Origin of the sequence: Streptomyces sp. NPDC086989, assembly GCF_044745505.1 — a bacterium.
GTDB lineage: Bacteria > Actinomycetota > Actinomycetes > Streptomycetales > Streptomycetaceae > Streptomyces.
On record NZ_JBIVAL010000025.1, the window covers coordinates 1 to 56,161 of the forward strand.

Genomic DNA, 56,161 nt, shown 5'->3' on the forward strand with positions numbered 1-56,161 from the left:
GCTACGAGCGCAAGGCTGAACACTTCCTCGCCTTCGTCGGCATAGCCGCAGCCCTCATCTGCCACCGCCGCCTCACCAAATGAAACGACGTCTTACTCCGCCGCGGGAACGGGTTTTACTGCGTGTTGGGTGTGTCGAGCAGGAGATGAGTGGCGGCGAGTAGGTCGCGGGCGCGGGTGGTGTGAGGGTGATCATCTCCGAGGAGGCGGATGCGTGCCTCAAGAACTTGCTCCGCCAGGCGGAGGGCGTCCTGGTGTCGGCCGAGTTCGTTGTAAGTGACCGCGAGGTTGGCTCGGGCCCGGTGTGTCTCGGGGTGGTCACTACCCAGTAGGCGGACACGCCCTGTCAGGACCTGTTCTTCCAGCAGGGCGGCGGCATGGTGGTGGCCGAGGTGGTGGTGGGCGCCGGCGAGATTGGCGCGTGCCAGGTAGGTGTCGGGATGGTCATCGCCGTGGATGCGGATGTAAGCGGCAAGCACTTGCTTGCACAGGGAGAGGGCGTCGTTGTGGCGGCCGAGTCCTCTGTAGGTGGCAGCAAGGTTGCTGCGAGCAAGATGTGTATCGGGGTCTTCCTCGTGGAGGTCGCTCCGCAGGCGTGCGGCAAGCACTTGTTCGCAAAGCGGAAGGGCGTCGTGGTACCGGCCGAGTTGGTTGTAGGTGACCGCGAGGTTGGCGCGGGCCCAGTGGGTCTCCGGATGCGTGTCGCCGCAGCTGCTGACGCGAGCCGCCAAGACCCGTTCCTCTAGGCGGAGGGCTGTTTGGTAGTCGCCCAGGTGGCAGTAAGTGGCTGCGAGATGGGCGCGAGCGGTATGGGTATCTGCGTGATCGTCACCGTTCAAGCGAATGCTGTCAGCGAGGACCTGTTCCTGCAGCAGCTGCGCCTTGTCGTAGTGGCCGAGCAGGTTGTGCGTCGAGGCGAGGGTGCCGCGTGCGCTGAGCGAATCGGGATGTTCCGACCCTCGCTTGTCCTCAGTGACGGTGAGGAGGAACTGCCAGTAGGCGAGGGCGGACTGGAACTGACCGCTGGTGATCATGATTCTGCCAGCATGGAAGAGCACCGCGTGGGTCTGGTCATCCCACAGGTAATGCCCAGGATGGCGGGTGAGTGTGACGGTGTTGGCGAGCAGGACTGCAGAGATTTCGCGATCAGGGCTTGGGCCGCTGGGCCAGATTTCGAATAGAGCGTCAGCGGCGATCCACGCGAGGCGGGACTGCAGTGCGGGGGGCGTCACCTCTTGGACGGCGCGGGCAGTCAGTGCGTGGATTCGTACTTCCTGACCGGTGCTCCGTGCGTCGTGGGTTATAAGCGCGTACCGGTGCAGAGCGAGGAGGCTCTCCCGGACCTGAGAGTCGGACACTGGAACAGGTTGTCCATCCTCGTCGGTATTGAGTTCGTTGAGATAGCTCCGAACTGCACGGCTCCCCCACAGTCTGGCCGGATGCCCGGCGGGGTCCAAGAGCGCGGTGAGCTGCAGTACGGGAAGGGCGAGTCCTCGCGGGGATGCGGCTTCGGCCGCGGCACGGGAGAGCAATAGTGCAGCGGTGACCCGGCGGCCGTAGTTCTCAGCATCTGCCCATTCCGGCAGGACGTCCTCCAGCCGTAGCGCCTGATCACCGAGGCGCTCCAGGTACTGAGCGCAGGTGAGTTCCTCGGCGAGGAGGTAGGCGGCTGCGTGGCCCAGGGCGAGCGGCAGGTAGCTGAGCACGCGGGCCACGTCTTCCTCCCGCCCATCCAGCAGATGTCCGGCGCCATCGGCGGTGACCCGCTCCTGCAGGTAGTGGACGGCTTCTGCTGGGGCGTAGACGTCGATGTCGATCCGGGTGCGCCCGCCCCCGGTCAGCCGGGGGTCATGTAGGCGGGTCGTGGCCAGGGTCCATCCGGTGCCGGGCCGGGCCGGCGGCCACCACGGACCGACGGCGCCCGGGTCACGGACGTCGTCCAGCACCACGAGCCAGGACCGGTCGGTGGTGCCCAGCCACTCCAGGAACGCCCGCGCGTCCTGTCCGGGATCTTCCCCGGCTGCGCCCACCGCCCCCACCCGCAAGGCCGCCTGCGCGTAGACGGTGATGAGCTGCCCGCTCTCGCCGGCCGGGACCCACACCACCAGATGCGTCCCCGCAGCCACGGCCTGGTGGGCGTACTGGGTGGCGAGCTGGGACTTGCCGACCCCGCCCATCCCCGACAGCACCCCGGCCGAAGCCCGCCGCGTTTGGGTCAGAACCACGGCGCCGCCTCCCCGGGCGGCGTCGATGCGTTTCCGAAGCCCTTCACGGGGCTGGAACGCCGATGCCGCCAGCGGCGGAACCCCCACGAGCACACCCGGCTGCCCGCCCCCCTCACCCGCTGACGGCTGGACCGCAGCGATCGGCTCCGGACGGCCGACCTCGCCGCCCGCCTGGGCTTGCTCCGCCTGCAAGCGCAGGTCCAGCAGCGCATCCACATCGAGGTTCAGTGCCTTCGCCATACCTGCGACGGTCCGCGCGCTCGGAACGGACGGCTGGTGCAGAGCGTTGCTCACGCTCGTACGCCCCACCCTGGCCCTACCCGCCAGCCAGGTCACCGTCTGCCCTGTCGCGGCCAACGCGTTCGCCAGCTGCGCCTGCAGACGGGGCAGCGGCTCGGACGGCTCCCCGACGGGCTCGGGCCCGTCCTGCGCCGTGTCCATCGTTTCCCCCAGCGGTGTGTGCGCCGTTGTACAGAAGTGTTCATCTTCGCTTGCCTGAACCCTGTCGCACACCCGATCCGAGACGCTCGATCCCTCAACCGACCCGTCCCTTCGAGGAGTTCGACATGCCCGCACTGACCCTGGCCCTCTTCACCGTCTGCCTGGTGCTGATCATCGCTCTGGCCGTCGCGGCGGTGGCCGGTAAGCTCGCCCGTCTCGACGGCGCCAGCTACCCGGCCGCCTGCCTGCGCGCGGCCACCGCCTTCGGCGCGGTGGTGACCCTGGCCGCCGCCGTGACCGGCGCGCTGGCCGCGGTCCTGCCCTGACCCCGCCGGATAACCCACGTCGGCGTGCGCAGAGGAGGAGAATGTGGCGTACTATTGATCTTGAGCCTGCCGCCCAGAATAGGGCAGCACGGCCGTGCGTTGGTGGTCCAAGGAAAGACACCCCACTTCCCGTGGGGGGATGCAGGTGCAAGGCCTGCCCAGCGCTCCAGCGAGTCCCGTCGCCTTCCCCCAAGAATGCGGCGGGACTCTTTTGTGCGTCTGCTGGAGACGCCCTCCCCAGAGGCTCCGACACTGACCGGCTATCGCAGGTCCGTGGCCGAGCTGTCCGACGCCTCCGGTGCCGGGTAACCCCCTCCACCCGCTCGCTGGCTCACGTCCGCGTACACCAGCACGATGACCTCGTCCACGCCCGGGATGCGCCGCGGCCGGCACGGCCCGCGCGAGAAGAACAGGTCCGAGACCCGGGCAGCGGCTTCGACCGCAGCCGGTTCGAGGCCCCGGATCTCAACCGTGATGATGCTCCCGTCGCTCATAGGCTGGGGAAACCCGGCAGCCGCACCGCCGGTTCCGACGGCACGCCAAGTGCACTCCTTCGAGTCTTCCAGCGCGGGCGACGGCGGGCGGTGCAGCGTTTTGGTGACCTGTCAGGTCGCCTACGGTCGGCACACCGGATACCGCCGCCACCGCCCTTCCCTGACACCGCTCACCGGGTCCTGGCGAGCAGCCGTCCGTAAAGTCCCGGGAGTCACAAGGGGCGGGAAGCAGCCACGTACGGGTCCTTTCGTGTCCGGCATACGCTCTGCCGCGCCGGACCCCGGCGTTATACCGTTGGGGGCTTGTCGACTGTGGGAGGTCTGCTGTGTCAGGGATCGTGGAGGGCAAGCACCGATCACCGATTGGTGACGACGGGCATCAGCCCAACCGGCCCGTCCCGCCCCCGCCGCCACCCCCACCCCCGCCGCCCAGCAACCCCAGCCCCAAGAAGTAGCCGTGCCCGCCGCCCCGGACACCGCCGCTACCGGCGCGCTCGTCGACGGGCTGCTCGCGCAAGTCGCCGAGCAGCTCGGCCGGCCCCTGCCCGCCCGCCTGCGGGAAGCCTTCCAGCACATGCCGCGCCACCGGTTTCTGCCCGACCGGATATGGCTGCGCGACGGATCGGGCGGCTACCGGGCTGTGGACCGTACAGCAGACCCCGAAGGCTGGCTGGCTGCTGCCTACGCCGATCAACCGCTGGTCACCCATTTCATCAGGGGGCTGCCGGCCTCGTCGGCGTCCATGCCGTCGATGGTCGCCCGCATGCTCCTCCTGGCCGGCCTCACCGAACCCAACGGCCACAACCAAGACTCACTCCGAGTGCTGGAGCTGGGTGCAGGGACCGGCTTCAACGCGGGGCTGCTGTGCATCCTGGCGGGGGATGAGCAGGTGACCACCGTCGACCTCGACCCCGCCCTCGCCGCCACCGCGCAGGAGAACCTGAAGAGGGTCGGCCGGACGCCGACGGTCGTGGCCGCGGACGGCGCCGGCGGATGGCCGCCGGGCGCCCCCTACGACCTCGTTCTGGCCACGTTCTCCGTCGACCACATCCCCCCTGAATGGCTGGCCGGACTCCGGCCAGCCAGGGGCCGCATCGTGACCCCCTGGACTTCCGCCTGGTGCAGTTACGGCACCCTCGAACTCACAGCCAGCGAAGACGGTCCTGCACACGGACGCTTTCACTCCTTCGCCTCTTTCATGCCGATGGCACGCCCCCACGCCGAGTCCCGCCCGCCGATGACCGCTCCCGCAGGCGACAACAGCGCAGCCGCGTTCTCCTCGACTGGGCTCTCCCCGTGGGCGGTTGCCGGAGGTGACCTCGACGCCGAGTTCCACATCGGCCTCACCGTCCCCGGCGCCTCGTTCGCCTGGGACACCAGCGGCGACCACGCCCACACCCGCCTTCAGATCCAAGACCCCGTCACCGGCTCGTGGGCGACGGTCGACTACGACGGCCGCACCGCGGCCGACTTCACCGTCGCTCAGGCCGGGCCCCGACGGCTGTGGGATGAAGTCACCGCCGCCTACCGGCGGTGGGAGGAGCTCGGCCGGCCGAGCGTCGACAAGTACGGCCTGACCGTGGCAATGGGCGCGACCGTCGTGTGGGCGGGCTCTCCCGCCAGCCCGGTCGCCGAACGCTGATCCTCGAACCTGACGTCGACGCCCCGCAAGAGCCGCGCGGCACCAACTATCCAGATGATCGACTGGGCGTGGGCCATGCGGGGCCCCGCATGGATCGACGCCGCGCAGTGGGGGTTCCGCCTGGTGCTGGACGGCAAGCAGAGCGTCGAGGACGCTGCGCGCTGGGCGAGGACCATCCCCGCGTTCGCCAAGGCTCCCCGTGAGGGGGTGCGGGTCCTTGCGGAAGCGGAGGCGCGTTCCTGGCAGGCTTGGCGCGAGCACGGGATGACAGAGCTGGACGAGACGATCACGGCCGCCCGCAAGGGTCCGCCGGACTACACCACGCTCCTATGCGTATGTCCCGATGGACTCGGGGGTAGGCCGAGCATCCTCTCGGATGCGGATGCGGCCGTGGCCCGGCTGCGGGAGGATCACCGCGCCCTGCTGGCCGAGTCTGTCTACCACTACGGGAGCTTCTTCGACTCGCGTGCGCCGATTGCTCTGCACGCCGCAGTCAGCCGCTTTGCGAGCTCATGGAAGGCCTGCCGCCCGCCGTGGATGCGCTGCGTACCACCCTGGCGGATGCCGGGGCGCACGCGATGCTGCGCCAGCTCGACGCGGGCGAGCGGCAGGCAGGGACCGCAGGCGACCCCGGGGCGATCCTGGCCGACCGGGTCGCGCTGCTGGACGGGCGTGTATTCGCCGAGTTCTTCGACACCGCCGGGGAAGGCCGGCCCTTCTGGCTGCGCGCCCTGGCACATCCGCTGCGCGTGCGGATCGACTTGCCTAAGCACGCTCAACCGGACGCCGGTGTGGTGCAGTGCCGTCTGCGAGATCAGCCAGGGACCCGTGACGGGGTATTACCGGCCGTTTCCTGTGTGGCACGGGTGGGTGGCAGGCACCGCGCAGCGATGAGGGGCGCCGCAGCGGTGGCGGAGAACTGACGGTCCGTCGGGGGTATCGGTCGCTCCGGCCGGCGTCCCGGGGCCCCGTGGGCCGGAGCTTGGGCGGCCGTATCGCGTCCACTGAGCTGCATCCTTACCCGTCAGTGACCGCTCAGTTACTGCGCTGTCCGGCATTCGGGGCGTCAATCCCGGCCGTGCGGCAGGTCCTCGTACGGAGGGGGAACGCCGAGGCGCCCTGCCCGCGCACCTCTCCGGCAGGCTCGGGTACCTGTCCGGATAGCGGTCATCCGGCGGCGTGGCCGATTCTGCAGCCGGGCGTCGGCGGGGAGTTGGCAGGGGGCGGAGCGGAGGACATCATCCTTCCTCGTACGAACCGACTATCTGTGCGGGAGTAAGAAATTTGTTCGGCAATAGCCGCGGCATAGGGCTCCCAGGCGCCTTGAGGCGCCGCTAGATGCCACGAAGTGCCTTCCCGGTGGGCGTGAGTTCCGCGCGCGCTCCCGCCCGGCACGCCGTTCCTGCGCAGCTGCCCTCTCGCACACTCACGCCTCCGTTCATTCGATTTCACCGTAGTGGAGTTCTTGACTCTCATGTACCGACGCTCGAAGTCCCTCACCTTCACCGCTGTGGCCGTAGTGATGTGCACCGCCGGTCTCGTCCCGTCGGTCGGCCACGCCGCCGAAGTTCCCACCGGTGTTCCTGCCGGGGAGACGGTGCGCTCCTACGCCGAAAACCACGGACTCACCGCGGCCGATGTCATGCGCATCAACACCCTGAACGAGAAGGCGCTGAGCCTCGGGCAGCCCGGAAAACCCACGGGCTCCGTGCCGCCGAACGCTTCCGCTTCCTCCAGGGCCGCGGCGGACGGCGAGATGGAGACCCCGCCGGCGGAGCCGCTGGACCGGATGCCCGACCCGTACCGGGTTTACGGAGGCAGGGCTTCGACCTCGGTCGGCAACTACATACGCAAGTGGCAGCAGGTGTACAGCCAGCGCGACGGTCAGCGGCAGCAGATGACCGAAGCGCAGCGACAGGCACTCGCCTACGGCTGCGTCGGCGTCACGTGGGTGAATTCCGGAAACTACCCGACGAACAAGCTGGGTTTTGCCTTCTTCGACGAGAATAAGTACAAGGACGCTGTCAAGAACACCAGCCCCCGCCCCGGTGAAACCCATGCCGAATTCGAGGGGCGCATAGCCAAGCAGAGCTTCGACGAGGAGAAGGGCTTCAAGCGGGCTCGCGATGTTGCGTCCGTCATGAACAAGGCCCTCGAAGGCTCCGGCGACGAGAATGCCTACCTCACCAAGCTCAAGGCGGAGCTCGGCAAGACGAACGACGCCCTGGCCAACGAGGACGGCCGCTCGAACTTCTACGCGGCTCTGCGCAACACGCCGTCGTTCAGGGACAAGAACGGAGGAAACTCCGATCCCTCCAAGATGAAGGCTGTCATCTACTCGAAGCACTTCTGGAGTGCCCAGGACCCGCGCAGTTCCGCCGACAAGAGGAAGTTCGGCGACCCCGAGGGCTTCCGCCCCAGCCAGGCCACCGGCCTCGTCGACATGTCGAAGGACAGGAACACCTCGCGCAGCGCCACCAAGCCCGGCGAGAGCTTCGTCAACTTCGACTACGGCTGGTTCGGCGACCAGAAGGAGCCCGCTGCCGACAAAACGATCTGGACCCACGCCAACCACTTCCACAACCCCAACGGCGACATGGGTCCCATGAACGTGTACGAGAGCAGGTTCCAGAACTGGTCTTCCGGCTACGCCGACTTCGACCGCGGCGCCTACATGGTCACCTTCATCCCGAAGAGCTGGAACACCGCGCCCGACAAGGTGACGCAGGGCTGGCGGTAACCGTCCGCCGCTCGCTCCCGGACACTCTTGGCGCCCGAGAGTGTCTTCTGCCGGCGTGCTGAGGGCAGGCGACCGCTCTCCTGACCGGAAGGCATGGGGGCGAGGTGGGCCGCACAGGGTGACGCGAGCAGGCCGCGGGGGATGAGTGCGGTTGCGTACCGGCCCAGCTGCGCAGCAGGTGGCCCGCAAGCGAGGGGGCGTCAAAGCGATCGAGGGTGAGCCGCCAGATGCGGGCGATGGTGAGCGCGGAGTCGCCGCCTTCATGGGTGGCGGCGAACATAGGTGGTCAGCGAACGGGCGCCCGGCACGGAGGCCGGGGTGTCGCCGTCGGGGACGGCGTGGAAATGGGCGGCTACGCCCATGACGTCATGTTCCCGCCGGTGGCCGGGCTGGGGCCGAAGGCGCGCGATGAGCCGGTGGGGATTCAGGCCAGCAAACTCACATGCTCAGCCGTGCAGTCATGCCGCTGCTTCGGCGCGATCGGCGGTGACACCAACTGGCACCCATGTTCCTGTGTCTCCATGCCGTTCGAGGAGGAGGCGGGGGGACTCGGGGTGGACGTGGGCAGCGCCACGGACAGGCCGGGGACAGCCCGCAGTTCATCCCCGGCGGGGGCTGGTCCGTTCCCGAGCGGGCGGCGCATGGTGCTCATCGCCGAAGTTTCGCAGCAGGTCTGACAACCCGTCCGAGAAGGGCCACATCGGGCGCGGGTCAGGGGCCGCGTAGGTGATTCCGCCGTCCCCGGCGGTGGTCGCGGCGAGCGCCACGACCTTCCAGATCGCGGCGGGAACGCCAGCCCTAGGACCGTCGTATGTGTCGTTGAGTAGATCCACGGTCAACCTCGCGGACTTGCCGTCCGGCCCCTTGGCCGTAACCCTGGCCTGCGGTGGGGCATTTTGCCGAGCCTTCTCGAGGCATCGCGGCACCGCGAACATTGATGGCCGTGAACATTCTTCGTAGGTGGATCGCCGATCCGGGATTCTTTGAGGTGGGGGCGATGCGCTGCGTCAAGGCGCGAGCTCCTGCTTGATCTGTGCGACCTGCGGGCCCGCGTCGGTCTTCGGCATCGCCCAGCGGTACGCCTGCCCAGCGCCGTCGGTGTAGAGGAGCATGCCGCCCGCCTGCGTCACCTTGACATCGAAGACGACGCCGGCCCAATCGAATGTCCCGGGCGAAATGAAGCTCGCATTGAAGCTCTCTGCGACCACGTTGAAGGCCGAACCGTTGCCCTGCTTGATGGCCTCCCCATCCGGGGCGACCCAACTCCACCCGCCATTACTGATCGGCGAAGTCTGGGCGGTGCCCACCGGAGCCGTCGCTACCACCTTGACCGTGACGAACACGAAGCCTTCGGCCTGAGGCTTCTCGGAGGTCGACCCGGCCTGCAGGTAGGCGATCGAAGTGGGGGTGAGCTCGAGATGCCCGAGGCCGCCGGCTCCGACGGTCTCAACCCTCGTCCCGAGCGCCAGCGCACCGGCGGACCCAGTCGCCGAGGGCCGTGCGGTCGGATTGGCGTCCGGCTTGGGTGGAGCCTCACCGCTGCAGCCGGCGAGGGCTAGCGAGGCGAGGAGGATGGCGGCGATTCGTCTGCGCATGTGCGTCCCCTGGGATCGAGTGGAGCGACCGTAGCGCCGGCGCGCGGACGCGGGGTGCGTTGTTCCCGAACTGGTACCCCGCACCTCGCCCTCACCGCTCTCGCGGTGGGGGTTTCTTGCTGTTCGGGCTGTTCATCAATCGATCCGATTCCGCACACCCCCGCAACACGCCCGGGGCGTACCAGCGGGATCATTTCGGTTGTCCGGAAGGGGCGTTCAGGAAGTCTACGCGTGCGGGGCAGCTACCGCCCCGTGCGGTATCAGCCTGGTTCAGGTTCCGGGTGCACCGGTCGCAGTCCGGGCTGGGGCCATCGGTAAGAGCGGATGAAGGTGAACGTCGTTTCACCGGGGTCGTAGGCCACTGATGGATGACCTGGCCATCCGGCCAGTCGTGCGGGGCAAGCACGGTCGCCAACCTCCAGTCGCCCTTCAACCACACCTTCATGGCTGGCCGCTCGCCCGGCCGCCAGGCGCGCACCCATGGCCGCGGACCGTCCTTGGGCGTCCACGGGCGTGACTCCACCGGCTGGGTCGGCGGCCTGGTCATCTACTGCCGCGTTGATCTCCGCGGCCGTCGTCCTGGCCGTGGGCGAGGACCGGCAGCAGCGACTCGGCGGCGTCGCATACGGTGCACGCCGTCGTGCCGGGCCGCGTGAGCGCGTCGAGCGCCCTGCATCGTGCCCAGCGGATGCGCGCGGCCGGGCGTGACACCGTCGACGATCTACCGCCGCTGGGGGACCTGCAGGAGCTGCTGTCGGACGTAGCGGTCGAGCGTCTGCGGCCCGACACCGCACCCCACGACTACGGTGCCCTGTCGTCGGACCTGACGGCCTGGGCCGAGCAGTTTCTCGACGAGATGGCCTCCCCCACGGGCCCCGCCTGCATCCGTGACGCCCTGCTCGGCGACCCGGACCGGCAGCAACGCCGGCCAGTGCTCGGCCTACGCCGCCGAGCAAATCGACCTCGTCCTCACCCGCGCCACCGAACGCGGGGAGAAGACGCCCGAGGTCGAACGGTCATCGACCGCGTCGTCGCGCCCATGATGTACCGCATCCTCTGCCGCCCGGACGGACTCGACGCCGCGTACGCGCGCAGACTCGTCGCAGAGGTCCTCGGCCAGACCGGCCCGACCAGGTGATCGCACCCGCGTGCCCCCTCTGGCAGCTGACCGCCATGCTCCGGCGGGCTGGCCGCCGCCCGAGGCATCGAAACGGACGCCGAACGAATCCAGCAGCTCTTCGACGAGGAAGCCCCTCGGTGCGATGCGCCGGTTTGGGGTCAGTGGGTGTTGGCAGTGACGGGTTGTCAGCTGCGGGTGTGTGCGACCCGGTTGAGTCTCCCGTAGGGGGAGACGTCAGGCTAGGGGCATGGACAGCGACACGCACTATTCCATCGGGGAGTTGTCCCGCCAAACCGGAGTGCCGGTCAAGACGATCCGGTTCTACTCCGACGGCGGCATCGTCCCGCCGGCCGACCGGAGTCCGGCGGGCTACCGTCTCTACAATCCCGACGCGCTTGCCCGCCTCGAGCTGGTCCGCACACTGCGCGAACTGGGACTCGACCTGGCGACAGTACGCAGGGTACTGGATCGGGAAGCCTCCCTTTCGGAGGTCATGCAGGCGCACGCCGACGCCTTGGACGTGCAGATCAACACCCTGCGCCTGCGCCGCGCCCTTCTTCGAGCGGTCGCCGGACGCGACCGCCCTACACCTCGAGAGATGGACCTCGTGCACCGACTTGCCACACTTTCGCGGACCGAACGCCACCGACTCGTGGCCGACTTCATCGAGGAAGTCTTCACGGGCTCTCACACCAACGCCGAGTTCGTGAGCCTGATGCAGTCCGTTCTGCCCGAACTGCCCGACGACCCCACGTCTGAACAGGTGGACGCCTGGGTGGAACTTGTCGGACTCTGCCAGAGCGCGGACTTCCGTGGTGCGCTCCGGCGGACGGCCCAAGACCAGGCGGAAGAGCTCTCCCGGAGGGACGGTATTGCGCTGCAAGAGTCCCTCGACCTGGCTATGCGCGAACGGATCGACGAGGCAGTTTCCGCCGACCTGCTCCAGGCCACGGACGCCTCATCGGCCGACCTGCTGGCCGATCTCTACGCCCGAGCGTTCGAGCGTGCCGCGGCGGGCGATCTACGCCGCTGGCTCCTCGCCCGCCTGCGGACGAGCGCCGATCCGCTCGTGGAGCGCTATTGGAAACTCCTGGCGACCGTCAACGGGTGGCCGCCGTCATTCGCGCTCGCACCGGTTCACTCCTGGTTCACAGGGGCGGCGCTGTGAGGACGCGTGACCTCACGTTCGGCCTGTACGCCGACGCGGAAGGGCTGGCCTGGGTCAAAACACTCGTCGAAAACGCCGTGGCCCTCCGCACTGAGCGGATCGATGCCATGAGTGAGACGCCGCTGGCCGGCGCGTACGACTTCCTTGCGCAACAGTGGGCCGCGGAACATCCCGCCCGGAGCAGTGGCGCTCGGCAGCCGACCGAGTTGCGTGTGCGCTTGGTCTGTTCGCTGCGGAGGCGTAGAGCCCTCCGGAAAGTGCTGATTGCAGCCCTGTGCCCAGGAGGGACAGCCCCCCACCGCTGCCGCGTCCCGTGGATAGCCCTCTGACACGGGAGCGCAGGCACGGTGCCATACATCCCTGGCCTGCGGGATTGGGAACGGGTGGCATGGATCAACGGCTCCCGAAGCGGAGTCGCTGGTGCCGGTTACTGACCTTGTAGTCGTGGTGTCGTCAGTGTGAGTCCGGTTCCGGTGAGGCATCCGTCGATATGTCGCTGCGGTATTGGATCTGGCGGAGGCCTTGTCTGAGCCGGTGCATGAGGTGGCCGGGGTCGGTGAAGACGGTGTTCGCCTGGCTGGTCCGGCGGAGGATGGAACAGATGCCTTCCACCGGGTTGAGGTCGGGTGCGTAGGGCGGCAGAGGGTAGGCGGTGATCCAGCGGTGTGCGTCGACGAAGGCCCGCATACGGCGGTCCTTGTGGACGTTGAGGTTGTCCCATATGAGGACTATCGGTCCGCCGAGCTGCTGGTGGGCGGCTATGAGGAGGTCGCGGTACTCGGTCCACGCGAAGCTCTTGCGGCGGCCACTCTTGTGGTCGGTATGCCGTTTGGGCCGGTAGACGAGGCGGGAGCGTTCGCCGGGCTTGTAGCAGCACATTGCCGCGATGGAGAAACGGCGCTGGGAGCGTCCGCGGACCCGGATGACCGGTGTGCTGCCGCGTCTGGCCCAGGTGCGAGAGGTCGGCGGCGTCATCGAGCATCCGGCTTCGTCCGCGAAGACGATCCAGGCCCCGAGCGCCGCCGCGGTGGTTCCACGTGCGACCACACGATGATCGCCCAGCGTCCGTCCGGATCCGTGCGGGCCCTGCAGGCATCCGCGGAGGCGATCCCTCTCGCCGATGACTCCGCCGACGCGGTGAAGGCCCTCCTGGCCGTGCACCACTGGACCGACCTGGAAGCGGGTATCGGGGAGCTGCTTCGGATCGCCCGGCGGCGCGTCGTCATCTTCACCTGGGACCAGACCATCCTCCGCAGGTTCTGGCTGGTGGACGAGTACCTGCCGGAGGCAGCCGCGCTCGACGACACGCGGGCAGTCGCGATCGACCGGCTGATCGCACTGCTGGGAGGCGCCCGCATCGAGACGGTCCCGATCCCGCATGACTGCACCGATGGATTCAGCGCCGCCTTCTGGCGCCGACCGGAGGCCTACCTCGATCCGGAAGTGCGTGCCGGCATATCCATGCTCGCCCGGACCGGCGAGGAAGTACTCCGTCCGGGCTTGGCCAGGCTGTCCGACGACCTGTCTTCCGGCCTGAGGCACGCACGTCCCGCCGACCTGCTCGACCGCGAAACACTCGACATCGGCTACCGGCTTGTCATCGCCGACCTGTAGGAACAGGTGAGCGACGCGACTCCACGCTCAGGCATGCGCGGACCTTCACGTAGGTAACAGTCCAGCAGTTCGTCGACGTCGTCGGTGATCTTCTTGACGGCCTTGGGCCACTTCGCGCCGTACGTCTTGCCGAACACGGCGACGGCCCTGACCGCGTGATCGCGGTCCTCGGCGTTGTAAATGTCCTGCAGGGCCTTCCTCGCGCCGGGCTGGGCCGACTTCGGGAGCGCGTTGAGCACATTGGCACTTTTGTGCACCCAGCACCGCTGATGGCGGATCTCGGGAAACACCTCCGCAAGGGCCTTCCAGAAGCCGAGCGCGCCGTCGCCGACCGCGAGGACGGGGGCGTGCATCCCGCGCCGTGCGCAGTCGCGCAACAGGTCGGCCCAGGACTCCGCCGACTCGCGGTAGCCGTTGGCCATCGCGATCAGCTCCTTGGCGCCGTCCGCGCGCACGCCCATGACAACCAGGACGCAGGACTTGGACTCGGCGAGGCGGATCCGCAGGTGGATGCCGTCGACCCGGAGCGGTGACGCCCGAGTCGTTGGGAGGACTCGATGCCCCTGCGGGCGATGCGGTGGCGGTGGCCGTAGGTGCGGTTGCGGGAGAGCGGGGAGGACCGCGCCGTCCAGCGGGGTGGCCGCATCGCTGGCGAGTGGGGAGTCGGAGGTGGCGGGGCTCGGTCGGAGGGGGAGCGCGTTGCTCTGAAGCAGCTCAAGTGCGGTTTGACGCAGCCCCTTTAAATGCACAACAGGACTATGACGGGAATGGATTGGGGCACGGTCCCCGCGTGGTTCGGCGCCATTGGGACGACCGGTTCGCTGTCGCTTGCCCTGGCGATTCTGTTGCGGGACAAGCGCAGGGATGACTTGGCTGAGGCTCGAAAGCTGGTCGTCAGCTGGTTGACACCCTGCGGTGGCGACGGGCACAAGGTCCGGATCACCAATGCATCGGATCGTCCGTTTATCTCGGTCGGGATGTTCAACCTTGATCAGTGGCAAAGCGACGCCGAGATGCCGGACGGGCCGATGCTGCCGGGAGAGTGCAGGGTCTATACACACGACGGTGTGGGGTCCAGCGCCCTTGCGATGCGATTCACGGACGGGGACGGGGAGAACTGGGTTCGCTCGCTGCACAGCTACCGGCTGTATCGCTGTCCGCGTGATCCGGTTCGTGCGCGGCACTTCCAGCGGCGCTGGGCGAGCGAGGTGCTGCGCACGGATCAAGTTCTGGCTGCCCCCCTCCCTACGCCTTTGCAGGATGTGGGATACCGGCTTTGGCGGCCTGTCCGCCGGTATTTGGTGGTGCCGGTGTGGTACTTGATGACGTGGCCTGTGCGGCCTCGAAAGCCTCGGACAGAGGTACCGGTTCCGTCGCCCAGGTACCGCTTGTGATCTGATGGGTGTGCCAATAGTCGGCCCCCTTGGGGGGCTGGCTCTGTCGGCATTATCACGCGCCATACGTGATCATGCGGGGTCCGCTTGCAACTGGTTGGAGCCAGGGTGTTCGTGGGATTTCGCCGAGGAACTCGACGGGGCTCAAACTCGACACTCTGATGCTGCTGAACGAGCTCGGTGCACTCCTGGGGCTCGACCGTATCCTCCAGCCGCGAGCGGCTCCCAAGCATCGAAGGGATGATGCCTCTGCCTGCGGCGGATGGCCTTGGGCAGCTCCTAATTCGGCCTGGAGGGTTGGGTTCGGGTTTGATGGGGTGGTTGTAGAGGTTGGCGAGTGGGCGGGGCATATGGTTTGGGAGGGGTGGTGTGCTGGGGTGGAGAGGACAGGAGGACAGGGGGTGGGAGGACCCTGACCGTCAACAATGGCATGGGCGAGGGCATCGACGTGGCCCCTGACCAGCACGTCCTCGGGGAGGACGGCGCCGCCGTCCACCTGCGGTGAGCGTGGGCGGCGACCGCTTGGGCGTCCGCTTCGCGGCGGGCGCGTACGCCCACGTCTTCCTCCAGGCCAGACGGGCCAAACGCCTCACCCTGGCCGCCGAGATGCAGTTGCCAGCTGCTGCCCGGACGCGCATCGGGGCAGGTGCGAACGGAGACGCACGTCTTCGACGCACCCCGAACCGATGCTCGGCCGCCGCTTCCCGCCACGGCGGGACCCGGCACACCACCTGCCGGGAAACCGGGAATGAAACCCGAGAAGAACCCGGAACAAAAACCTCCCACCCCCACATGCGCCGGCACCCAGCCTGAGAGCGCCGACAGCACCCCCACGCCGACTGCGAACGCCAAGGCCACGGCGTTACTCCGCACCCTGAGCCAGGCCGAGGCCCGGCTTGCCCTTTCACCGGCCGACATCGCGAGCCTCACACCGCTGGCCGAACCGTGGCTGGCCACCGGCCTGACCCTGGCCACCATCCGCGCAACGCTCACGGCAGGCCTGCCGACAGCCATTCACTCACCCAAGGCCCTCATCGCCGACCGCCTGCAACGCAAACTCCCCGACCGCACGCCCGACCCCACACCCAACCACCACCAACGGCTGACGGAATGCGCGCGCTGCCGAGACCCACTGCCCCGAACCAGCACGTCCCCCAACTGCGCCGCGTGCACCCCACCGCCCAGCGACCCACCCGATCACCAGTCCCAACGCCCTGACTTCGGACCTCTGCACGACCGTGTAAATGCCCTGCGCACTTTGCTGAGCGCGGGTGTACCGCCAGTCGGCCTGCCCCTGTGACTGCCTTGTCGGCTGCTCGTCGACACCCATTCCTGGGGCCGGCGCCCCCACTGACCGGTTGACGGCGTCGGCAGCCGCCTGGACATCGGGCGGCCACCGGACACCGTCTGGCTGCCTGGACGGCGGATGACGCCGGCGCCCCCTGTTCGTAGCGGCGGTGGAGTCGGCGGCAGCCGGCGAGCCGGGCCATGGTCCGTTCTATGGTCCATCGGTGGCGTCCGAGTCGCTGCGAGGACTCGATGCCCTTGCGGGCGATGCGGTGCTCGATGCCGCGCTGACGTAACCATTTCCGCAGGTGGGTGTAGTCGTAGCCCTTGTCTGCGTGGAGCTTGGCGGGCTTGCGCCGGCGGGGTCCGCGGCGAGAGCGGATGGGCGGGATGCCACGCACGGGGGGTTCGAGTGCCTGGCTGTCGTGCAGGTTCGCTCCTGAGATGCCGACGGACGGGGGCAGACCCGTTCGCTCGGTGAGCAAGTGGATCTTCGATCCGAACTTGCCCCGATCGACAGGATGCGGACCTGTCAGGTCCCCCTTTTCAGAGCCCGCATGTTGACGGAGTCGATCGCACAGCGGGACCAGTCCAGCTCGCCGCGAGCGCCGAGCTCGTCGAGGACCAGGCGGTGGAGCTTGGCCCACACCCTGGCCTTCGTCCACTCGGAGAACCGCCGGTGGGCTGTCACCCCCGACGGCCCGAACGATGACGCGGGCAGCTGCTGCCACGTGCAGCCCGAGGTGGCGATGAAGACGATCGCGGCCAGTACTTCGCAGTCACCATGCCGTCGCGGCCACCGCCTTGAGGCCGCGACGGCGCCTCCGGCACCACCCGCTGGAACAGCTCCCCCAACTCATCCGGCACCAGCCGCTCAACAATTCCCGGCACAACCGCCAGCCTCCCCAGGCATCCAAATGAGATGACTTCTTATCCTGCTTTCCCCGCGCCCGCGAACTCGTCCTGGGTCCGATCGCACCCCGGAGGCGGCCCTGCAACGTCGTACGTTCACCGCTCGGACCGAAGCGGGGTGGTGGCGGGTGGCGCCAGGTAGTCCTCGAGGGACATGGAGTCGTGCAGGCGTGCGGTTCTGGTGGTTAGCCGCAGCAGTGTGCGGCCGGGCCCTGCGGGCAAGGCGGAGATCAGTCGGGCGCCGTGCGCCAGTGCGCGCACGCCCAGGCGGGAGGTGGGGATGAGGGTCTTCGCCGCGCTGAGCGCGGCGGCCCGGCTGCCCCTCACGTGCTGTGCCATTACCCGCTCGTAGGCGGGGAAGGCCCGCTCGTGGTCACCGCCCGCGCGTGCCAGTTCCCCGGCGAGGACGTAGGCCCCGACAACGGCGAGGCTCGTGCTGCCGCCCACGGCCGGGCCAGGGGAGTAGCCGGCATCGCCCACGAGCGTCACGCACCCCCTGGACCAGGTGTCCATGCGGAGTTGGGTTATCGAGTTGAAGTAGAAGCCTGGGGTCCGGTTGAGGCCGTCCAGCCAGGAGTCGACGTCGGGGTGCATGCCGGTGAATGCGGCGTGCAGGAGCTGCTTTTGCCGGGCCAGGTCGTGGTGGTGGTAGTCGAGCTGGTGCTCGCTTCGGAAGAGGAACAGCGCTCGTGCGTCGCCCAGGTGGCGGGCGCCGTACATGCCGGCCGTGCGGCCCACGCCGGTGTGCATGACGAGCTCGCGGTCGAGACCGGCGAGGTTCGGCAGGACCAATACCCCGAGGTAGGCCCCGAGGAAGGCTGTGTAGCGGGACTCGTCGCCGAAGACGAGGCGGCGCACGGTGGAGTGGAGTCCGTCCGCGCCGACGACGAGGTCGAAGCGCCGCGGCGGGGCGTTCTCGAACTGAACCCGGCCGTCGGGGGAGATGCTGGTGACCGAGTCGCCGAAGACGTACTCGACATGCTCCGCTGTCAGGTCGTAGTAGATCTCGCTCAGGTGGTCGCGCATGATCTCGACGTGCCGCTCGGAGGCGGCGCTGAAGATCTTTGTGAGGTCCGCCCGTACAGGACGCCGCGCCCCTTCCTGGTAGACGGCCATTCGGCTCGTGCCGGTGGCCCGCTCCTCGATCCGGGGCAGAGCGCCCATTCTCTGCGAGACGTCTATGGCGGGCCGGAACAGGTCGACCGCGTGCCCGCCGGTTCTGCGCGGGGTCGGCGCGCGCTCTACGACGGTGACACGGAAGCCGTGTCGGGTGAGCCAGTGGGCCAGGACCGGACCGGCGATGCCGGCGCCGGAGACCAGGATCCGCATGACGCTTCCTCCTTTTCCTTCAGTCCACCCGCGCCGGGCGCGGCGCGGTGAATGCCAGCAGCGATCCGGCCGTCCGCTGCGGATCCTCCAGCAGCGGCGAGTGCCCGAGACCGGGCAGCAACTCGACCTGGGCGCCCGGGACCTTGAGGTAGTCGGCCGCGGAGGAGGACCGCCATCGGCGGTCGGCCTCGCCGAAGAGGACCAGGAGGGGCTTGCCCAGGACCGTCAGCCGGTTGGGCAGCGGCTGCTCCTGGAGGTAGGAGCGGATGGCATGCGTCGTCGTGGCGAGCGTGTGGAGGGTCATGCCGCGCACGTCGTCGAGGAGGACCTCCGGAATCTGGTATCCCGGGCGGCTGACGGCGGTGGAGGCGAACGCACGGAGTTGCTCGTCGGTCGGCGGCCATTGTGCGAGGTCCACAGCCGCGGTCTCCGGTGCGCGCAGGGCGTCCAGGGCGGGGCCGGTGTTGATGAGCGCGAGCGCGCTGACCAGAGCGGGGCGTTGTTCGGCGAGGGCGGTGGCGACGACGCCACCGCTGGAGTGGCCGACGGCCACGGCGTGTTCGACGCCGAGCCGGTCCAGCACCATGCCGGCGCGGCGTGCCTGGTCCGGGACCCCGTAGCCGCTCCTGGCCGGCCGGGCCGATCGGCCGTGCCCCAGCAGGTCGATCCGGATGACGCGGTGGGCCCCGGTCAGTAGCGGTGCCATCGCGTCCCACGAGCGCGTCGAGGACGCGGACCCGTGGACGAGTAGGAGCGCAGGCGCACCGCGCGGACCGTCCTGACGTACGTGGATGTCGCCGTCGTCCAGCGACACGATCGAACCCCCGTCGGCCGCGCCGCGCCCGCGCACGGACGGGTCTTGCTCAGAAACAGTCATGCCCCCACTGTCGCCATCGCGCGCGCCGGTGGATTGGACGAATGTTCCCGCCGAACCCGTCCTAGCATGGATCGATGCAGACGTTCGCGCACGGTGCGGCTCAGTGGCATGTCGCGTGCCCGAGGAAACCCAGCCGGGTGCCGGGTGTGTCCATGGCCGGGTTCGACGTGCGCGACCTGACGGCGCTTCGGATCGTCCCGCACCCCGCCGTGACCCTGCTCGTCGAGTTCGGCGAGGGCACGTCCGTCATCGACTGCGCTGCAGGGCGGCAGCAGCGGGGAAGCGTTGTCGCAGGAATGGGCCTCGGGTCCGGCGGAGCGGTCCGGGCGCGGGGTAGGGACGTCGTGTGCGTGCAGGTCCGCCTGTCCCCGGTGCTCGCCCACGCGGTCCTGGGCGCCTCTCCCGCCGAACTCAAGGACGCCGTCGTACCACTGGAGGACCTCTGGGGCCGTGAGGTGACTCGGATCCGCGAGCAACTCGCCGACGCCCCGTCATGGCAGGACCGCTTCGCGCTGACGGACATGCTGCTGGCCCGCCGGTTCGAGACGGGGCCGACGCCGGACCCTGAAGTGGCATGGGCCTGGCACCGCATCGTCGCTAGCCGCGGCGTGGCCCGGGTCGACGCGCTGGCGGACGAGGTCGGCTGGAGCCGAAAGCAGCTGTGGTCCCGCTTCCGCGCACAGCTCGGCCTGCCTCCCAAGCGCGCCGCGAAGCTGGTCCGCTTCGACCACGCCGCCCATCGCCTGGTCGCGGGCGAAGGAGCGGCATGCGTGGCGGCCGACACCGGGTACGCCGACCAGTCCCACCTGCACCGGGACGTCATGACCTTCACCGGCGCGACACCCACGACCGTCGCCGGTGAGCCCTTCCTCGCCGTCGACGGCCTGGCCTGGCCCCCGGACCCGGCGGCCGCCCCCCGCCCGGCGCGGGGCCCGCGGCACGGTCGGCGGATGCGGGACTGACCATAGGGTCGGACCGCAGACGTGTTGCCAAAGTCCACCGTCGCATCGGATGTTGATCCTGCCGATCTTGCATCGGGCAGATCACGGCGGCCGGCGACCAGGGCGCGGGCCGGGAGAAGGGGCACCAGGATGGGTGAGCGGTGGCTGGAACGGATCGACCTGGGCGGGTCCCGTACACTGACGCGGTCGCGCAGATGCAGCAGTGGGTCCGCCAGAGGCAGGAGGGCACGATCCGAGATCGGCTCGTGCTCCTGACGCACCCCGCCGTGATCACCTACGGTGCCCGGACACCCCACCAGGAGCTTCCCCAGGACACAGCGATCCCCCTGGTCGAAGTGGACCGCGGCGGCCAGGCCACCTACCACGGCCCCGGACAGCTGATCGGCTACCTCGTGGCGAACCTCCGCGAGCGCGGTCCCGCCGACATCGTCCGCTGGATGGAGAACGGCCTGATCAGCGCCCTGCACTCGCTCGGATTCCCCGCGGTGCGCCGCGAGACCCCGCCGCGCCAGCAGAGCCTGGTGGGCGTATGGACACCCGGGCACGAGAAGCTCGCCTCCATCGGCATGCGGATCCGCGGGGGAGTGACCAGCCACGGCTTCGCCCTGAACATCACCCCTGACCTGGACGCCTTCACCGCGTTCACCGCGTGCGGCCTGCCCGGGGTGCGAATGACCTCCCTGGAACGCATGGCAGCTTCCCTAGGCCGCCCCGTCCCCTCGCAGGAGCAGGCACGGGACGCCGTGGCCGAAGCCCTGGGCGCGCCCCCGCCTGACGTCGTCGGAGCCGTGGACCGCGACACCACCGTTCGTGCGTCGTTGACCACTGATTCCATTGAAGTGGGTTCATTCTGGGTGTCCGCGGCGATGAACGAGACGGCGTGATCGCGACGGTGGCCGTGTAGGAACCCATGCCGACCGACGACCGGGACTGGGTGCTGGATGCCGCCGCGAGCGTGCCCGGCGTGCACGGTGCCCACCACCTTGTCGATCCCGCTACGGGTAACGGACTGTCCATTTCGTTCTTCGAGGACGAAGCTGCGGCCCACGCTGCACGAGAGGCGGTCGAGAGGCGTGCCGAGGAGATCGCCTGGAACAACGCCCCCCATCCGGCTCCCGCCTCGCACGCGATCTATGAAGTGGTTCGGCACGTGTAGTCCGGAGCCCGAGAGGGCTGCCGAACGGGAGGCCAGGACTGCCGCAACAGGCCGCGACAGCCACGTGACGTGCGCGGCGAGCAGGCAGCCGGAGCGGAACGGTCAGCGACGGCGGCAGCGCCCACTTAGCGGGGGTGGTTCAGGACCAGTCGCAGGCCTTGCCGTCGCCGTCGCGGTCGAGACCCGAGCGGTATCCGGGCTGGCCGCGATAGATCGGTGCCCTGCCCGCAGCGCGGACCGCGTGGCAGTTCTTGTAGTACGCCGATCCGCCCGAGCCGCCACCCGATGGGCAGCCGTCCGACGGGACCTCCAGGACGGCCCTGTGGTCCCTCACCTCCACCGGCACTGACTTCGCAGGTCCGGTCATGAGCTGGGACAGCGCGGGCTGCCTCAGCTGGAACTGGATCTCCAGCGACCTCGCCTGAGCACCTTCTCGCCCGCCCACGGGCCCACGAACGACCCGGCCAGGACGGCGACCGCCGTCCTGGCCGTCGGTGCACCACTGCGTCCTGACCACGGCTGGCCCTGGGAACCAACGGGGTGGGCCCGACCTGGAAGATGCGGCGCGGCCGAGGGCCGAGGACGAAGACGTCAGTCGGCGTGGGTGAGTGAACGAAGGTCGGCATCCAGCACGCGGATCAGCTCACCGACCCGTCCGCCGCCACTCGGCGCCGTCGGGAAGCGTTTGAGGACGTCCACGACGGTGGGTGTCGCTCGACGAACCATCCGCTCGAGATGGTCGATACCAACGCTCCGATCGTCGTCGGCGACGAGTTCGGCCGCTCTGGCCGCGTGGGCTCCAGCTCCGAGAATGTGCTTGACCTGCGTGGCTTTGGCCAGTGGATGCAGGTAGGCGGCGCCTGCCGCGGACATCGCTGCCCGGGCCGCCTCCTGCGCGGCCGTGGTGTCTGCGCTCTTGGCCGCCTTGAGCGCCGCCCACGCAGTGTCGCGCAGAGCCTTCCCCCGCTCACCACCTCGAGCGAACTCCCAAGCGGCCCCGATGGCGTCCCGAGGCCGCGCGTCATCCGGCTGATCGCCCTCGAACACCTCGAGCACCGTTTCCGCGCACGCCGCAGCGAACGCGGTCACTTCACGAAGGTCCTGCCTACTCAGAGCGATCTCGACCTCTTCCCCTGCCATGACCCCATCCTCACCCATTGCCCAGCACAAGCACCCGGTCCCCCGAAAGCCGTAGCGCCCCCTGCGACCTGCCGATTCAAGGTGACGGCGACTGTGCCGGCACCACACCCGCGTCCCCCTTCGCGAGGAGGCACCCGTTGCTAGTGTCGGATCATGGAACCCGAAGCCACGATGCCGCTCGTCGAGTGGACCGCCCGCAACGCAGCGCCACTTGCCGCCTCCGGCGCCGATGCCCCCGTTGACGACCTGTCGGCTTTGAGCCGTCTAATCGGCAGTGCACGCGTGGTAGCCCTGGGGGAGAGCTCCCACCAGATACGAGAGTACGGACTCTTACGCGACCGCATGCTGCGCTTCCTCATCCAGGAGCACGGATTCACCGTCTACGCGGCGGAACTCGCAACCGTCTCCGGTCGGGCCCTCGACGCATGGACGCGAGGTGCCGACACAGACCTCGATGTCTTGCTCACCCCCAACGCTGGAGGCTATCCGGCCCAGTCGGCGGAAGGCCGCGACACCCTGCGTTGGCTGCGTGCCCACAATGCCGCGGCGACGTGCCCCGTTCAGGTCGTCGGACTCGACATCCCTGCCGCAGGCGGTTCACTGGCTCCGGTCCTCGAACTGGTGGCCACTCGTCTCGCCGCCATCGACCCCCGCGCAGCTCGCTACGCCCGAGCTGCCCTCGAACTTTCAGAGCCACTCGCAGGAGGCTCGGGCTTCACTGCGGCCCAGGCGCGTCTCGGACTGGACGCCACGCTCCAGGACCGCCTTTCGACGGTGCTGGGCCAACTGCTCAACCGCGTTACGGTGATGCGCGAGGTGTACATCGACTCGGCGGGCCCTGCACTGTACGAGGACGTGGTCGACGACGTCTGGGCAGCGTGGCGCACGGACCAGATGCAGCGCGCGATGGCCGCGCTGTTCGAGGGGAACCCCGATGCCGCTGACCTCTCCGCCCGCGACCGCCACCTCGCCGACAGCCTGCTCAACCTCCTCGACCGATCCGCTCCCGACACCCGCGTCGTGCTGGTCGCGCACAACGCCCACATCCAACGCACGGTCAATCCCGAGGGCACGCCCCTGCCCCGTGTCCCCATGGGACACGTCCTCGCCCGGCGGCTCGGCCAGGACTACGTCTCGATGGCGATGACCAGCGGCGGCGGCACAACCGTGCAGAACGTGGTTGATCCGGCACACCCGGCAGGCATGCGCCAGGGCGCCACGGACGCCCCCGCACCGGTACCCGCCAGCGTGGAGGCGCTCTTCGCGGACACGCCAGCGGCCCCCAGCCTGGTCGACACCCGAGCCATGCGCGCGCACGCACGCCGGCACCACCTGCCGGAGCCGACCCGGATCCGCATGGACGACGGCTTTCTGCCCGTACCGGTCCTGGACGCCTACGACGCAATCGTCCACGTTCCCCGTACCACGCTCAGCGCAGACCTCGCGGGGTGAGCGACTTGCTCCGTTCACACTGGAGCCGGACCTGGTCGCAGCCGCCGAGCAGCAATTGCCCGGTGGCCCGGTCCTCGACGGCGAGCTCCTCGTCTGGGACGTCGCTGCGCACCGGCTGTCGTTCGAGGGGATGCAGCACCGGGCCGCCCCCCGCCCGCGGCGCCGCCGCGTGGCCGGCGTAGTTCGTTGCGTTCGACGTCCTCCAGGAAGACGGCATGGAGCTACTCACCCTGCCCCACTCCGACCGCCGCGCCCTCTTCTCCAACCACGCCCTGACCACCCCATGGACCCTGTGCCCGATGACCACCGACCTGGCCCAGGCCCGGGAACTGGCTCGAGTCCGGGACCGCCATCTCCGTCGTCGCGGGCATGAACACCCGCTACCTGCCCGGCTACCGCGGCCGGACCAAGATAGGAAGACGGGACTCGGCAGAGGCGATCATCGGCGCCGTCACCGGCACCCTGACACGCCCCCAGTTCCTCGTCCTCGGCCGCCACGACCCAAACGGCCGGCTGCGCGCGGTCGGCCGGACCGTACCGCTGCGCCCGGACGTCTCCCGCCAGGTCGGCGAGCACCTCGCCGCGGCCGGTCCCGGTCACCCTTTCGAGGGGGTGCGGTTCACCTCGACGTGGGGGAGCCGCGACGTCCTGGACGTGGTGCTCGTCCACCCGGACCTGGTAGCGGAGGTCAGCGCGTACAGGGCGGTTGACCTGGGCGTTTTCCGGCGCCCGCTGACGTTCCAGCGGATCCGCCTGGACGTGACCGCGGAGGACGTCCCGGCCTTCGGCGAGGGCCCGGCCGTGACCGGCTGACCGCCCGTCCCGTGCTGACGAACGGGTCCTTCGGGGCCGGCACCGAAGGGTGCCGGCCCCCGTTTCGTGTCCCCCGCAGGGGTGAATCCTGCCCTCGCGTACGCGTAGGCGGCTTGTGCGGTGCGCTTCCAACTCGCCCCAGAATCAGGGCTATTAGTGATAAGCGGGAACTTTCGGCATGTTTCCGGCGCTGCCCGATGGTCGGGCCGGTCGATGTGCGATCGGAGTGCGATTCATGGCGCGTTCGGTACGTGAGAGCTACGACGAGGGACAGGCCGCGGGCCGGCTGCGGGTGCCGTTGGCGGGCTGGCGGTGGGCGACCGGTACGGGCCTGGTCCCGCCGGCCGAGGCTGGCCCTGGCCTGTGGTCGCGGGCGGTGGTGGAGGCCGTCGACCCGGAGCAGGTGCGCGCGGCCCTGCGGGGTCCGATCGGTGCCGGGATGGCGGCGGACCGGCTGACGCAGGCCCTGGGGGAGTCGTTGCGGTGCCGGCCGGGTGACTGCGGCGGCGGTCGGCCACCTCGCCGGGGCCGGCTTGCTAGTCCGCCTCGGCGGGACGCCGAGTTCCCCGACGTCCACCCGGACCAGGTGGCCGCCCTCGGCCGCCGCCGGGACCTGCCGGTTCTACTCGACCTGCACGTCCCCCTCGGCCCGGACCGGGCCGCGCGGCGCCTCGGCGTCCGGCGCGTCGACTTCGATCAGGTGGTCAGGCTCGGTTGGGCGCCGCCATAGCAGCGGGTAATCCTTCGGGGGCTTCCCAGGACACCCTCTTCTGACCCCACCTCCGGTAACAGTTGGTACCCGGGTTCGAGTAGTTGCGGTACAGAGAGTGCCGCTGAGATTGATCGTGTAAGACCGCAAGATCGCCCCATGGCCCCTTTTGGGCTTACCTCGGCGATACCCCATACGGGGCGGGCGCTCAGGCGCAGTCGAGGAGGTGGTTGCAGGTGTTGGTGCCGCTGGGGAGGTCGCTCTCACTGTTCAGGATGTAGAAGCCGTACTTTGCCGGAAGCACGATCATCGTCTGATACTGCATCCTGCTGTCGTCCCCGACCACGTGATGCCTGAGGGAGTAGAAGAGGTTACCGCTGAGATTCGGGGACTTCATCACCCGGTAGTTTCGGGTCTCCGATGCGAAGCCCGTCACCGGAAGCACCGCATTCTTCCACTTCGTCACGTCCGCAGTGATTTTCTGCTGCTTCTCATATCCTTCGAGGTCGCGCAACGCCTGGGCGGCGCAATGGGACATGTGGATGTGCAACTGCTCTTGCCTGCGGGCCTGTTTGGAGTTGATGCCCAGTCCGGCCGCGCCCGGTTGACTGAAGTAGTGGGGGATCCTGCCTTGCGCGGCAGACCAGTAGTCGGTAGCGCCGCTGGCCCAGATCTTGGGGCACTCGATCCCTTTGAGACGCTCCGTCGGAACCAGTTGAAAGTCCGTCGTGCTTCCCTTACGGCCCGCCATCACGCCCCAACGGCTTTCCACTTCCAGGCAGGGTCCGGGCTGTTTCAGGACACACGCCTGGATTTCCTCCCAGAGGTGTCCGCCGTCCGTTTGGCTGCCGCAGTCGTCGCCGAGAGGATCGGCGCTGGGAGCGTTCTCCTGATTGTTCGTGGACATGGCATACCTCCGCCCCTGTGGAGTCGTCCGAGAGCCTGCTGTGTGCGGGATCGGCTGAGTTCAGGATCCCTCCGATATTGAAAAGATAACCAGTCAGGTGAGCCAATCACCCGCAGGGTGCAGCTGTGACGCCCTCGGGCAGCGTGCCGTTCGAGAGGAGAGTTCCCGTCTCGTGCGCTCCTTCCCCCGCCCTCGCTGGCCGGGAGGTGTCAGACGCGGGGCCGCGGTGGACGCCGAGGAACATCCCAGCCGCCTGGTCTCCTGGCCCGCGGACGCCGACGCCATCCCCTGCCCCCGCCGAGTCCGCATCCAGCGGCCGGACGACCCGGTCACCCCAACGCCAACCGGACCGTGATCAATCTCAGCGGCACTTTCTGTACTGCAACGACTCACACCCGGTGAGCCCCGCCGTTCAGGGAAACTGAAGCTCGTTCAGTGGGAACTCCGGGGTCGGTCCGTGTGCCGCGCACCTCGACTTCTCCCGCGAGCACGTCCGCAAGCAGCTCATCAGCCGTCGACCAGTAGGCCGGACAGACCAGCAGCACAACAAGGCCCCCGTTCCACCGGATGACTCCGGTGGAACGGGGCCTTTTGCGTTTCCGGCACTCGGCCGATCAGCTCCTCGGGGGTACGGCGAAGGCGGCGCCCCAGGCGGTCATCGCCCGGTCGAACATGTCCACCGCGCCGGGCTGGCCGGCGATCAGCATGATGACGCCGACGATGAAGAAGGAGACGCCCAGCATGATCAAGGCGGGCCGGCGGTACACGGCGCTGCGGTCCAGGGCGCGGCGACGGGCCTGGCGCCGAGAGGGTGGACACAGGTTTCGCCGTGCTAATCCAGTAGTCGCCGATGGCGCTTCCGGCGCGGGTCAGCCCGAGCAGGGCGGCGAAGACGGCGGGACGGTGCATGCTGGGGTTCTCCTGATGGTGTCGCGCTCCCGGTAGGAAGGTGAGGCCAAACCCAAATTGCACCCGCGAGTCGGATGTCTCGGTCGACTGGTGTGACTGAGACAGTCCCAGGATCGTCCTGGTGGGTGAAGGCATGAACTGCATTAGAGCTTTCGCGGCCCCCGTTGAGCAGCTTGAATCTCCTCGAGCCTCATCCACCGGACCTGCCACTGACGCACGTCGCCGTTCAAGGCTCTGACGATGGCATAGAGAGAATCCCACCTCGGTAGGCGCTTGCCGTTGAACACCTCGGAGAGCGCCGACATGCTGACGGTGGCGGGGAGTGTGTCGTCGTCCTGGATCTGGGTCGAGAGCTGACGGAGGCTCGGTGCTCCAGCCCGCACTCGAAGATCGCGCAGCAGCGCCGTGCTGTCCTCCACCGCGGCTACAACGCACGTCAGGCCGGCTATGATGCGTGCCGCCCCGCGTTCCACCGTCGCGACCGGCAAGGGCAACCCGTTCAAGATCGGCGGCCTCAAGGACCTCGCCGACAGCAAGATCAAGGTCGTGCTGGCCGCGCCCGAGGTCCCAGTGCGCCGCTACAGCAAGCAGATCCTCGACGCGCAGAAGATCGAGGTCAAGCCGGTCTCCCAGGAGCCCAACGTGCGCGCCGTGCTGAGCAAGGTGGAGCTGGGCGAGGCGGACGCCGGTCTGGTCTACAGGACCGACACCCTCAAGTCCGGTGACAAGGTCGCCGTCGTGGACATCCCGGACGAGCAGAACGCGGTGGCTTCCTACCCGGCCGCCTCGCTCAAGGGTTCCAAGAACGCCGAGGCGGCGGCTGCGTTCATCGCCTGGCTGGGCACGCCGGACGCGCAGAAGATCCTTCAGGATGCCGGCTTCCAGAAGCCGTAACCTCATGCCTCTCCGACAGGGCCGCCCCCATGGGGCGGCCCTGTCGGCGTGTTCGCCCGTCCGGCTGCTTCCTCCGCCGGGCGGCCTTCGCCCGTCCCGGCTCGAGGCCCCGCACGTTCGTGTCCGCGGGAGGACCCTCTGCCTTCGGGGCGACCCTATCCCGGTGGGTGAGGCGCGGGTGGAACCGACTACTCCGACATGGTGGCATCTGCAAGGAAGTTAACGAGAAGTAGCAGTAGATGCGGCCTGTCTCGCTGGCTATAGTCCGCATGTGCGATGAGCCGTGGTCAGGCTTCGACGTCCCGGAGCACCCGTAAATCCCCTGCCGTCCCCATCCCGCGACCCGGGCTGGGGCGGTGGCGATGTCCGTCTGTCGGCGAGACCCCCGTGGACGTCACCTCTGCGCTCCGCTCAGATCCCCCCGCGCCCCCGACTCGCGGCTGCTGACATGCGGTCCGCCTGCAACGGGACAGTGCCAGCCGCAGGCGAGCACAGGCTCCTCGCATCACGATCCGTTCTGCGCGTTCGTCCGCGAAGGACGAACCCAGCCCGAAAGAGGGAGACTTCCCATGAGGTTGACAGGTCTGCGGCGCGTCGGCGCGAAGAAGGCCCTGGTTGTAAGTGCCCTCCTGATCCTCGTGGCACCCGGGACCGCGTACGCCAACACCGCGGCGGTGACCGTGGAGACGCCCGGCGCCACCTCGGGCCCGGCCGCCGCGTTCTCCGAGATCTCCACTTCCGCCCACTGCGAAAGCGGGCTGATCTCCGGTGGCGGCATCGACCAGGCCATCGGTACGGGAACCTCCTCCAACGGCAACAAGGTCAACGGCACTGCGCCCAGCCCCAACGGCAGCACCGAGTACACCGGCTCGACCGGCGTGGTGGGCACCGACGTGACCTACTGGCTCGGCATCGGCGGCAGCGGCGGCGCGGTCAACGCCTCGTTCTCCAGCACCCCGTACGCCATGTGTTTCACCAGCGACCTGATCGACCACACCCAGGTGGTCATGAACAAGACTGCCGGCCCCACCACCAGCGGGACCGTGGCCCTCGTCACCGCGACCTGCCCGGCGGGCACGCGCCTGATCGGCGGCGGCGCACGCATCACGCCCGCGAGCGTCGGCAGCCTCAAGCCCATCGCCAGCTTCCCCACGTTCAACGACTCGGCGCACAGCTACGGCCAGAAGGCCGCGGCCAACAGTGAGACGAACCCGGACTCCTGGTCGTCGGTCGGCTGGAACGGAGGCGGCGGCAACAGCAACAACACCACCTACGCGTACGCCATCTGCAGCGGCAACAACATCGACGTCAGCGGCGCGACCGTGACGGTCCGCCACAGCGAGGTGAGCGGCCCGACCGCGGCCACCGCGGGCCAGAAGGTCACCGTCGGCTGCAGCGAGAGCGACGGGAAGCTGGTGAGCGGAGGCGCCGCGATCAGCGGGGGCAACGTGACGACCACCAACTTCTCCGGCCCGGGCTCGGTCGGCGACCACCTCAACGGCAGCTACCCCAGCGACTCGGGCGGCAACGCCGTGAGCGACGGAACCACCACCGCCGCCTACTGGACGGCGTACACCCACACCGGCGCGGGCAGCTCCCCGAACACCTACTCCGACGCCTGGGCGCTCTGCGCCGACGACGGCGTCTGAGCGACGCCCCACCCCAGTCCTCCCTCGTACCGACGGGACACTCATTGAGCACCTTCACGTCCAGGATGCTGAGGGCGGCAGGTCTGACCGGCCTCGTGGCCGCCCTGCTGACTCCGCTGTCCGCCAACGCCGAGCAAAGCGAGGCCGACACCCCCTGCGGGACCGGCGGCCTCTTCACCGCGTCACCGCCCAGCTGCACCTACGCCACGCCCGGCACCGACACCTTCACCGTCCCCGCCGGGGTGTCGGCCGTCAGCGTCGACCTCAACGGCGCCGAGGGCGGCAGCGCGGCCGGCTTCGTCACCCCCAACCCGCCCAACACAGGAGCATCCGGCGGCCTCGGCGGACGCACCCGCGCAACGCTGCCGGTGACCGTCGGCCACGACCTCCAGATCACCGTCGGGGCGGCCGGCATCCCCGGCTCCTCGCTCCGCGGCGAATACGCCCGTCCTGGCGGCCTCGGCCACGGGGCCGGTGGTGGTGGCGCCCACGGCGGCGGAGGCTCGGGCGGCGGCGCCTCGGACCTCCGTACCGGCGCCTTCGGGAAGGACGACCGGCTGCTGGTGGCCGGTGGAGGAGGCGGGGCCGGCAACGGCGGCTCCCTGCTCCGCGGCGGCAACGGCGGCGGACTCGTCGCCGAAGCCGGAGGCCAGGGCGGCGGGCCGGAAGGGTCCGGCGTCGGAGGAGGCGGCGCTTCGCAGACCGCGCACGGCACGGGCAGCCCCAACTCCGCCGCGGGCGGCCCCGGGATCGCCGGCAGCGACACCGACCCGAACACAGGACTGGCCAACGCCGGCAGCGGCGGCCCTGGCGGCAACGGCGCCCGCGGCGGGAACGGCGGCGGGGGAGGGGGCGGTGGCTACTTCGGCGGCGGAGGCGGCTCCGGCGGCGGCAACCCCGGCAACTTCTACGGCGCCGGCGGGGGCGGGGGCAGCAGCTACGCCGCGCACTCCTTGCGCGATGCGGTGCTGGACGCCGGGGTCAACCGGGGCAACGGCAAGGCAGTGGTCTCCTTCCGCTACGACACCACCCTCGCCCTCGCCACGGACACCGCCACCCCGCTCTTCGGCCACGACGTCACCGTCACCGCGACGGTGTCCTCGGCGGCCCGGACACCCTCGGCACCCAGCGGGACGGTGAACTTCTTCGAAGGCCAGGTCGCCTTGGGCGCCGCGCCGCTCATCGACGGCCGGGCCAGCCTCACCACCGCCGGACTCCGGCCCGGCGCCAATGCCCTCACCGCCACCTACAGCGGCGACGGGAACTTCACCGCGAGCGAGTCGAACGGCCCCGCCGAACTCACGGTGGGCTTCAGCCAGCCGTGCATCACCGGGGCCCGCACGGGCGCCTTGACGGTGGCAGCGGGGCAGTCGCTCTGCCTTGCCGCGGGTGCGGTCCAGACCGGACCGGTCACAGTGGAACTCGGCGGAGCGCTGGCCCTCGCCGGAGCGGAGATCAACGGACGCCTCAGCGCGGACCGGGCCCGTGCCCTGCGCCTGTGCGGCTCACGCCTCGCCGGCGCGGTCACCGCGGAGGGGACGAGCGGCCACGTACTGGTCGGATCGGCAACCCCCGCAATGGTCTGTGCCGGCAACACGGTCGTGGGTCCCTTGACCTTGGCCGAGAACACCGGCGGTCTGGAAGTCGGCGCGAACACTCTGACCGGTCAGGTGAGGATCAACGGGAACAGCGGCAGCGGTCTGCCGCCGGCCCAGGCGGCGCCTTCCTTCAGCCACAACCGCCTCACCGGACCCCTGCGCTGCGAAGGCAACGCGCCGGAACTGCGCCAGGAGGCCAACGAGGTGCAGGGCCCGCGCTCCGGCCAGTGTCGCTGAACCGCCTTGTTCGTGCGTCCTGACCGGCAAGGGCCAGGACGTACGAGCCCCGGTTGAGACAGAGGCCTCCCCGACTCCGCGCGGCTAAGGGGCGGTTGCCCGTCCGCTCGTCATCGGCCCGAGAGGCTGCCCATCGAACGGCAGACCCTCGGGCCGCACGCGTCAGGTCGAGCGAGCATGGGCCAGTGGCGTCAGGCGCACTGCAAGGCGGCGTACAGGTCGAGCTTGTGGTCCAGCCGGGACAGGTCGCGCCCGGTGAGCACCTCCACGCGCTCGATCCTGTAATGCACCGTGTTCACGTGCAGGTGGAGTGCCTCGGCGGTCCGGGCCCACGAGCAGTTGTGGGCCAGGAACACCTCCAGCGTCTGGCGCAGTATCCCGTCCCGCAGGGCCCCGAGCGTCCGTGTTCCGAACACCTGGCGCACCTCCGCGGGCACCCCCGCGAGCAGCTCCGCCAGCGTCGACAGGTGCTCCACACCACGAACCGGTTCCTGACGGTCGGCGGCCGTCAGCGCGAACCGGGCCTGCCGCGACGAGGCAGCGAGCTGTTCGGCGGTGTCCGCCCGCGCGCCCGCTCCCACACACAGGTCGGCCTCCGGGCCGGCGCACGCCTGCACCAAGGCCCACGCCGTACGGAGGCGGCCCAGGACGTCAGGCCCGTCGACCGCGCCCTCGAACAGCACGGCGGTCGATTCACCGACGGCCGCCGGAACGTCGGGGAGGTGGCCGAGAGCCTCCGCCAGCGCATCTCCGGAGGTTGCCGCGACCACCCGGTACGGGCCGCCGAGCGGCAAGCCGGCCGTGGTCAGCGCCTCGTCCAGCAGCCCCGGCTCCCAGGCGCCTTCCAGCAGCCGGACCAGGTCCTGTCCGGCGGACCTGGCCGCCGCGGCTGCGGCGGCCTGTCCGTCCCGCAACTGCGCGAGTACCCCGGCGATTTCGTGGAGCACGCGGGGCGGTGCCGCATCGGCGTCCGGAACGTGCAGGTACCAGGCGTCGTAGGGTGAGCTGTCAGCTTTGACGTGCAGCGAGAGCCCGCTGCGGGCCGAGGCGGGATGCCCGGGTGCGATCGGCGGGGCCGATGCGGTACGGGCCAGCGTGCGGCCGCTGGCGGTGAGCAGGTAGCACGGCACCCGGCCTAGGTGCGCACAGGCCCGGTCCAGGAGTTCGTCCGGCTCGGCTCCCCGCTCCAGCAGCCTTCCCAGCTCCGCGCGTACGTTCTCCGGCAGTGCGAAGAGCCGGTTGCGGCGGCGGCTCAGGTCCCCCCACTGCCGCAGGTAGACGGCCTCGGTGACCGTCCGGAAGCTGGTCCGCGCGGGCACCGCGACCACCGGCAGCCGATGAGCGCGGCACGCCTTCACGACTTCCTCGGGCACGTGGCCGTGGGTCTCCTCGCCGGCCAGCAGCGCGGCGGCCCCGGCATCCGCCAGCGCGGCGACGAAGCGATCGGCCTTGCCGGGGGAGTGGTGCGTCCACCACACCAGGCCGCTCAACACGAGCTCGCCGGGGCCCAGGAAGCGGCTGGGGTCCTCCAGATCCGTGGCGGTGACCCCGTTGACCTCCTGGCCGAGAAGTAGCTCCTCCCCCCACAGGAGGGTGAGGCCGAGGTCGTCGGACTCCAGCAGTTCGAGGAGGTGCATGACGGGAAACTCCCTACGGATCGTGCTCCTCGTTCGCAAGGTGAACAAGGGCGTCATCATCGTAAATGCAAGGCTGACAGCAGAAAAGCCTCTTGGTTGATTCACCAAAGCAGTGGCGTCTCCGGTGGGCGATTCCGTGTCCCGCACCAGTCGTGGCAGGCATGCGGCGGTTGCTTCACTGACGTGCGACCCGTGCAGAGTCCGCGCATCCAGGAAGGTCGGTGGCGTGAATTGGACCTCAACACCGTGCTCGACGTACGCGACGCCCGTCGGCGGGAGCCGTGGCGGCCCGGTGACGCCTGGCTCGGCGGCGGCACGTACCTGTTCTCCGAGCCGCAGCCTCACATCCGCCGCCTGATCGACCTGTCGCGGATGGGCTGGCCATCGCTGACCCGGCAGCCCGACGGCTCCCTCGACATCGCCGCCACGTGCACCATCGCAGAGCTCCACCGCCTCGGCCGGTCCCTGACGGAGCCCGTCGGCCCGCTGTTGGTCCAGTGCTGCCGGGCCTTCCTGGCCGGCTTCAAGATCTGGAACATGGCGACCGTCGGCGGGAATCTCTGCAACGGCCTGCCCGCCGGACCGATGATCTCGCTGACCGCCGCCCTCGACGGCGAAGTCTTCCTGCAGGGTCAGGACGGCGCCACCCGCAGTCTGCCTGTCACCCGCTTCGTCCTCGGCGCGGGGGTGAAGGACCTACGCGAGGGCGAACTCCTCCGCTCCATCCACCTCCCCGCCCGCGCACTGGGCTTCCGCACCGCCTTCCGCCAGGCGTCGCTCTACGGCCTCGGGCGCTCCGCCGCCCTCGTCATCGGCACGGTGGACCCGCATGACGGATCTCTGGCCGTCACGGTCACCGCTGCCACCACCCGCCCCTTCCGCCTCTGGTTCCCGCTGCCCCCACCGCCACCGAGCTGCGCGCGGCCATCGACCGGGCCGTCAGCCCCAGCGAATGGTTCGACGACATCCACGGCCTGCCCGACTGGCGCCGGCACATGGCCCTGCGCCTGGCCGAGGAGATCCGCCGCGAACTCACCTTCGACCGCAAGGAATCCCCATGAGCCTCGACACCACCCCGCGCTTCCGCATCGAGGTGAACCGGCAACCCTTCGACACTGCCCCCAGGCCCGGCCAGTGCTTGCGCACCTACCTCCGTGAACAAGGCTGGTTCGGCGTGAAGAAGGGATGCGACCAGGGCGACTGCGGCGCCTGCACCGTCCACGTCGACGGCCGCCCGGTCCACAGCTGCCTCTACCCGGCCGTACGAGCCGACGGCCGCTCCGTCACCACCGTCGAAGGCCTGGCCCACCCCGACGGCGAACTCCATCCCGTCCAGCAGAAGTTCCTCGACGCCCAGGGCTTCCAGTGCGGCTTCTGCACGGCAGGCTTCCTCATGACCACCGCGGCCCTGGAGGCAGAGGCCAGCACCGCTGACGACGACGGCAAGCTCGACGACCTGCCCCGGGCCTTCAAGAACAACCTCTGCCGCTGCACCGGCTACCGCGCCATCGAGGACGCCGTCCGAGGCGTCAAGCACACCGAACGTCCCTGCGCGGGCCAGGCCGTCGGCCGCAGCCCCGGCGCCCCGGCCGGACCCCAGGTCGTCACGGGCACCGCCCGCTACACCTTCGACGTCGACGTCCCCGGCGTGCTGCACATGAAGCTCCTGCGCTCACCCCACCCGCACGCCCGGATCGTCTCCATCGACACCACCGAAGCCCTCTCCGTCCCCGGCGTACGGGCTGTCCTCACCCATCACGACGCCCCCGAGCGCCTGTACTCCTCCGCCCGCCACGAGCACCCCACCGAGGACCCGGACGACACCCGCGTCCTGGACGACACGGTCCGCTACGTCGGCCAGCGGGTGGCCGCCGTCGTCGCCGACAGCGAGCAAGCCGCCGAGGAAGGCTGCCGCAGGGTCGCCGTCACCTATGAGGAACTGCCGTACGTCCTCGATCCCGAGGAGGCGATGCGCCCCGGCGCTCCCGTGATCCACGACAAGAGCCCCGCCTCGCGCATCGCCCGGCCCGAGAACAACGTCGTCGGCGAGGTCCACGGCGAAGCCGGATCCGTGGACGAAGGATTCGCCCAGGCCGACGTTGTCTACGAGGAGACCTTCCACACCCAGCGGGTGCAGCACGCGAGCCTCGAAACCCACGGCTGCGTCGCCTACTTCGAACCCCGCCAGGACGGCACCGGCGAACGGCTCACCGTCCGCTCCTCCACCCAGACGCCCTTCCTGACCCGCCGGGCCCTGTGCACGCTGTACGACCTGGACGAGGACGACGTCCGCGTCGTGGCCGGCCGGGTCGGCGGCGGGTTCGGCGGCAAGCAGGAGATGCTCACCGAGGACATCGTCGTCCTCGCCGCGCTCAAGCTGCGCCGGCCGGTGAAGCTCGAGTACACCCGCGCCGAGCAGTTCTACGGCGCGACCACCCGCCACCCCTTCAAGATCACCGTCAAGGCCGGCGCCCGGGCCGATGGCACCCTCACCGCTCTCCGGATGCGCGTGGTCTCCAACACCGGCGCGTACGGCAACCACGGTCCGGCCGTGATGTTCCACAGCGTCGGCGAGTCCTTCGCCGTCTACCGGGCCCCGCACAAGAAGGTCGAGGCGTACTCCGTCTACACCAACTGCGTCCCCGCCGGCGCCTTCCGCGGCTACGGCCTCGGCCAGGTCACCTTCGCCCTCGAATCCACCATGGACGAACTCGCCCGCCGCCTCGGCATCGACCCGCTCGCCTTCCGGGAGCAGAACGTCATCGGCCCCGGCGACCACATGGTCAGCCCGATCGGCGACGAGGAGGACCTGCACATCGCCTCGTACGGACTGGGGCAGTGCATGGACATCGTCCGCATCGCCATCGCCGAGGACACCAGCCACCGCGACGTCCCCGAGGGATGGCTCACCGGCCAGGGCGCGGCGGTCGCGATGATCGCCACCGGTCCTCCCGGCGGACACTTCGCGGACGCCCGCGTCTCACTTCTGGAGGACGGCACCTACGACATCGCCGTCGGCACCGCCGAGTTCGGCAACGGCACCACCACCGTCCACAAGCAGATCACGGCAGGCGCCCTGAACACCACGGTGGACCGGATCCGCATCCGCCAGTCCGACACGGACGTGGTCCGCCACGACACCGGCGCCTTCGGCTCCGCCGGCACGGTCGTGGCGGGCAAAGCAGTACTGCTGGCGGCCGGCTCCCTGGCGCAGCGCCTGCGGACCTTCGCCGCCCGCCACACGGGCACCGCGCGGCACCTGTGCACGCTCTCGACCGAAGGCTTCGACTGCGCCGGCCGGACCGTCACCCTGAAGGAACTGTACGAGGCCGCCCACGCCCGGGGCTCCGAGGGCGAACTGACGGCCGAGGGCCACTGGGGCGGCTCGCCCCGGTCCGTTGCCTTCAACGCCCAGTGGTTCCGCATCGCCGTCGACCCGGGCACCGGCGAGTTGAGGATCCTGCGCAGCGTGCACGCTGCGGACGCGGGCAAGGTCATGAACCCCATGCAATGCCGGGGCCAGGTCGAGGGCGGCGTGGCCCAGGCACTCGGCGCGACACTGTTCGAGAACGTACGCCTCGACGAACGTGGCGAAGTGACCACCGCCGCCTTCCGCCGCTACCGTCTCCCGCAGTACGCCGACGTCCCCCGAACCGAGGTGCACTTCATGGAGACCACGGACGCGATCGGCCCGCTCGGCGCCAAGTCCATGAGCGAAAGCCCCTTCAACCCCGTCGCCCCCGCCTTCGCCAACGCACTGCGCGACGCCACGGGCATCCGCTTCACCGAACTGCCCCTCACCCGCGACGTCATCTGGCAGAAGATGCGATCCCAAAACGGCCATTAGCCCAGGATTTGCAACCGGGTTACTGACCGAGCTGGTGGCGCGGTTGCCGGTGCCCAGCTGGCCGTGGACGCCGCGGCCCTAGGCGTAGACCTTGCCGTTCTCCAGCAGGGCCAGGCTGAAGTCGCAGCCGGCGGAGATCTGCTTGACCTTGGGCATGCCCGGGACCAGCCCGGGGACGCCTCGGGAGTCGCCGGTGTGGTTGTTGCCGAGCTGCCCGTAGGCGTTGTCCCCCCAGGAGTACACCTGCCCGGACGTGTCCAGGGCGAGGGCGTGCCTGCCGCCGGCGGCGATGTCCTTGATGTGGCTCAGCCCGGGGACGGAGGTGGGCACGCTCTGGTTGCTGGTGCCGCCGTTACCGAGCTGGCCGGACGAGCCGTGTCCCCATGCCTTGACCGTGCTGCGGGTGCGGGCCAGTGCGAAGGAGTCGGCGCTGGAGGTGCCGCCGGCGGAGATCTGGTCGACGTCCGACCGGGCCAGGCCGGTCACGGGGGTGGGGCTGAGGCTGTCTGCGGTGGTGCCGTTGCCGAGTTGGCCGGTTCGACCGGCTCCCCAGCTCAGCACGGGCGCCCCGCTGGCTGAGGACGCGGCGGATGCCGGACTCACTGGCGCGAGCGCGAGGCCGGCGGCCACAACCAAGGTGAGCAGGACAGGGGATCGACGCATGCGGGCGGTCCTCTCGTGATCACGTGCGGGGCTGCGCGTGCGGCCCCGCACGTGATCACGATGCGCAGCCGGACGGACCTACAGGATTCAGGGCGTGACGCACTCGAACGCCGCCCTTTCCCCACCCAAGTGGGACATCCTCAGCTGCTCCCGTTCGGGGAACGGGCACCCTGACCGTTCCCCGAACGGAATCATCAAGGCTCCGATTCCGCACTGGCGGCCCGTGACCTGCTGTTACGGCGTTCAGAAACAGGCACTCACTCCGGCATCCCGAGGGCGGTGTCGGGGCGGCAGTGCGGGCAGGCGGGTATCCCCTCGGCCAGCGCTCGGCGCGTCTGGTTGGTGTCGATGGGGGTGCAGCGTTTTCGGCTGTCCCAGCAGCCCCCGGCGTGGACGCGGACCGGCAGCCGGCCCGCGCCGATGCCGCGCTCGATCAGCCACGCGGGAGGCTCGGTCGGAGGTCTGCGCCGCGCGGCGAGGGCCTCGCGCTCCTCCGCCGTGTTCAGTGCCCGCTCGGCGCGGCCGAGCTCGCCGCGCAGGTACGTGACGACGGTGCGCAGGCGCGGGAGGTCGGGCGGGAGTCCGGACACTGCTCAGCCCCCGTACTGCGCCTGCCGTGCTGCCTTGCACGCCGCGCAGAGCGGGTTCCCACCGACCCCGTAGCGGCATGTCGGCTGGTGGCTTCTCTGCACTTCACTCGCTCGGATGGTGCGGGTGCTCTGAGGTTCCTGAAGGGTGGGCCGGGCTCAGGTGACCGTTCCGTCAGGAAGGACGCTGGGGTGTCCTGAGGCGGTCGTCCCGCATACCGGAAGTCGCGGTACTCGTCCTCGGCGACGCCGCGGGGCTCGCCTGGGCCGCCGGCCAGTGGCGGCGCCGCTTCGGACTAGCGGCTCTGCTAGAGGGACCGACGCCCGGCGCCGACGCACCCCGAACGTCCATGGGTCCTTGCCCCTTGGAGGGAACAGGACCCATGGACGTTCTACGGGCGTATTCGGTCTAGTCGCCGATGACGTACCAGTCGCTGTCCGGCTGGTACGGGGGAACGGTGGTCGCCCATCCGTGTTCGTCCCAGCTCGCGACCGGCTGTCCCTTGCAGTCGGACCCCACGTACGCGTTGTAGAAGAGCGATCCCTTCCACCACCAGCCGCTCAGGTAGTTGTTGTACTGGGGAGTCTGGAAGCAGTGAACGACCCGGTTGCCGTTCTGGTCGTGGCCGTCGACCAGTACCGAGGAGGCCTTGCCCTGATGGTCCTGGAAGAGAAGCTGCTGCCCGTTGCCCGCCGCAGCGGCGGACCCGGTCCCCGACAGGAGGCAGGCACCGGCCAGCCCCGCCGTCGCTGCTGCGGCGGCTATCTTCTTGCGGATGTTCACAGTGGTTCCCCGTGAGTAGACGTTTCGGTCGACCGTGCCGTCTGTGGGAAACGGCGCGGGCGTCTCGTGCATCAGTGACCCTATGGCGGCGGCTGCGCCGTAAAGGGTTTCGCTTCGCACTGCATGGCGGGTCCTCGGGTATCAATCGGCACTTCCGCACCCCGTTCTCGCGGTCGTCGCGGCCCGGCCGCTGCGGGCCCGGACTGCCGGCACACCTGGCCGACGTGATGATGCCGCCGACGATGTGCTGGGAGGCCGAGCGCGTAGAGCGGAAGCGGCGGCGGGTGGACCTGGCGGAGTCCCGCACTCGCGAAGCGATGCTGCATCTGCTGATGGCCGGTCAGTTGTCCACAGCCCATCGGATAGCGGCGGGCCCTGCAGCCGCGACTGCCCGACAGGCCGCGCCGCCGCTCGATCGCGTGATCGGCTCCACTGTGGACGACAGCGTCGTCGGGGTGAGCGAGGAGGTGCCGCTGCGCGAGACAGCGGCCGGTCACGAGCAGGCGCTCCACGCGCTCACCGTGGCCCGCGGCCGCGCCGAGCGGCGTGCGCGGTTCGGGGTGTCGCCGGAACTCGCCCTGGTCTTCAGTGGCACAGGCGCGAACTGGGCGGACTCCCTGCTGGAGCCGTCGTCCCGCTCAACGACCCAACCGAGGTGCAGTTAACAGACCACCGCGCGCAGGGTCCGGTTTGGCTGGGTGCCCAGGTGACGGGTACGGCCTGCGGGCGAGCCTTGGTGGTGGTCTGCTCGTTCATGCTGCTACCTCCCGTTCGGTCGGGTCCGGCGTGTGGATGCGGGCGGCGCGGCGCAGCTCGACGCCGCCGGCCCGCCAGTCGGCGGAGGCGCCCAGTAGGGGTGGGCGCAGAGGTTTCCAGAGAGGATGATCAGCCGGCGCCGCAGGCACGGTCGTACCGGCCCCGCCGGGGCGATTTCATACGCGAGCGGCACGCTGGAGGTCAGCGTCCGTACTGTGTCGGAGCGCGATAGTTGTTACCTGAGCGCGCTAACTGTCACCACGGGAGGAGGTCCCCCACCACCAGGCGATGGTCGGGTAAGGGAGTGGTGCGGTGCTGGGGTCACTGGGCTTGTCCACCCGCGTGACCGTGTGAGGAGAGTCGGGGAGCAGATAGCGGCCGGTTGTCATGGCGAAGTTGATGTTTCCGCTGGCCATGCGGTCGAGCCCGGTCAGGTAGCGGCCGAGGTCGTCGTCGCCGCCCGCTAGGAGCTCCTCGCGTAGCTGGAGGTACAGGGCCATCATGCGGTCGCGGATGGCGACGGCCTTGATGACGGCTTGCTCGAAGGTGTAGTCGGGATGGTCGTGGCGGATCGCGTCGAACAGGCTGAGCTTCTTGACCGGGAGATCACGCTCCCGGAGGTAGGAGTAGCGATCGTTGTCCAGGACGCTGGCGAGCATGCTGGCCTCGGCAGCCGCGCGGACGGCAGGACGGAGCCGTTGCTGCTCGCTGAGTTCAATGCCCTCTGCCGCGTCCATGAAGGCGGCCGCAGCATTCGCCCCACCGGACCCGATCCGCATGGCCAGAAAGTCGTTGACGGAGAGAGTGGCACCCTGTTCCAAGAGGCTGGCCTCCCATGCCATGTGGTAGAGCCACTGGCACTGGCCCGCAGCGAAGCGCTCCCATTGCACTGGGTTCAGCAGGCTCCGCAGACGCAGGCACACGTCGCGGATGGCGATGTCGGCGGGGGCGGTGGCATCCGGCCAGGAGTTCGGCGAACGGAAGGTGCGTTCCCAGCGGGCCAGCGAGGCTACGACGTCAGAGGTTGGTCGGCCCGAGCCGGCGAACTCGCTGGGGAACCAGGCCCACGCGTTGTAGTCAGAGAATGCCTGGGCGATCTCTGCGGGCGCATGCGGGAGCGCGTGCGCGGTGAAGTCAGCTCCGGTCTGGGCGAGCATCGTGGTTAGCCGGGTGTTTCCAGCGCCGAGATCGAACTGCTGTGCCCACGCGTGCGTGCGAGCTCGCAGGCGCTCCGCGTCGGGGTGGATCTCTGCAATGAGTGGACTGTAGAAGGCCAGGAGCTTGGCGAATGCGCTGTCCGGCGCGTCGGGGTTGGTCATGGTGCTCTCCTCACGCGTGTCTCTTGGGTTGCGCGGTTTCCAGGTGAGACTTCTGGGAGTTGCCGGCGAGGTGCCGTCGAGATTGGTCGGGTTGGGAGGCACAGCGGCAGCAGCCGGTGCACGCGCGGGCGAGTTGGTCGGGGCGGGTGGCGGGCAGCGTGCCCGCGTTCATGCCGGCGCCTGCCGGGTCGTCTCGCTCGGGGGCAGGGTCAGGAGCGCGAGGACGTGGGTGTGGGCGGTTGCGGGGAGTTGGGAGATGGCATCGCGCGCAAGTTGAGCGTGGTGGTCGGCCATCGCGTGTGCGGCTTCGAGGGCGCCTGTCTCGTCCAGAAGGGCTCGCATCCGGCGCAGTGCGGTCCGCGGGTCGGCTTCGTTGAGCAGGGTGTGACGCAGGGCGGCGCGGCCGGCGGGGTCGGCTCGCTGGTGGGCGAGTAGGACGGGCAGGGTGGGGCAGTGGTTGCGCAGGTCGCTGTCAGCGGGTTTGCCCGCCAGGCCGGCGGTGGCGGGGGCATAGGGCAGGAGGTCGTCGCGGATCTGGAAGGCGATGCCGAGGTGGTCTCCGAAGGCGCCGAGCAGGTCCGTGGCGGGGATGTCGCCTCCGCCGAGGATGGAGCCGATACGGCAGGCCGCCTGCAAAAGTGCGGCGGTCTTGCCCCGGGCAATCGCCAGATAGTCGTCGACGGAGAGGTCCAGGCCGCCTCTCATCGCCAGCTCGTCGAACGCGCCCCGGCAGATCGTTACCCCGGCGCCCGCCTGCACCTCCAGGGCGCGCCCGATGCGGTCGGTGGGCACTCCGCGCTCGGCGCACTCGGCGAGCGCCGCGAACCACGAAAAGTACAGGGCGTTGCCGGCGACGATGGCCTGCGCGCGTCCGAAAGCAGCATGGACGGCTGCTCGGCCGCGCCGCTGGGTGTCGCGGTCGATGATGTCGTCGTGCATCAGGCTTCCGACGTGTACACCCTCGATCCCGGCGGCAGCAGGCAGCACGGAGCTCAGTTCCCCGCCCACCGTCAGTGCCGCATGCACCACCAGCAACGGCCGTAAGAGCTTGCCCGGTGGGATCATCGCGTACCGGTGCACCTCGTCCAACCCCGTCACACCGTTGGGCCATCGGCGAGCGAACTCGGCTTCCAGCGCATCGAGGATCTCGATGGGATTCCCCGATGAACCGCGGGCCCCCTGCACTCCGGACTGCGCGGGTATCGGTACAGCGCGCTGGCTTGGCAGTTCGATCACGTGCGGGCCCCCTTGCCGGTCGTCTGCGTGAACGTTTCCGCATGCTGGGCTAACACCAACAGACCTATGGCCTGAGCTGGAACGGCTCGCAGCGGCATCATCGGAGCACGGATCCGCCCCACCCCCACGGGCCTGTGCTTCCGTACCCGTCCTTCAAACGGTTTCAGACCCGCTGATGGTGTCCGGGAGGTGGTCGGTGACAAGTAGCTTGCTCATCCGGTGACAACAACGGTGCTCACGGTCGCGAAGAACGCCAGGTCACGCCGTGGCAGTGGTGACACCTACCGTGCTCAGTCACACGTACGTCTGATGACACAGCGCGGTGACGGCGGGGCTGGTCACGCCGAGCGCGGCGCGGCACAGCGCGGCCATGTCCGCGGCTCCCGCGCCCGGCCCGGGTGCAGGCTGTACCGGGCGGGGCGGTGCGGGCGTACGGTGCGGACGCGTCTTCACCTTCCCGGGCTTGGCCTTGGGCTTCGCGGCGGGGCGTGCGGCGGGAGCCGGCGGGGTGGCCCTGCGCGGCCGGGCCTGGCCCCCGGCCCTCCGCTGGGGGACCGGCCGGGTGTGCTGGCTCCCGCCGGATGCCTCGCGGGCGCCCGCCCCGGGGTGCCCGGGGGCGGGAGGACGTTCGGCCTCTGGGGCGGCGGCATTCTCGGGCAGGCGAGAGAGGGGCAGAGCCGGCCGTGCGGGCCGGGGCGCTGGGTGCTTGGCGTCCGCCGGCGCCGCGGCCGGGGAGGCATCGGCGGGCCGGGTAGGGGCGGGATGGACAAAGACGCATCCGGAGACCGCGAGCAGCGCGGCGAGGAGCAGAGGCAGGTACCAGCGGCGCATCCCGACACGGTGCCGCAGCCGGGCCCCAGACCGCTCCTGACGGCCCCGCTGCACCCCTCGGATGGGTGATCCGACGGCCGTTCTGCCGGGCCGCCTCAGGCTGGCCTGGCCGACCCTGGAAGAGGGGCCGCGGGCTTCGACCTCCTGGACGTCCACGACCGCGAACACCCCGACCGCGCCGAGATGCCCAGCGGGGTCATGGTCGCCCTCGCCCGCTACACCGCCGGCTCGTAGAGCCAGCGCGGCCGGAGGCTGGCCGACGAGAGCCGCGGCAGCGCAGAGGGCTATCCACCGGCTGCCCCTCGTGTACCCCTCGTAACCGTTGCCGTGGTCCGGCAGCTGTAGACGCTACGGCGGTACTCCAAGAGATTCGGCGCAGTGATCGCTGCTGTGGGCTGGGTTCCGCCGCGCACCGGGGTGAGCCGCTCCTGGTCGGGGAGCGCCGTGAACGTGATCGAGCCGAAATCGGGATGGTGGTCCGCCGCTGTAGTGGCCGGGGGAAACGTTGCATCCGGGGTGGCGGGCGGGGGCGTGGTGGCTAGAACCTGATCACTCACCGGTATGAATGCGGAATTACCCCTCCGAATATGGACAGTCTGTCGTGGGCTGCCAGACGGGCTGGCAGAAGTCCTGAAGGTGTCATGACCCCGGCCTGCCGAATGAGGGGGCGCCGTGCGCTGCGTGAAGGCGTCTGGCTGGTCCGGCCGGGGGAGTTCGCGATCGGGGTGGGGGAGTTCTGCACACCCGTCGCTGGCGACGCAGTCGCACGATCGGCTCTCCGACTGCCTGGAGGTCGGTATCGACGTCCCGCGGGGCGGCCCGGCCGGCTGGAATCAATGAACGGCTGTCTGTGGCAGGCGGCCGGCGAATGGTGAAGGATTGACAATGAGCACTGCCCACACAGAATCCGCGGAAGGTGAGCGCTCCGCTGCTGCGATCAGCACGGTCGCGGGAACCGGGGTACCCGGATTCGCAGGCGACAACGAGCGTGCCGCTGCGGCCCAGTTGAACCATCCGTTTGGTCTCGCGATGGACAGCAACGGGACCCTCTACTTCTCCGACTGTGACAACCACCGGATCCGGAAGATCACGACCGACGGGAAAGTCACTACGATCGCGGGCACCGGCACCGCGGGGTTCCGGGGTGACGGCGGCCCCGCCACCGCCGCCCAGCTGAAGACCCCGCGTGGAATGGCAGTGGACAGCGAGGGCGACCTCTATGTCGCCGACAGTGAGAACCACCGGATCCGGAAGATCACGGCCGACGGGAAGATCACTACGATCGCGGGCACCGGAGTCGCGGGGTTCCGGGGTGACGGCGGCCCCGCCACCGTCGCCCAGCTGAACCTTCCGTACGCGGTGACGGTGGACAGCGCCGGCGTCCTCTACATCGCCGATTACAAGAATCACCGGATCCGGAAGATCGCAGCCGACGGGAAGATCAGTACGGTCGCGGGGACCGGAGTCGCGGGATTCGGGGGAGACGGTGGCCCAGCGATTTCCGCCAAGCTGAACTACCCGTATGCAGTGCTGCTGGACAGCGCGGGGGTTCTCTACATCGCTGACGTGGACAATCGCCGGGTCCGGAAGATGACGCCGGATGGGAAGATCAGCACGGTTGCCGGTACGGGCACGGCGGGGTTCAGCGGTGACGGCGGCCCGGCGACCTCGGCCCAGCTGAACTTCCCGATTGCTCTGGGGATGGACAGCACCGGCACTCTCTACGTCAGCGAAGGCCGCAATCACCTGGTTCGGAGGATCACGGCGGACGGGACGATCAGCACGGCTGCCGGTACGGGCACGCTGGGGTTCGGCGGTGACGGCGGCCCGGCGACCTCGGCCCAGCTGAACTTCCCGATCGGACTCGCTGTGGACTGCGTCGACACCCTCTACGTCGCCGACTACAAGAATCACCGGATCCGGAAGGTCGCGTCGGAGAAGATGGCCGGGCTGCCCGAGTCGGGCACGGTGGTCTCCTGGGCGAATGTCCGCAGCAGGCTGCGGATGGGGGTCCACCGGGAGTCCCTCAAGGACGGGGCCGAGGTCCACCAGGTGCTTGCCGCCGCCCGGGATCATCAGCGCTGGCGGCTGGTGGTGGCGGGCCAGGAGGACGGCGATGTCGTGTACCGGATCGAGAACGTGCGTAGCGGCAAGGTGCTGGAGGTTGCCGGTGCGCAGGAGGCGGCCGGGGCGGTGGTGGCGCAGCGTGCCTACGAGGGCAGCGGGGCGGGCCATCAGCAGTGGCGGCTGATCCCGGTGGGCCCCGCGAACGGCACACCGGTGGTGTATGAGATCGCCAACCGCGACAGCGGTCTGCTCCTGCGCGTCGACACCAACGCCCGTGCGGCGATCAAGCAGGACGGGGCGGAGGGCGACCACCGGGAACGGCAGTGGCAGCTGCTGCCCGTATGACGCCCGAGGGGGCAGGGGCGGCCTCGCCCCTGCCCCCTCCTCGCCACTCGGCGGACCCTACTGGGAACTGGGCGGCTTCTCAGCGGTCGCCTTGGGCGCCTTGGGAGCTTCCGGTGCCGTGGGAGCCTGCGGAGTCTTGGGGGGCTTGGTGTAGTCGCTCTTCTTCGGCCTGCTCTCCAGGTCTTCGTCCTTCTGGAGGTCGCCGTGCTCGGTCACGGTCGCACTCGCCTGCTGCATGCCGGCGGAGGCCGCCTGGGTCACCGAGCCGGGATCCTGGGTGTATTGGGCCTGTGCACCCGCGGATGCCTGGGTGGTCTGGATGAAGGAGCCGAGGAAGCCCAGGACCGCCCGGGCTTCGGGACAGGTTTCCTGCACGATCTTCGCGCGGGAGGAGGCGCCGTGGATGGCGTTGTTGAACAGGCTGGGGTTGGTGTCGTCGTACGTGTCGTCGTCGGAGTCCTCGAAGTCGATGCCCTCACCGGGTTGGGGCTTGGTGCCGTCGGTGGTCACGGAGAAGAGCCCCGCGCCCCTGCCGGCGGAGTTGAAGATGTTGTCGAACACCATGGTCGTCACCTCTGGTCGTCGTCGTCGCGGCGGCGCCGCGCGGGGTCAGGGCAGCTTGTGCAGTGTCTGCTCGCTGACGGCCAAAGCCTCGCCGTCGAGCATCGTGTGGTGGACCTCCAGGGCGGAGACGACCTCGGCCAGGCCCTTCATGCGGAAGCCCCCGGGTGCCAGATCGATGTCGGCGATGTCGCGGGCGACCACCTCCTGGAGGCCGGGATAGTCCCCGGACTGCGGGGGAGACAGGACGGGCGCCGGTACGGCGTACTGCACCGCGATCAGCCCGGAGAAGGTCACCGGGATCTCGTAGGAGTACTGCTTGCGGTTGCGCCGCTGCGAGACGATGGTCTGCACACGGGAGTTCGGCGGTACCTTGCCGGAGATCTGCGACTTCGACGCCCAGCTGGTGTTCAGGGAGCCGCCGACGGTGGCCGCGATGCCAAGGGCCAGCTGCGCGTTGAGCGAGGCGTTGCCCGTGGCGCTGCCGCTCGTCGTGAATCCCACGGAGTTGGTCATCCCCGTCGAGGCGGAATTCGTCGCGGAGGTGCTCGCGGACGTCTCGGTGGTGTTGGCGTTGTCGACGCCGACACTGTCCTTGCTGTTCTTGTTGGTCACCGTGTTCGCGTTCTTGTTCGCCGTCCCGTTCTGGCACGACGCCGCGAGCTGCGACTGCAGATCCAGACGGAGCTGGTTTTGCAGCTGCAGCTGAAGAGATGCGCCGACGCTGCCACCGAAGGTGAGCTTGGCGTCCCCGCTCAGCGACCACGTGACCCCGTTCGACACGGTGAAGTCGACCGAGTCGGTGAAGGTCATCTCCGACTCGCTGCGGTTGACGTAGTCGCGTGAGGAGAAGGTGTCGGGCGGAGGCTGGGCGATGTCGCCGCGCACTTCGATCAGCGGCTCCCCGAGATTCATGTAGGCGAGCCAGCCCAGATCGAACGCGGTCCCGCCGAAGGAGCCGAACCGCGTCTTGTTCACGGAGAACCCGACGGGCTTGTGCTGGACACCGTAGTCGTCGACATAGACCAGGTTGGGGTGATCCAGGATCGACTGCCAGTTCTGCTCGATATTGAGTTCCCGCACGTTCTTCTTCGTCAGCGGCTGACGCCTGGCCGGTACCAGGCTGTACGCGTTGGAAGGCATCTATCCGTCCTCGACTATTCCGGTCGAACCGTGCCCGTCAAATGCAAATACTTGTCCTGACTGCTGAAGGTATCGCTTTCATAATGCGCCCGGGAGGGGGTCCGTGTACATTGCACTCAATCGAGTGATCGGTTTTCGGTTAATTGCTTCCGAAACGCCGAAGAGTTTCCTTTCTTCACTGTCCGTCACTCGATCGATGACTTCCCGGCGCCTCTGCCTGGGAGTACCGTGACCTCGGATGTTGCCGGGAGCGAAGTCTCCGTTTCTGTCATTCGCTGTGCCTCGGGAGCCTTCCTGTCGAAGGCGATCGGGATCCCGGCAGTATTGCGTGACAAACCGCCGCATTGAAAGTTCAAGGCATTGTTCTCCCCTATTCAGAAAAGGTGAGGTTTCCGCGATGTACACCCAAGAACGCACGACGATGTCGAATCTGGTGGTCGGCGGCCCGGTAGCGGTGAACAGCTACGACAACGCGATCGTGGCCGCTCTCGTCGAGAACCGGCCGGTCATGCTCGTACACGCCTTCAACGGCGGCTACCTGCGCCCCGCCGAGCTGAGGGAGGAGAGCCACGACAAGGGGGTCCAGCTGGCCACCGCGCTCGACCCGGCCACCAAGGAGGCGCAGGGCCACCTCTGGTACATCACCCCGGCCGGCTTCTTCGGGCAGCGGCCGCTGTACTTCCTCGAAAGCGCCGCCGGCCAGGTATCGCCCCCGCCTCCCGTTCCGGGTGCGGTCGACGGCGGGCGTGGTGACGACGGCACGCCCAAGCCGAAGCGCCGGCGCATGACCGTGCACCAGGACGCCCCCAAGACCACGGCCGACACCGTCCAGGTGGGCCTGCCCGACAAGGTCGCAGACAAGTGGCGGGGGAAGAACGGCGCGCCCGAGGACACCCAGCTCTGGGTCGTCACGGTGACACCGTGGGGCGGGATCACCTTCGTGCCCATCACCCACCCCGACGCCATCCTCGGGTTCAAGGACTACGCGGTGACGCCCAACAGCGAGGTGCGGCTCACCTACAACTGGGGCGGGGACTTCACCGGCACGGTCATCAATACCTTCTACCCGCGACTGCCCAGCGAGTGGAACGTCCCCTACCACCACGTCTTCACGTGATCCGCGGCCGCCGCGCTGCATCCCTCCTGAGCTCACGCCCGTACCGCCTGGAAGAGGCCGCACGATGCCCGTGCCCACGGAAGAACTGAAGCTGCAGATCGTCAACGCCGCCACCGGCAAACCCCTGGGCGCCCCGGCCGAGCCGGGCGCCGACGGGGCGCTCGTCGTGCGCGACTTTCCCGACGGTGGACCGAGTCCCCACCACTGGCGGCTCCTGCCCGCGCAGGACGACCACGCGTACGTGATCCGCAACGCGGACAGCGGCGAGGTCCTCGACGACCCCGCCACTGCGGACCGCGCCGTCCGCCAGGCCACGGCTGCTGCCGGCAGGCAGGGCCAGCAGTGGCACCTCGTTCCCGTCGACGGCGAAGCCGGCTGCTACTTCATCGAGGGCGCCACCGACAACGCCGTCCTCGACCTCGCCGACGACGGCCAGGACGAGAGCGGCATCGTCCTGCGCGAGTACGACGAAACCGCACCGAGCCAGCGCTGGCAACTCGTCCCGGCCGAGCCCGAACGCATCAGTGACCCCGTACTGCGCTGGGCATCGCTGGACCACTGGAACGGCCGCCGCTCCTGGCGGCTGGCCGACTCGGCCGCCCTGCGCCCGGCTCCCGGCGCCACGCCCTCCTTCAGCGACATGCTGCTGGTCCTCGAACAGTTCGGCAGCGACCAGGACGCCGGCGGATGGAAGAACGCCGGAGCCGCAAGCTCCCCCAGCGGTCAGCCGGCGGTGTGGTGGGCCGGCCTCGGTGAACGCTTCCTCGCCGACACCACAGGAGACGGCCGAGCGGACGTCGTCGGGCTCAAACCCGCGAAGGGGGCTGTGACCTCCTCCAGTCAAGGAGACGGCACATTCGAGGACGAGGAGCGGGTCCTGCATCCGCCCACGCCCTCCCCGAGCCACAAGGACTTGTGGACTCTCGTGGACACCACGGGCGACGGCCGGCCCGACGTTATCGTGCTCGGCGCCGACGGCGTCCGCGTGGCCCGCCAGGACGAGGACGGGACGTTCACGCCCGCGGGCGGCGAACCGGTCCTCAGGGCGTTCGGTCACCAGGAGGAGGCGGGCGGGTGGCTTGCTGACAAGCATCCCCGTTTCCTCGCGGACACCACCGGCGACGGCAGGCTCGACATCGTCGGCTGCCACGACGACGGCGTCTGGATCTCCCTCCAGGACGAGGAAGGAGTCTTCACACCGCTTCCCGACGAACCGGTCCTGAAAGCCTTCGGCCACCACGAAGAGGCGGGCGGGTGGCTCGCGGACAAGCATCCCCGTTTCCTCGCCGACACCACCGGCAACGGCAGGCTCGACATCGTCGGCTGCCACGACGACGGCGTCTGGATTTCCCTCCAGGACGAGGAAGGAGCCTTCGCCGAACCTCTGTACATCCTCGACAGCTTCGGCGTCGACCAGGGCTGGACCTCGGCCGAGGAACACCCCCGGTTCCTACTCAAGACCACCAATGGCGAGGCAGCAGACCTCGTCGGCTTCGGCCCGCAGGGCGTCGTCGTCGCGCGGGGCCGCGGGGACGGCACGTTCGTTCCAGCGCACCTCGTTCTCAACGACTTCGGAACCGCCCAGGGCTGGACGAGCGGCAAGCACCTCAGGTTCCTCGCCGACGTCACCGGCGACGGCAGGCCGGACATCGTCGGCTTCGGCGACGAAGGCGTCTGGGTGTCCCACAACACCGGCGACGGCCAGTTCGAGCAAGCCCAATTGGTATGCCGCGGCTTCGGCCACAACGACGCCGCCGGCGCTTGGAGGGTCGACCGCCACCCCCGCTACCTCGCCGACATCACCGGCGACGGACGCGTCGACATTGTCGGCTTCGGCGGCCCGGGAGTCTACGTCGCCCGAAACCTCTTCCGCCGCTTCCGAACCCGATAACCCGGCCAACTCCTACGGCAGAGGACTAGCGGCGGCACAAACCGAGCGTGCAGACCGGCCGTCCCCCAAGACGACGAGTACCTGAGACAGAGGCGCACAGCCCTCCCCGCAGCTCCTTGACGCGGCTGGGGCCAAGGCCGCCTCTGGTCTCGATGGGGGACCCAGCTCACCTGCAGCCAGCCCGGGCCGTGAAAAGAGGGCACTGGGAGGAGCCCCGCGCGGAAATCCCGGCCGGGCGCCGGCTGCTTTGATCTGTCCAGTTCCAGGGATCTGCGGTTGCGGCTGGCCTGCCTCCCGTGGGTGGGGCCGACCTCGGGTGCAACTGGGTGCCGCCCCGGTCAGGTGTCGGTGATCGGGAAGAACACGCCGGCGCCGGTCGTCTCCGGCAGGCGCCGGAACTGGGGCTGCGGTTGCGCAGGCTGATGCGCCGGTCGTGTTCTGCCGCGGTCCGCCGCGCGTGGATAGGGCATTGAGGCCGGAGGAGTCGGAGAACGGCATGCCGGACAGGCCGACGACGATCTCGTCCGGGCCGCCCGGCCGGGTGATCGCCGCGTGCAGGGCGTTGCGCAGCATAGGCGCCTGGTCTATGTCCATCGCCGCCCACGTGTACGACACGGCGTGGCCGAGGCGATCCCACCCGCCCACCTGCTCACCTCCGGGGTCGCCGTCGAGCAGAAGCTGGACGGTCACCAGGCGCTGCTCTTCACCGCGTCCGGCCCTGGCGACATTGTGCTGGTGCAGACCCGCCGCGGGGCGCTGGTCCTGGACCGGTGGCCGGCTTACTTCGTCGCCTTCGAACTCTTGCAGTAGGACGGCCAGGAGCTGCTGACGCACCCGTACGTAGAGCGGCGCACCCTGCTGGAGGGCCTGTTCCGAGCACGCCCTGACCGCGCCGTGGACGCTCTGCCCACACACGACGGACATGCCCAAAGCACGGGAATGGCTGGAGTCCTGGACGGACGTGTCGGGCGTGGAGGGGATCCTGATCAAGCCCCTGACCAGCCGCTATCTGCCCGGCTACCGCGGCTCGATCAAGATCAGAAGACGGGACACCACCGAAGCGATCACCGGCACCTCACCCGCGCGCAGCTCCTCATCCTCGGCCGCCACGACCATAACGGCCGACTGCGCGCAGTCGGCCGGACCGTACCGCTGCGCCCCGGCGCCGCCCGGCAGGTCGCCGAACATCTCAGCGCGGCCGCGCCCGGACACCCGTGGACAGGGGCGAAGTTCTCGGCGACATGGGGGAGCCACGACATCCTCGACACTGGCCGGGTCGCCGAGGTCAGAGCGGATCGCGTTATCGACCACGGCGGCGTCTTGCGCCACCCGCTCCGATTCCAGCGCCTGCGCCTGGAGGTGACCATGGAGGGCCGCGGTTCGGGGCGGGACCGTCTGCCGCGACAGGTTGAGCGCCCGGGCATCCTTTGCCCACCACAGGATTCCGACGACTTTCGGGGTTCGTGCTGTCCATTCGGCAGTGAGAGCGGTGAAGGGGTGAGGTCGAGCCACCGGGTTCCGACCTCGGAAGGAGACAGGTCTGGCGTGGCCGGCCGGCCTGCGGGGCGCTGCAACGGAAGGTTCGGCGGGCGGGGGTGGTCCGGCACGGGGGTCCGTACGCCGCCTCGGGACAGTCGTGCCCGTGCGATCGGCGCGAGCTCTACCGGCCGACTGTGTGCTTGCGGGTTGTGCCCGGGCTAGGGCGTGTATCGAAAGCACGGACAGGCCGGGCGGGGTGATGCCCCGTTCCGGCCCGTCCGTTCTCTGCTAAAGGTCGAGCTGATGCTGGTGTGTCGTGTGCGTGGGTGTGTAGCCGAGACCGTCGTTGATCCGTCGCATGTGCGCGTTGCTGTCGGCGGTGTCGGTCAGGAGGCCATCAATGTCTGGATAGTCCCTATGGGCTTGTCGGATCGACTCGGCCTTCATCCATCGGCCGAGGCCGTGACCACGGTGCTCGGGCAGCACGCCCGTGCCGTAGTGCTGGCCGTCACCTGTGCCGTTGCCGGGGACGACAAGTTCGGTGAACCCGGCGATCGAGCCGTTGGCAGCGTCGATGGCGACGACGGTGTGCAGGTGGTCGCCGCGCTGTTCGACGGCCTTCGCCGCGGCCCGCACGCGCTCCACGTCCCAGGCCACGGTGCCGTACTCGGCGTCGTCCATGGGCATGTCGTCCATTGCGCGGCGTGAGGCGGCGAACGTCCGGGCGAGGTCGTCGGGGACGGTTCCCTGCCATGACGTCAGCCAGTAGCCGGGGTGCGGACGCTCGACGATTCCGGCGAGGACGGTGGTGTCCACATCGGCCATCGCCAGGCGGGTGTACCTGAAGGTGAGGACCTTCCGGAAGCCGCGTGCCGCCAGGAAGTGGTCGCCGGACGCTCCTGCTTCGGCCTGCGCGACGACGCTGCGTCGGGCGTTGTCCCGGGCGGTGGCCACGGCGGTGTCGAGGAGCAGGGAGCCGACGCCCTTGCGGCGCTCCGCGGGATGAACGCGGAGGTCGAGCTCGGCGAGGTGCTCTTGTCCGCCGTCGAGCAGGCGCAAGAAGGCGGTCCCGGCAGGGATGGAGTCCGCGTCGGAGGCCAGCCAGGCGAGACGCTGGCCGTGCGGCCCGTGAGCGGGGTCGGTCAGTGGGGTGATGCGAAGGGACAAGGTGTCTCCGTCGAGAGGAGGTGGCAAGGATCAGTACGCGAGCTCAACTCCTGGGCACTCGTGCGCATGTGCTCCACACCTCCTGGTCGACAGCGCCGGCCTGCACCGATGCGGGCGGCTGGGCGAACCTAGCTGGCCGCCGGACCTCTGGGCAACGGATTAACGAAAAGACGGTGCGGGTTTGTCGTCACAGCCACTCGTCGATGGCCGCGATCGAGGACGGTCGCCTCATAGCGGACCGTGAGCTTGTCGTATCTCGTGGCCACGGCGCGATGCCTTTTGAGACGATTGATGCCGCCAGGGACTGAAGCTGGGTGAGGACCCGGCGCCAGGTGCCATCCCGTTGCCCCCGACGGAACAGGTCGTAGATTCGGCCCCACGGCCCGTACTCGACGGGTACGTCCCGCCTTGGAAAACCGGTCCGGACCCGGGACCGTATGCCGTCGATCAACTGCCGCCGAGACCAGACAGGCGGCCGACCTGCCTTCGCGCCCTACGGCAGCAACGGCTCCAGCGCCGCCCACTGCTTGTCCGTGAGATCTCCGAGCCCCATGAACGGTGATCGTGCACCGCCTTAAAATCCACTTTCGACGAACCGGCCGCACGGCCTGCTGCGGTGCGAGAGCATCGTTCTGCTGGGCGTCGTACCCGGTACCCGGCACCGTGATTTGCTCGCCTGGCCGCACCGGGTGTTGAAGAACCTCTACGGCCCGGTCGGGGTGATGTCCGGCAAGTTTTACGCGGGAGAAGAGGAAGTCACCGCGGTCGGCCACCGGATCCCGGCCGCCCCGGCCTCGTTCCTCCCCGTGAGGGCCCGCCGTCCGTCGCCGCGACCCACGCTTCCTGAGCGCGACGCCCGACCTGGCCGCCGCGCTCGCCGCGGTCGACGACGACGGCCGCGACGTGTTCGAGCACATCCCCACCGAGTGGACGGAGATCCGCACATGGGCCAGGCACCTGCTCCCCCCGGCGAAGCCGTCCGCCCTCCTCACCGGACACACCGGACACACCGGCGAGCCCACCGCGATCCAGCTCCTGAGCGACCGGCGCGGCTCCCGCGCCGGGAAACTCCAGGGCCCCAAGGGTGCCGTCGCTCTGAAGACCAACAACCCCGAGGGCGACGACGCCCGCGACAAGGCCGCCGAGATGGCCCAGGAAGACGACCACCTCCTTCGCCTCACCGCCGCCGGCGCCCTCCACCCCGACTACCGGGTGAGCGCCGGGCCGTGGGACGGCGGCCGGTGGCTGGCCGTCAACTGGATCGACGGGGCGCCCCTGTGGCGGGCCCTCGCCCTCGCCCGCGGGCCGGAAGGAGACCGCGCCTCGGTCCGCCCCTGGCTCGCGGGCGTCGCCCGCACCTGGACGGAACACCTGGCCCGCATGCATGGCGCCGGGTGGGCCCACGCCGACGTCCAGCCGACCAACACCCTCGTCACGAACGACGGCCAGGCGGCGGTCATCGACTACGCCCTCGCCTGCGGCCCCGACGACGGCCACCGCCGCGTCCCGTACCGGGGCGCCCTCACCCGCACCACCGCCCCCGAGCTCGCCACGCAGGTCCTCGACACCCCCGCCGACGCCCACATCCCCGCCCAGCCGCCCGCCGACATCTGGAGCCTGGGCGCCTCCCTGTTCTGGTGCTGGACCGGCCGGCGCCCCGTCGCCTACGACGACGGCCTCGACCGGCTGGAGAAGCTGGCCGCCATCGCCCGCGGCATCACCATCGCGCTGCGCGATGTCCGGCCGTGGCCCTGCGCCGCGTTGGAGGACGCCATCACCGCGTGCCTGGCCCCCGACCCCGCCGACCGGCCCACCGCGAAGGAGCTGACCGCCGCATGGTGACCCTGCGCGCCCTGGCCCTCGACGACGCCCCCGCCCTCACCCGCATCTACAGCGGGGCCTCCATCCGGCACACCACCGGCAGGCCCCTCAGCCTCGACCAGGCCCACGACAAGATCCGCGCCGCCCTCGCCCGAGCCGCCGAAACCCCGTGCGCGCAGTGGAGCTGGGGCATCCTGCACGAAGCCGAGGTGATCGGCCTGATCTCCCTGCGCCGACGCACCGCGGCCATGGGCACCATCAGCTACATCCTCCGGGACGACAGCTGGGGCCACGGCTACGCCACCCACGCCGCCCGCCAGGTCGTCACCGCCGCATTCACCACCGCCGGCCTCAACCGGCTGGAGGCCATGCACCACCCCGACAACCCCGCCTCCGGCCGCGTCCTGACCAAAGTCGGGTTCACCCGCATCGGCACGGCCGACCGAGACACCGAGACCGGAACCGTCCCCTACGAGTTGTACGTGCTGGAGACCGGCGGCATCTGAACCAGCGCCCGCGTAGTGCCTACGCTGCACGCGTTTGGCATGCCCTTTCGAGGAAGAGTTCACCAGATGACTGACAACCCGCTCGTGCCCGAGCCGCGCCGGAACATGGCGATGCACAACGACTGGTGGGCTTCGGGCTGGGACCACGTCCTGCCCCGCCAGGGCTTCCCGCTGACCATGCTGATCGGAACCGCGAGCCAGCCCGGCTTCACCGGACCCCTGGACGACCTCCTGCGAGAAATCTTCGACGGCCGCTGGGACATGATCGGCGGCGACCTCGACGGTCCCCTCACCTTCTCCTGGCCCGATGAGGAATGGGGCTACGAGGCCGCGCCGGAGGGCCGCGAGGCATGCGAGGCGGCCCGCTGGGAGCGGTTCAGCACCATGCTGACGACAGGCGGCTTCCCGGTGCCCACCACCGTGCGGGACCTGTCCGAGCTCTACCTGACGTGGGGCCTGGCCAGCCGCGAAGAGACGCCGGACGGCACCCGATGGTCCATGCCCGCCGTGCTGCCACTGCCCGGAGACCTGCTGCCCCTGGACCCCGAACTCACCCAGCGCCTCGACGGGATCCGCTGGACCCTGCGTACCGGCCCGCTCCTCGACACCCTCATCGACCACCTGGTCAGCGATCTGGGTGAACCGGCAGAGACCCTCACCTCCCTGGACCGGCTGGCGGCAGCCACGGGCCAGGACGTCGACGACGTCCGGCTCGCTCTCGCGGAACTCGTGAAATCCGGCGACGCCCGTGTCCAGCGCGGCGAGGAGCCGGCCGACGCTGAGCGCCTGGAGGCCCACCGCCGCTTCCGTCTGGT

Annotated in this window: 46 protein-coding genes, 1 tRNA gene and 8 pseudogenes (1 of these 55 cut by a window edge); 30 read left to right on the forward strand and 25 right to left on the reverse strand. The window is 69.5% G+C overall.

The features are described 5' to 3' along the window. Positions 1-115: 115 nt before the first annotated feature. On the reverse strand, positions 116-2,464 hold the full coding sequence (locus ACIPK4_RS36480; RefSeq protein ID WP_402321251.1) for a tetratricopeptide repeat protein: 2,349 nt from the start codon (positions 2,462-2,464) through the stop codon (positions 116-118). A 326-nt stretch (positions 2,465-2,790) separates the two neighbouring features. Between ACIPK4_RS36480 and ACIPK4_RS36485 the strand changes: the two genes are divergently transcribed. Continuing rightward, the gene (locus tag ACIPK4_RS36485) at positions 2,791-2,991 is read left to right on the forward strand and encodes a hypothetical protein (RefSeq protein WP_402321254.1); all 201 of its coding nucleotides are present in this window, start codon (positions 2,791-2,793) and stop codon (positions 2,989-2,991) included. A 96-nt stretch (positions 2,992-3,087) separates the two neighbouring features. Next, positions 3,088-3,160: transfer RNA gene (locus ACIPK4_RS36490), tRNA-Gly, on the forward strand. A gap of 91 nt (positions 3,161-3,251) precedes the next feature. On the opposite strand, the gene ACIPK4_RS36495 is transcribed toward ACIPK4_RS36490, so the two are convergent. Next, entirely contained in the window at positions 3,252-3,485 is a 234-nt protein-coding gene (locus ACIPK4_RS36495) for a hypothetical protein (protein ID WP_402321256.1), read from the reverse strand. Between the two features lie 457 nt (positions 3,486-3,942). Here ACIPK4_RS36495 and ACIPK4_RS36500 point away from each other — a divergent pair, with 457 nt between their 5' ends. The 3 genes from ACIPK4_RS36500 (at position 3,943) to ACIPK4_RS36510 (ending at position 7,867) form a co-directional block, all read left to right on the forward strand. Beyond that, positions 3,943-5,127, forward strand: a complete 1,185-nt coding sequence (locus ACIPK4_RS36500) for a protein-L-isoaspartate O-methyltransferase (protein WP_402321259.1) — start codon at positions 3,943-3,945, stop codon at positions 5,125-5,127. A gap of 512 nt (positions 5,128-5,639) precedes the next feature. Then, on the forward strand, positions 5,640-6,050 hold the full coding sequence (locus ACIPK4_RS36505; RefSeq protein WP_402321262.1) for a hypothetical protein: 411 nt from the start codon (positions 5,640-5,642) through the stop codon (positions 6,048-6,050). 551 nt (positions 6,051-6,601) lie between these two features. Next, the gene (locus tag ACIPK4_RS36510) at positions 6,602-7,867 is read left to right on the forward strand and encodes a protein-glutamine gamma-glutamyltransferase (protein ID WP_402321265.1); all 1,266 of its coding nucleotides are present in this window, start codon (positions 6,602-6,604) and stop codon (positions 7,865-7,867) included. 1,007 nt (positions 7,868-8,874) lie between these two features. On the opposite strand, the gene ACIPK4_RS36515 is transcribed toward ACIPK4_RS36510, so the two are convergent. Beyond that, positions 8,875-9,462 carry a hypothetical protein gene (locus tag ACIPK4_RS36515; protein WP_402321268.1) on the reverse strand — a complete coding sequence of 196 codons (588 nt, stop codon included), beginning with the start codon at positions 9,460-9,462 and terminating at the stop codon, positions 8,875-8,877. Positions 9,463-10,102: 640 nt separating this feature from the next. On the opposite strand from ACIPK4_RS36515, the gene ACIPK4_RS36520 reads away from it, so the two are divergent. Together ACIPK4_RS36520 and ACIPK4_RS36525 are read left to right on the forward strand one after the other, a co-directional pair. After that, a complete protein-coding gene (locus tag ACIPK4_RS36520) occupies positions 10,103-10,600 on the forward strand; it encodes a TetR-like C-terminal domain-containing protein (protein ID WP_402321270.1) in 498 nt (165 codons plus the stop codon). 229 nt (positions 10,601-10,829) lie between these two features. Beyond that, positions 10,830-11,750, forward strand: coding sequence for a MerR family transcriptional regulator (locus tag ACIPK4_RS36525; protein WP_402321273.1), 921 nt, complete (start codon positions 10,830-10,832; stop codon positions 11,748-11,750). Positions 11,751-12,177: 427 nt separating this feature from the next. On the opposite strand, the pseudogene ACIPK4_RS36530 reads toward ACIPK4_RS36525, so the two are convergent. Beyond that, positions 12,178-12,725, reverse strand: a pseudogene (locus ACIPK4_RS36530) (transposase). Positions 12,726-12,827: 102 nt separating this feature from the next. On the opposite strand from ACIPK4_RS36530, the gene ACIPK4_RS36535 reads away from it, so the two are divergent. Further along, positions 12,828-13,364, forward strand: a complete 537-nt coding sequence (locus tag ACIPK4_RS36535; RefSeq protein ID WP_402321276.1) for a class I SAM-dependent methyltransferase — start codon at positions 12,828-12,830, stop codon at positions 13,362-13,364. A gap of 53 nt (positions 13,365-13,417) precedes the next feature. Here the strand turns inward: ACIPK4_RS36535 and ACIPK4_RS36540 are convergent. After that, a pseudogene (locus ACIPK4_RS36540) lies at positions 13,418-13,891 on the reverse strand (transposase); the annotation flags it as partial. Beyond that, a pseudogene (locus tag ACIPK4_RS36545) lies at positions 13,891-13,986 on the reverse strand (IS5/IS1182 family transposase); the annotation flags it as partial. The pseudogenes ACIPK4_RS36540 and ACIPK4_RS36545, both read right to left, overlap by 1 nt. Before the next feature lie 136 nt (positions 13,987-14,122). On the opposite strand from ACIPK4_RS36545, the gene ACIPK4_RS36550 reads away from it, so the two are divergent. Together ACIPK4_RS36550 and ACIPK4_RS36555 are read left to right on the forward strand one after the other, a co-directional pair. Further along, positions 14,123-14,758 (forward strand): hypothetical protein, encoded by a 636-nt coding sequence (locus ACIPK4_RS36550; RefSeq protein ID WP_402321279.1) that lies wholly within the window; start codon positions 14,123-14,125, stop codon positions 14,756-14,758. A gap of 748 nt (positions 14,759-15,506) precedes the next feature. Next, positions 15,507-16,058, forward strand: coding sequence for a hypothetical protein (locus tag ACIPK4_RS36555; protein WP_402321382.1), 552 nt, complete (start codon positions 15,507-15,509; stop codon positions 16,056-16,058). A gap of 118 nt (positions 16,059-16,176) precedes the next feature. Here ACIPK4_RS36555 and ACIPK4_RS36560 read toward each other — a convergent pair. The 3 genes and pseudogenes from ACIPK4_RS36560 to ACIPK4_RS36570 all read right to left on the reverse strand — a co-directional run. Then, positions 16,177-16,936, reverse strand: a pseudogene (locus tag ACIPK4_RS36560) (IS5 family transposase); the annotation flags it as partial. 117 nt (positions 16,937-17,053) lie between these two features. Beyond that, a complete protein-coding gene (locus tag ACIPK4_RS36565; RefSeq protein WP_402321282.1) occupies positions 17,054-18,286 on the reverse strand; it encodes an FAD-dependent monooxygenase in 1,233 nt (410 codons plus the stop codon). 19 nt (positions 18,287-18,305) lie between these two features. Continuing rightward, a complete protein-coding gene (locus ACIPK4_RS36570; RefSeq protein ID WP_402321284.1) occupies positions 18,306-19,163 on the reverse strand; it encodes an alpha/beta fold hydrolase in 858 nt (285 codons plus the stop codon). Positions 19,164-19,237: 74 nt separating this feature from the next. On the opposite strand from ACIPK4_RS36570, the gene ACIPK4_RS36575 reads away from it, so the two are divergent. The 3 genes from ACIPK4_RS36575 (at position 19,238) to ACIPK4_RS36585 (ending at position 21,281) form a co-directional block, all read left to right on the forward strand. Further along, on the forward strand, positions 19,238-20,125 hold the full coding sequence (locus tag ACIPK4_RS36575; RefSeq protein WP_402321287.1) for a helix-turn-helix domain-containing protein: 888 nt from the start codon (positions 19,238-19,240) through the stop codon (positions 20,123-20,125). A gap of 194 nt (positions 20,126-20,319) precedes the next feature. Continuing rightward, complete coding sequence (gene lipB / locus ACIPK4_RS36580) at positions 20,320-21,009, forward strand: lipoyl(octanoyl) transferase LipB (protein WP_402321289.1); 690 nt, start codon at positions 20,320-20,322, stop codon at positions 21,007-21,009. A 26-nt stretch (positions 21,010-21,035) separates the two neighbouring features. After that, positions 21,036-21,281 (forward strand): hypothetical protein, encoded by a 246-nt coding sequence (locus ACIPK4_RS36585; protein WP_402321291.1) that lies wholly within the window; start codon positions 21,036-21,038, stop codon positions 21,279-21,281. 139 nt (positions 21,282-21,420) lie between these two features. Here ACIPK4_RS36585 and ACIPK4_RS36590 read toward each other — a convergent pair whose 3' ends face one another. Together ACIPK4_RS36590 and ACIPK4_RS36595 are read right to left on the reverse strand one after the other, a co-directional pair. Further along, positions 21,421-21,615 (reverse strand): excalibur calcium-binding domain-containing protein, encoded by a 195-nt coding sequence (locus tag ACIPK4_RS36590; RefSeq protein WP_402321294.1) that lies wholly within the window; start codon positions 21,613-21,615, stop codon positions 21,421-21,423. Between the two features lie 257 nt (positions 21,616-21,872). Next, positions 21,873-22,421 (reverse strand): putative immunity protein, encoded by a 549-nt coding sequence (locus ACIPK4_RS36595; RefSeq protein WP_402321297.1) that lies wholly within the window; start codon positions 22,419-22,421, stop codon positions 21,873-21,875. A 153-nt stretch (positions 22,422-22,574) separates the two neighbouring features. Between ACIPK4_RS36595 and ACIPK4_RS36600 the strand changes: the two genes are divergently transcribed. After that, positions 22,575-23,873, forward strand: coding sequence for an erythromycin esterase family protein (locus ACIPK4_RS36600; RefSeq protein WP_402321300.1), 1,299 nt, complete (start codon positions 22,575-22,577; stop codon positions 23,871-23,873). On the opposite strand, the gene ACIPK4_RS36605 is transcribed toward ACIPK4_RS36600, so the two are convergent. Further along, positions 23,851-24,090 (reverse strand): hypothetical protein, encoded by a 240-nt coding sequence (locus ACIPK4_RS36605; RefSeq protein ID WP_402321303.1) that lies wholly within the window; start codon positions 24,088-24,090, stop codon positions 23,851-23,853. The two genes, ACIPK4_RS36600 and ACIPK4_RS36605, sit on opposite strands and share 23 nt — an antisense overlap. Before the next feature lie 152 nt (positions 24,091-24,242). Here ACIPK4_RS36605 and ACIPK4_RS36610 point away from each other — a divergent pair, with 152 nt between their 5' ends. Continuing rightward, positions 24,243-24,686, forward strand: coding sequence for a hypothetical protein (locus ACIPK4_RS36610; RefSeq protein ID WP_402321306.1), 444 nt, complete (start codon positions 24,243-24,245; stop codon positions 24,684-24,686). A gap of 235 nt (positions 24,687-24,921) precedes the next feature. Continuing rightward, complete coding sequence (locus ACIPK4_RS36615; RefSeq protein ID WP_402321308.1) at positions 24,922-25,416, forward strand: hypothetical protein; 495 nt, start codon at positions 24,922-24,924, stop codon at positions 25,414-25,416. A 187-nt stretch (positions 25,417-25,603) separates the two neighbouring features. Here the strand turns inward: ACIPK4_RS36615 and ACIPK4_RS36620 are convergent, their stop codons facing one another. After that, positions 25,604-26,302, reverse strand: a complete 699-nt coding sequence (locus ACIPK4_RS36620; protein WP_402321311.1) for a CDP-diacylglycerol diphosphatase — start codon at positions 26,300-26,302, stop codon at positions 25,604-25,606. 614 nt (positions 26,303-26,916) lie between these two features. Beyond that, on the reverse strand, positions 26,917-27,069 hold the full coding sequence (locus ACIPK4_RS36625) for a hypothetical protein (protein ID WP_402321314.1): 153 nt from the start codon (positions 27,067-27,069) through the stop codon (positions 26,917-26,919). A 619-nt stretch (positions 27,070-27,688) separates the two neighbouring features. Here ACIPK4_RS36625 and modA point away from each other — a divergent pair. The 3 genes and pseudogenes from modA to ACIPK4_RS36640 all read left to right on the forward strand — a co-directional run. Continuing rightward, positions 27,689-28,105: pseudogene (gene modA, locus ACIPK4_RS36630) on the forward strand (molybdate ABC transporter substrate-binding protein); the annotation flags it as partial. A 569-nt stretch (positions 28,106-28,674) separates the two neighbouring features. Continuing rightward, positions 28,675-29,754 (forward strand): hypothetical protein, encoded by a 1,080-nt coding sequence (locus ACIPK4_RS36635; RefSeq protein ID WP_402321317.1) that lies wholly within the window; start codon positions 28,675-28,677, stop codon positions 29,752-29,754. 44 nt (positions 29,755-29,798) lie between these two features. Then, the gene (locus ACIPK4_RS36640) at positions 29,799-31,589 is read left to right on the forward strand and encodes an Ig-like domain-containing protein (RefSeq protein WP_402321320.1); all 1,791 of its coding nucleotides are present in this window, start codon (positions 29,799-29,801) and stop codon (positions 31,587-31,589) included. Positions 31,590-31,780: 191 nt separating this feature from the next. On the opposite strand, the gene ACIPK4_RS36645 is transcribed toward ACIPK4_RS36640, so the two are convergent. Beyond that, complete coding sequence (locus ACIPK4_RS36645; protein ID WP_402321323.1) at positions 31,781-33,226, reverse strand: PucR family transcriptional regulator ligand-binding domain-containing protein; 1,446 nt, start codon at positions 33,224-33,226, stop codon at positions 31,781-31,783. A 231-nt stretch (positions 33,227-33,457) separates the two neighbouring features. On the opposite strand from ACIPK4_RS36645, the pseudogene ACIPK4_RS36650 reads away from it, so the two are divergent. Together ACIPK4_RS36650 and ACIPK4_RS36655 are read left to right on the forward strand one after the other, a co-directional pair. Further along, a pseudogene (locus ACIPK4_RS36650) lies at positions 33,458-34,287 on the forward strand (FAD binding domain-containing protein). After that, positions 34,284-37,073 carry a molybdopterin-dependent oxidoreductase gene (locus tag ACIPK4_RS36655; protein WP_402321326.1) on the forward strand — a complete coding sequence of 930 codons (2,790 nt, stop codon included), beginning with the start codon at positions 34,284-34,286 and terminating at the stop codon, positions 37,071-37,073. The pseudogene ACIPK4_RS36650 and the gene ACIPK4_RS36655 overlap by 4 nt, the downstream one beginning before the upstream one ends. Before the next feature lie 78 nt (positions 37,074-37,151). On the opposite strand, the gene ACIPK4_RS36660 is transcribed toward ACIPK4_RS36655, so the two are convergent. Continuing rightward, complete coding sequence (locus ACIPK4_RS36660) at positions 37,152-37,736, reverse strand: RCC1 domain-containing protein (RefSeq protein ID WP_402321329.1); 585 nt, start codon at positions 37,734-37,736, stop codon at positions 37,152-37,154. 257 nt (positions 37,737-37,993) lie between these two features. After that, a complete protein-coding gene (locus ACIPK4_RS36665) occupies positions 37,994-38,326 on the reverse strand; it encodes a DUF6233 domain-containing protein (RefSeq protein WP_402321331.1) in 333 nt (110 codons plus the stop codon). 224 nt (positions 38,327-38,550) lie between these two features. Here ACIPK4_RS36665 and ACIPK4_RS36670 point away from each other — a divergent pair. Continuing rightward, positions 38,551-38,736, forward strand: a pseudogene (locus ACIPK4_RS36670) (hypothetical protein); the annotation flags it as partial. On the opposite strand, the gene ACIPK4_RS36675 reads toward ACIPK4_RS36670, so the two are convergent. Continuing rightward, the gene (locus ACIPK4_RS36675; protein WP_402321334.1) at positions 38,733-39,107 is read right to left on the reverse strand and encodes a hypothetical protein; all 375 of its coding nucleotides are present in this window, start codon (positions 39,105-39,107) and stop codon (positions 38,733-38,735) included. The pseudogene ACIPK4_RS36670 and the gene ACIPK4_RS36675 overlap by 4 nt on opposite strands. A 74-nt stretch (positions 39,108-39,181) precedes the next feature. Between ACIPK4_RS36675 and ACIPK4_RS36680 the strand changes: the two genes are divergently transcribed. Next, positions 39,182-39,772 (forward strand): hypothetical protein, encoded by a 591-nt coding sequence (locus ACIPK4_RS36680; RefSeq protein ID WP_402321337.1) that lies wholly within the window; start codon positions 39,182-39,184, stop codon positions 39,770-39,772. A gap of 339 nt (positions 39,773-40,111) precedes the next feature. Here ACIPK4_RS36680 and ACIPK4_RS36685 read toward each other — a convergent pair whose 3' ends face one another. Together ACIPK4_RS36685 and ACIPK4_RS36690 are read right to left on the reverse strand one after the other, a co-directional pair. Continuing rightward, on the reverse strand, positions 40,112-41,182 hold the full coding sequence (locus tag ACIPK4_RS36685; protein WP_402321340.1) for a hypothetical protein: 1,071 nt from the start codon (positions 41,180-41,182) through the stop codon (positions 40,112-40,114). A gap of 168 nt (positions 41,183-41,350) precedes the next feature. Then, positions 41,351-42,418, reverse strand: a complete 1,068-nt coding sequence (locus ACIPK4_RS36690; protein WP_402321342.1) for a polyprenyl synthetase family protein — start codon at positions 42,416-42,418, stop codon at positions 41,351-41,353. A gap of 1,716 nt (positions 42,419-44,134) precedes the next feature. Here ACIPK4_RS36690 and ACIPK4_RS36695 point away from each other — a divergent pair. Continuing rightward, the gene (locus ACIPK4_RS36695; RefSeq protein WP_402321345.1) at positions 44,135-45,661 is read left to right on the forward strand and encodes an RICIN domain-containing protein; all 1,527 of its coding nucleotides are present in this window, start codon (positions 44,135-44,137) and stop codon (positions 45,659-45,661) included. A gap of 57 nt (positions 45,662-45,718) precedes the next feature. Here ACIPK4_RS36695 and ACIPK4_RS36700 read toward each other — a convergent pair whose 3' ends face one another. Both ACIPK4_RS36700 and ACIPK4_RS36705 read right to left on the reverse strand, forming a co-directional pair. Then, complete coding sequence (locus ACIPK4_RS36700; protein ID WP_402321347.1) at positions 45,719-46,225, reverse strand: hypothetical protein; 507 nt, start codon at positions 46,223-46,225, stop codon at positions 45,719-45,721. 45 nt (positions 46,226-46,270) lie between these two features. Beyond that, on the reverse strand, positions 46,271-47,365 hold the full coding sequence (locus ACIPK4_RS36705) for a hypothetical protein (RefSeq protein ID WP_402321349.1): 1,095 nt from the start codon (positions 47,363-47,365) through the stop codon (positions 46,271-46,273). 397 nt (positions 47,366-47,762) lie between these two features. Between ACIPK4_RS36705 and ACIPK4_RS36710 the strand changes: the two genes are divergently transcribed. The 3 genes from ACIPK4_RS36710 (at position 47,763) to ACIPK4_RS36720 (ending at position 51,183) form a co-directional block, all read left to right on the forward strand. Continuing rightward, positions 47,763-48,482 (forward strand): hypothetical protein, encoded by a 720-nt coding sequence (locus ACIPK4_RS36710; protein WP_402321352.1) that lies wholly within the window; start codon positions 47,763-47,765, stop codon positions 48,480-48,482. A gap of 64 nt (positions 48,483-48,546) precedes the next feature. Next, on the forward strand, positions 48,547-50,373 hold the full coding sequence (locus tag ACIPK4_RS36715) for an FG-GAP-like repeat-containing protein (RefSeq protein WP_402321355.1): 1,827 nt from the start codon (positions 48,547-48,549) through the stop codon (positions 50,371-50,373). A gap of 618 nt (positions 50,374-50,991) precedes the next feature. Further along, positions 50,992-51,183: a hypothetical protein gene (locus ACIPK4_RS36720; protein ID WP_402321357.1), complete on the forward strand. Its 192-nt coding sequence runs from the start codon at positions 50,992-50,994 to the stop codon at positions 51,181-51,183. A gap of 207 nt (positions 51,184-51,390) precedes the next feature. Here ACIPK4_RS36720 and ACIPK4_RS36725 read toward each other — a convergent pair whose 3' ends face one another. The 3 genes and pseudogenes from ACIPK4_RS36725 to ACIPK4_RS36735 all read right to left on the reverse strand — a co-directional run. Beyond that, complete coding sequence (locus tag ACIPK4_RS36725; RefSeq protein ID WP_402321359.1) at positions 51,391-51,885, reverse strand: hypothetical protein; 495 nt, start codon at positions 51,883-51,885, stop codon at positions 51,391-51,393. 255 nt (positions 51,886-52,140) lie between these two features. Next, on the reverse strand, positions 52,141-53,019 hold the full coding sequence (locus ACIPK4_RS36730; RefSeq protein ID WP_402321360.1) for a GNAT family N-acetyltransferase: 879 nt from the start codon (positions 53,017-53,019) through the stop codon (positions 52,141-52,143). Positions 53,020-53,206: 187 nt separating this feature from the next. After that, positions 53,207-53,494 (reverse strand): annotated as a pseudogene (locus ACIPK4_RS36735) (transposase); the annotation flags it as partial. A gap of 428 nt (positions 53,495-53,922) precedes the next feature. Here ACIPK4_RS36735 and ACIPK4_RS36740 point away from each other — a divergent pair. The 3 genes from ACIPK4_RS36740 to ACIPK4_RS36750 all read left to right on the forward strand — a co-directional run. Continuing rightward, a complete protein-coding gene (locus ACIPK4_RS36740) occupies positions 53,923-54,861 on the forward strand; it encodes a hypothetical protein (protein ID WP_402321363.1) in 939 nt (312 codons plus the stop codon). After that, positions 54,855-55,346, forward strand: a complete 492-nt coding sequence (locus ACIPK4_RS36745) for a GNAT family N-acetyltransferase (protein WP_402321365.1) — start codon at positions 54,855-54,857, stop codon at positions 55,344-55,346. Before ACIPK4_RS36740 ends, ACIPK4_RS36745 begins: the two co-directional genes overlap by 7 nt. A 66-nt stretch (positions 55,347-55,412) precedes the next feature. Beyond that, positions 55,413-56,161 carry the 5' portion of a DUF6042 family protein gene (locus ACIPK4_RS36750; RefSeq protein WP_402321368.1) on the forward strand. The gene runs 52 nt beyond the window's last position, so 749 of the gene's 801 nt are visible here — the first part of the coding sequence; its start codon is at positions 55,413-55,415; its stop codon lies beyond the right edge, outside the window.

Excerpts from the sequence above, each read along its gene's own strand:
- lipB (WP_402321289.1), top strand. The coding sequence starts at position 20,320 with ATGCAGCAGTGGGTCCGCCAGAGGCAGGAGGGCACGATCCGAGATCGG.
- ACIPK4_RS36645 (WP_402321323.1), bottom strand. The coding sequence starts at position 33,226 with ATGCACCTCCTCGAACTGCTGGAGTCCGACGACCTCGGCCTCACCCTC.
- ACIPK4_RS36550 (WP_402321279.1), top strand. The coding sequence starts at position 14,123 with ATGACGGGAATGGATTGGGGCACGGTCCCCGCGTGGTTCGGCGCCATT.
- ACIPK4_RS36605 (WP_402321303.1), bottom strand. The coding sequence starts at position 24,090 with ATGCCGTCTTCCTGGAGGACGTCGAACGCAACGAACTACGCCGGCCAC.
- ACIPK4_RS36655 (WP_402321326.1), top strand. The coding sequence starts at position 34,284 with ATGAGCCTCGACACCACCCCGCGCTTCCGCATCGAGGTGAACCGGCAA.
- ACIPK4_RS36565 (WP_402321282.1), bottom strand. The coding sequence starts at position 18,286 with ATGCGGATCCTGGTCTCCGGCGCCGGCATCGCCGGTCCGGTCCTGGCC.
- ACIPK4_RS36695 (WP_402321345.1), top strand. The coding sequence starts at position 44,135 with ATGAGCACTGCCCACACAGAATCCGCGGAAGGTGAGCGCTCCGCTGCT.
- ACIPK4_RS36660 (WP_402321329.1), bottom strand. The coding sequence starts at position 37,736 with ATGCGTCGATCCCCTGTCCTGCTCACCTTGGTTGTGGCCGCCGGCCTC.
- ACIPK4_RS36685 (WP_402321340.1), bottom strand. The coding sequence starts at position 41,182 with ATGACCAACCCCGACGCGCCGGACAGCGCATTCGCCAAGCTCCTGGCC.
- ACIPK4_RS36525 (WP_402321273.1), top strand. The coding sequence starts at position 10,830 with ATGGACAGCGACACGCACTATTCCATCGGGGAGTTGTCCCGCCAAACC.
- ACIPK4_RS36595 (WP_402321297.1), bottom strand. The coding sequence starts at position 22,421 with ATGGCAGGGGAAGAGGTCGAGATCGCTCTGAGTAGGCAGGACCTTCGT.
- ACIPK4_RS36510 (WP_402321265.1), top strand. The coding sequence starts at position 6,602 with ATGTACCGACGCTCGAAGTCCCTCACCTTCACCGCTGTGGCCGTAGTG.
- ACIPK4_RS36610 (WP_402321306.1), top strand. The coding sequence starts at position 24,243 with ATGAACACCCGCTACCTGCCCGGCTACCGCGGCCGGACCAAGATAGGA.
- ACIPK4_RS36575 (WP_402321287.1), top strand. The coding sequence starts at position 19,238 with ATGCAGACGTTCGCGCACGGTGCGGCTCAGTGGCATGTCGCGTGCCCG.
- ACIPK4_RS36700 (WP_402321347.1), bottom strand. The coding sequence starts at position 46,225 with ATGGTGTTCGACAACATCTTCAACTCCGCCGGCAGGGGCGCGGGGCTC.
- ACIPK4_RS36635 (WP_402321317.1), top strand. The coding sequence starts at position 28,675 with ATGAGGTTGACAGGTCTGCGGCGCGTCGGCGCGAAGAAGGCCCTGGTT.
- ACIPK4_RS36745 (WP_402321365.1), top strand. The coding sequence starts at position 54,855 with ATGGTGACCCTGCGCGCCCTGGCCCTCGACGACGCCCCCGCCCTCACC.
- ACIPK4_RS36505 (WP_402321262.1), top strand. The coding sequence starts at position 5,640 with ATGGAAGGCCTGCCGCCCGCCGTGGATGCGCTGCGTACCACCCTGGCG.
- ACIPK4_RS36570 (WP_402321284.1), bottom strand. The coding sequence starts at position 19,163 with ATGACTGTTTCTGAGCAAGACCCGTCCGTGCGCGGGCGCGGCGCGGCC.
- ACIPK4_RS36710 (WP_402321352.1), top strand. The coding sequence starts at position 47,763 with ATGTACACCCAAGAACGCACGACGATGTCGAATCTGGTGGTCGGCGGC.
- ACIPK4_RS36585 (WP_402321291.1), top strand. The coding sequence starts at position 21,036 with ATGCCGACCGACGACCGGGACTGGGTGCTGGATGCCGCCGCGAGCGTG.
- ACIPK4_RS36600 (WP_402321300.1), top strand. The coding sequence starts at position 22,575 with ATGGAACCCGAAGCCACGATGCCGCTCGTCGAGTGGACCGCCCGCAAC.
- ACIPK4_RS36480 (WP_402321251.1), bottom strand. The coding sequence starts at position 2,464 with ATGGCGAAGGCACTGAACCTCGATGTGGATGCGCTGCTGGACCTGCGC.
- ACIPK4_RS36705 (WP_402321349.1), bottom strand. The coding sequence starts at position 47,365 with ATGCCTTCCAACGCGTACAGCCTGGTACCGGCCAGGCGTCAGCCGCTG.
- ACIPK4_RS36515 (WP_402321268.1), bottom strand. The coding sequence starts at position 9,462 with ATGCGCAGACGAATCGCCGCCATCCTCCTCGCCTCGCTAGCCCTCGCC.
- ACIPK4_RS36495 (WP_402321256.1), bottom strand. The coding sequence starts at position 3,485 with ATGAGCGACGGGAGCATCATCACGGTTGAGATCCGGGGCCTCGAACCG.
- ACIPK4_RS36555 (WP_402321382.1), top strand. The coding sequence starts at position 15,507 with ATGAAACCCGAGAAGAACCCGGAACAAAAACCTCCCACCCCCACATGC.
- ACIPK4_RS36615 (WP_402321308.1), top strand. The coding sequence starts at position 24,922 with ATGGCGCGTTCGGTACGTGAGAGCTACGACGAGGGACAGGCCGCGGGC.
- ACIPK4_RS36715 (WP_402321355.1), top strand. The coding sequence starts at position 48,547 with ATGCCCGTGCCCACGGAAGAACTGAAGCTGCAGATCGTCAACGCCGCC.
- ACIPK4_RS36620 (WP_402321311.1), bottom strand. The coding sequence starts at position 26,302 with ATGTCCACGAACAATCAGGAGAACGCTCCCAGCGCCGATCCTCTCGGC.
- ACIPK4_RS36485 (WP_402321254.1), top strand. The coding sequence starts at position 2,791 with ATGCCCGCACTGACCCTGGCCCTCTTCACCGTCTGCCTGGTGCTGATC.